Genomic DNA, 57671 nt, shown 5'->3' with positions numbered 1-57671 from the left:
AGCTGGTATTTGCCGTTAACAAACATCGCCGGAACGCCCTGAAGCTGGAGGTCAGCAGCCGCTTTTTCCTGCTGAGCAACCAGAGATTTCACCACAAAGCTGTTCCATGCTGCGTCATACTCTTCCCCTTTCACGCCGGCATCAACGAACACTTTACGGATATCCGCAGTGGTCTGAACGGTCTGGGTTTTCTGTACGGCTTCAAACATTGGCGCAGTGATCTTATCTTCCACGCCCAGTGCCATCGCGACCGCCCATGCCTGGGTCAGATCTTTACCCAATGGGCCAAGGAACTCGACGTGGTACTTGGTCATTTTGGTGCCTTCTGGCAGCTTTTTCTTCACGTTGTCAGAAACATGCAGAACCTGCTCGAACTGATAGCAGTGTGGGCAATAGAACGAGAAGAACTCCAGAACCTGTGGCTCGCCAGCAACCGGTTTGTCCAGCGTGATGAACTGTTTGCCGTCGGTAAACTGCGCAGCAGAAGCGCTAAATGCCAGAATCATACCTGCCAGCGCCAGCCAAATTTTTTTCATGATTAACTCTCTCCTGGGTGTGTCCAATTAATACATCGGCGTTAATTGCAGAGGGGGTTCCTGAAGAACCTTGACCTGCTCGGTAAATGTAGATATCTGGCTACGCCAGTAATCCTCTCCGGTAAGCCACGGGAAATTCCGGGGAAATGCGGGATCGTCCCAACGCCTGATTAACCATGCGAGATAATAAACAAAACGCATCGCACGTAAAGGCTCAATCAGGGCAATTTCGTCTGAATTAAACGGGCTAAATTCTTCATATGCTTCAATAATGGTTTCAAGCTGCATACGTTGCTCGGCTTTGTCGCCATTGAGCAGCATCCACAGGTCCTGAACCGCGGGCCCCATACGCGCATCATCGAGATCGACAAACAGCGGGCCATCACGCCAGAGGATATTTCCGGCATGACAATCGCCATGTAGGCGCAGGACGGAAATATCGTCGCGCCAGCAGGTTTTAACAGCAGCAATGAGCTTATCGGTGGCGTTGAGGAAATCATCCTTTAACGCAGTGGGGATCATGGCAGACGTTTCGAATATTCCGCGCGGCTCAAGAAGGTATTCCTGAATCCCGATAGTCGGGCGGGCAATAAAGGCTTTTTTGCGTCCCGTCTGGTGTATGCGCCCAAGATAGCGGGCAACCCACTCCATCTGATCGATATTATCCGCTTCAAACTGGCGGCCACCCAGACTCGGGAATACAGCGTAGTAAAACCCTTCGTGCGTGAGGAGCGTTTGGTTATTGAATTTTAGCGGTGCGGCAACGGGAACATCGTCATCCAGCAGATCGTGAGCAAACTGATGCTCTTCCTGAATTTGTTCTGCGGACCAGCGTTCAGGACGATAGAATTTTACGACGAAGCGCTGACGATCCTCGTCCTGAAACTGATAGACGCGGTTTTCGTAGCTGTTTAACGGTGTTAGCCCGGAATCCACCCGAATACCCTGTTCAAACAGGGCATCCATAATGGTGTCCGGGTGTAATGTCTGGAAAGTAAAAGCCTGGTCGTTCATCCGATCATCCGGAAATTATACGAATGATTCAGGATATCATCTTGTGGCGATTTCGGTGCCGCCGCTTACAAGCTTTTACTCTTTAATTACGCCTCGAGCGCGTAGTAATGCGGTCTTAAAATCTTCCTCATAATCTTTCTGAATACCAGGAATAACAGCATCTTTGGCAGAGTCACGCATTTTAAGGTGATAGATCAGGATGTCGTCAGAAAGGTCTGCCAGATCGCCGTCAAAACCTGACTCTTTCGCCAGTTTCTGTAAAAATTGCATCAGATTTAGCTCTGGCTCTTTTTGCCAGGCGGGCTGGAGGAGTTCAATAACTTCATTCAGACGTTTACATTTCATGGTGGTGCTCCTTTCATTTAGAGTGACACGTTAGCAGGGTCAATCCCACAATAAAAGAGGCGATATTCGTGAATCTTAGCCAGGAAATCATTGGGGTCGTTCTGGCAGGTGGCAGGGCGACGCGAATGGGGGGAAAAGATAAGGGGCTTCAACGCCTGAACGGCAAACCCTTATGGCAATGTGTCGCTGATACGCTCGCAGGCCAGGTGTCGACAATGGTCATCAGTGCTAACCGGCATATCGACACTTACCAGCTCAGCGGGTATGCCGTTTATCAGGATATCCTTGAGGATTACCCGGGCCCGCTGGCCGGCATGCTTTCGGTCATGCAACAGTCTCACGGAGAGTGGTTCATCTTCTGTCCCTGCGATACCCCGTTTATTCCGTCCTGTCTTGTCGAACGTTTGTTGCTGCTTCGGGGTACGGCTCCTGTGATTTGGGTACATGACGGCGAGCGTGATCATCCTGCTATCGCACTGATGCACCGATCCCTGGCGCCAGCCCTGCAGTACTATCTGGCTGCGGGAGAGCGCAGGGTGATGGCTTTTATGCGCGAGTCTGGCGGTCATCCCGTTGATTTTAGCGATTTAAAATCAGCATTTGTGAATGTGAATACGCCTGACGATTTGCAGATGATGCAGGAGAAAAGATGATACCAGTTGTCGCCATTTCCGCCTGGAGTGGGACCGGAAAAACCACGCTGCTGAAAAAGCTCATTCCTGCGCTTTGTGCCAGAGGTATCCGTCCAGGATTGATTAAGCACACCCACCATAATATGGATATCGATAGACCGGGCAAAGATAGCTATGCATTACGTAAAGCGGGTGCAGCGCAAACGATGGTGGCAAGTACTCAACGCTGGGCGCTGATGACAGAAACACCGGATGAGGCGCCGCTGGACCTCGCTTATCTGGTCAGCCGGATGGATCACGCCACGCTGGATCTGGTGCTGGTTGAGGGATTTAAGCATGAGGCCGTGCCTAAGATCCTACTGTTCAGAAGCGATGCCGGGCATGATTTCAGCGAATTAACGCTGGATGAGCATGTGATTGCGGTGGCCAGTGATGTTGTATTGCCGCTTGAAGTTCCGATGCTGGATTTAAATGATGTGGATGGGATTGCGGAGTTTATTGTGGAGTGGAGTGCGATCTGACTTGCCGGGTGGCAGCTTTGCCTTATCCGGCCTACAAATTTCTGAATGCTTAAACGCAAAAAGGCCATCCTTGCGGATGGCCTCTCTACTTATTTGATGCCTGGCAGTTCCCTACTCTCACATGGGGAGACCCCACACTACCATCGGCGCTACGGCGTTTCACTTCTGAGTTCGGCATGGGGTCAGGTGGGACCACCGCGCTAAAGCCGCCAGGCAAATTCTGTTAATCTGTATCAGGCTGAAAATCGTGTCTGTCTCATCCGCCGAAACAGCTTCGGCGTTGTAAGGTTAAGCCTCACGGTTCATTAGTATCGGTTAGCTCAACGCATCGCTGCGCTTACACACCCGACCTATCAACGTCGTAGTCTTCAACGTTCCTTCAGGACTCTCAAGGAGTCAGGGAGAACTCATCTCGGGGCAAGTTTCGTGCTTAGATGCTTTCAGCACTTATCTTTTCCGCATTTAGCTACCGGGCAGTGCCATTGGCATGACAACCCGAACACCAGTGATGCGTCCACTCCGGTCCTCTCGTACTAGGAGCAGCCCCCCTCAATTCTCCAGCGCCCACGGCAGATAGGGACCGAACTGTCTCACGACGTTCTAAACCCAGCTCGCGTACCACTTTAAATGGCGAACAGCCATACCCTTGGGACCTACTTCAGCCCCAGGATGTGATGAGCCGACATCGAGGTGCCAAACACCGCCGTCGATATGAACTCTTGGGCGGTATCAGCCTGTTATCCCCGGAGTACCTTTTATCCGTTGAGCGATGGCCCTTCCATTCAGAACCACCGGATCACTATGACCTGCTTTCGCACCTGCTCGAGCCGTCACTCTCGCAGTCAAGCTAGCTTATGCCATTGCACTAACCTCCTGATGTCCGACCAGGATTAGCTAACCTTCGTGCTCCTCCGTTACTCTTTGGGAGGAGACCGCCCCAGTCAAACTACCCACCAGACACTGTCCGCAACCCGGATTACGGGTCTACGTTAGAACACCAGCCATTAAAGGGTGGTATTTCAAGGTTGGCTCCACGCAGACTGGCGTCCACGCTTCAAAGCCTCCCACCTATCCTACACATCAAGGACCAGTGTTCAGTGTCAAGCTATAGTAAAGGTTCACGGGGTCTTTCCGTCTTGCCGCGGGTACACTGCATCTTCACAGCGAGTTCAATTTCACTGAGTCTCGGGTGGAGACAGCCTGGCCATCATTACGCCATTCGTGCAGGTCGGAACTTACCCGACAAGGAATTTCGCTACCTTAGGACCGTTATAGTTACGGCCGCCGTTTACCGGGGCTTCGATCAAGAGCTTCGCGTTGCCGCTAACCCCATCAATTAACCTTCCGGCACCGGGCAGGCGTCACACCGTATACGTCCACTTTCGTGTTTGCACAGTGCTGTGTTTTTAATAAACAGTTGCAGCCAGCTGGTATCTTCGACTGATTTCAGCTCCACCCGCAGGGGCTTCACCTACATATCAGCGTGCCTTCTCCCGAAGTTACGGCACCATTTTGCCTAGTTCCTTCACCCGAGTTCTCTCAAGCGCCTTGGTATTCTCTACCTGACCACCTGTGTCGGTTTGGGGTACGATTTGATGTTACCTGATGCTTAGAGGCTTTTCCTGGAAGCAGGGCATTTGTTACTTCAGCACCGTAGTGCCTCGTCATCACACCTCAGCGTTAAAAAGGTACCGGATTTACCTGGAACCTCCGCCTACATGCTTAAACCGGGACAACCGTCGCCCGGCTAACATAGCCTTCTCCGTCCCCCCTTCGCAGTAACACCAAGTACAGGAATATTAACCTGTTTCCCATCGACTACGCCTTTCGGCCTCGCCTTAGGGGTCGACTCACCCTGCCCCGATTAACGTTGGACAGGAACCCTTGGTCTTCCGGCGAGCGGGCTTTTCACCCGCTTTATCGTTACTTATGTCAGCATTCGCACTTCTGATACCTCCAGCATGCCTCACAGCACACCTTCAACGGCTTACAGAACGCTCCCCTACCCAACAACACCTAAGTGTCGCTGCCGCAGCTTCGGTGCATGGTTTAGCCCCGTTACATCTTCCGCGCAGGCCGACTCGACCAGTGAGCTATTACGCTTTCTTTAAATGATGGCTGCTTCTAAGCCAACATCCTGGCTGTCTGTGCCTTCCCACATCGTTTCCCACTTAACCATGACTTTGGGACCTTAGCTGGCGGTCTGGGTTGTTTCCCTCTTCACGACGGACGTTAGCACCCGCCGTGTGTCTCCCGTGATAACATTCTTCGGTATTCGTAGTTTGCATCGGGTTGGTAAGCCGGGATGGCCCCCTAGCCGAAACAGTGCTCTACCCCCGAAGATGAGTTCACGAGGCGCTACCTAAATAGCTTTCGGGGAGAACCAGCTATCTCCCGGTTTGATTGGCCTTTCACCCCCAGCCACAAGTCATCCGCTAATTTTTCAACATTAGTCGGTTCGGTCCTCCAGTTAGTGTTACCCAACCTTCAACCTGCCCATGGCTAGATCACCGGGTTTCGGGTCTATACCCTGCAACTTAACGCCCAGTTAAGACTCGGTTTCCCTTCGGCTCCCCTATACGGTTAACCTTGCTACAGAATATAAGTCGCTGACCCATTATACAAAAGGTACGCAGTCACACCACGAAGGTGCTCCCACTGCTTGTACGTACACGGTTTCAGGTTCTTTTTCACTCCCCTCGCCGGGGTTCTTTTCGCCTTTCCCTCACGGTACTGGTTCACTATCGGTCAGTCAGGAGTATTTAGCCTTGGAGGATGGTCCCCCCATATTCAGACAGGATACCACGTGTCCCGCCCTACTCTTCGAGTTCACAGCCTGTGTGCTTTCGTGTACGGGACTGTCACCCTGTACCGTGCGACTTTCCAGACGCTTCCACTAACACACAAGCTGATTCAGACTCTGGGCTGCTCCCCGTTCGCTCGCCGCTACTGGGGGAATCTCGGTTGATTTCTTTTCCTCGGGGTACTTAGATGTTTCAGTTCCCCCGGTTCGCCTCGTTAACCTATGTATTCAGTTAACGATAGTGCAACGAATTGCACTGGGTTTCCCCATTCGGACATCGCCGGGTCAAAGGTTCATATCACCTCGCCGGCGCTTTTCGCAGATTAGCACGTCCTTCATCGCCTCTGACTGCCAGGGCATCCACCGTGTACGCTTAGTCGCTTAACCTCACAACCCGAAGATGTTTCACTTCTGATTGCGAAAATTTGAGAGACTCGAACACACCATTAAAGATGTGTCGTTTCAATTTTCAGCTTGATCCAGATTTTTAAAGAGCAAATATCTCAAACGTCACCCGAAGATGAGTTTTGAGATACTGAGGCAGGTGACTTTCACTCACGAACCAGCAAGTGGCGTCCCCTAGGGGATTCGAACCCCTGTTACCGCCGTGAAAGGGCGGTGTCCTGGGCCTCTAGACGAAGGGGACGTGAAGTCTCAATCGCAAGACGCCTTGCTATTTACTTTTCATCAGACAATCTGTGTGGACACTACAAAGGCAGGTTCTTTAAGGTAAGGAGGTGATCCAACCGCAGGTTCCCCTACGGTTACCTTGTTACGACTTCACCCCAGTCATGAATCACAAAGTGGTAAGCGCCCTCCCGAAGGTTAAGCTACCTACTTCTTTTGCAACCCACTCCCATGGTGTGACGGGCGGTGTGTACAAGGCCCGGGAACGTATTCACCGTAGCATTCTGATCTACGATTACTAGCGATTCCGACTTCATGGAGTCGAGTTGCAGACTCCAATCCGGACTACGACGCACTTTATGAGGTCCGCTTGCTCTCGCGAGGTCGCTTCTCTTTGTATGCGCCATTGTAGCACGTGTGTAGCCCTACTCGTAAGGGCCATGATGACTTGACGTCATCCCCACCTTCCTCCAGTTTATCACTGGCAGTCTCCTTTGAGTTCCCGGCCGAACCGCTGGCAACAAAGGATAAGGGTTGCGCTCGTTGCGGGACTTAACCCAACATTTCACAACACGAGCTGACGACAGCCATGCAGCACCTGTCTCAGAGTTCCCGAAGGCACCAAAGCATCTCTGCTAAGTTCTCTGGATGTCAAGAGTAGGTAAGGTTCTTCGCGTTGCATCGAATTAAACCACATGCTCCACCGCTTGTGCGGGCCCCCGTCAATTCATTTGAGTTTTAACCTTGCGGCCGTACTCCCCAGGCGGTCGACTTAACGCGTTAGCTCCGGAAGCCACGCCTCAAGGGCACAACCTCCAAGTCGACATCGTTTACGGCGTGGACTACCAGGGTATCTAATCCTGTTTGCTCCCCACGCTTTCGCACCTGAGCGTCAGTCTTTGTCCAGGGGGCCGCCTTCGCCACCGGTATTCCTCCAGATCTCTACGCATTTCACCGCTACACCTGGAATTCTACCCCCCTCTACAAGACTCTAGCCTGCCAGTTTCGAATGCAGTTCCCAGGTTGAGCCCGGGGATTTCACATCCGACTTGACAGACCGCCTGCGTGCGCTTTACGCCCAGTAATTCCGATTAACGCTTGCACCCTCCGTATTACCGCGGCTGCTGGCACGGAGTTAGCCGGTGCTTCTTCTGCGAGTAACGTCAATTGCTGAGGTTATTAACCTCAACACCTTCCTCCCCGCTGAAAGTACTTTACAACCCGAAGGCCTTCTTCATACACGCGGCATGGCTGCATCAGGCTTGCGCCCATTGTGCAATATTCCCCACTGCTGCCTCCCGTAGGAGTCTGGACCGTGTCTCAGTTCCAGTGTGGCTGGTCATCCTCTCAGACCAGCTAGGGATCGTCGCCTAGGTGAGCCGTTACCCCACCTACTAGCTAATCCCATCTGGGCACATCTGATGGCAAGAGGCCCGAAGGTCCCCCTCTTTGGTCTTGCGACGTTATGCGGTATTAGCTACCGTTTCCAGTAGTTATCCCCCTCCATCAGGCAGTTTCCCAGACATTACTCACCCGTCCGCCGCTCGTCACCCGAGAGCAAGCTCTCTGTGCTACCGCTCGACTTGCATGTGTTAGGCCTGCCGCCAGCGTTCAATCTGAGCCATGATCAAACTCTTCAATTTAAGTTTGATGCTCGTGAATTAAACTTCGTAATGAATTACGTATGTTCACTCAGAGACTTGGTATTCATTTATTGTCCGAAGACATTAAGAATCCATGTCACTTTGAGTGCCCACACAGATTGTCTGATAAATTGTTAAAGAGCAATGCCGCTTCGCTTTTCGCTGCGGCGCGGGGTGTGCATATTACGCTTTCCCGCTTCAGAGTCAAGCGTTTATTTTCGCTTTTCTCTGCTGACCCGGCGGCGTGTGTGCCGTTGTTCCGTGTCAGTGGAGGCGCATTATAGGGAGTTATTCCGACGTGACAAGAGGAAATTTAAAAAAAGTTTCCATCCGCGTTTTTTTTCACCAACAGAGGTGAAATCGAGCTACAAATTGTTCTATTTGATGTATCTGCAACCACAATCACATTCGAGGTGGCATAATTATCAGCATGAATCTTTAAGGAATAAAAGCGATGCCATTAAGCGCACAACAGCTGGCCGCCCAAAAAAACCTGTCGTACGTGCTGGCAGAAAAGCTGGCTCAGCGGATTTTAGCGGGTAAATATGCCCCAGGTAGCATCCTGCCGGGTGAGATGGAGCTGGGTGAGCAGTTTGGGGTGAGCCGTACCGCCGTTCGCGAAGCGGTGAAAACCCTGACGGCAAAAGGCATGGTGCTTCCACGCCCTCGCATTGGCACACGCGTGATGCCACAGAGTAACTGGAATTTTCTCGATCAGGAGCTGCTCTCCTGGTGGATGACGGAAGATAACTTTCACCAAGTCGTCGATCACTTTCTGGTGATGCGCAGCAGCCTTGAACCTCAGGCATGTCTGCTTGCCGCCACGCTAGGAACTGCAGAGCAGAAAGCACAGCTTAACGCGCTGATGGAAGAGATGGTGTTCCTGAAAAAGCACTTCAACCGCGAACGCTGGGTTGAGGTTGATATGGCCTGGCATGAACACATCTATATGATGAGCGCCAATCCGTTTCTCACCTCTTTTGCCTCTTTATTTCATTCGGTGTATCACACTTACTTTACCTCTATTACACAAAACGAAGTGGTAAAACTGGATTTGCACCAGGCGATAGTTGATGCCATCCAGGAAAGCGACGGGCAGCGAGCCCTGAGTGCGTGCCAGGCATTGCTGGCCGCACCAACCCACCAGCAGGTAAATAAATGACAACGAAAAAAGCGCGCAGCATGGCCGGATTGCCGTGGATTGCAGCCATGGCGTTTTTTATGCAGGCACTGGATGCCACCATCCTCAACACAGCGCTTCCCGCTATAGCGCAAAGCCTTAACCGCTCCCCGCTGGCGATGCAGTCCGCCATCATCAGCTACACCCTGACGGTCGCAATGTTAATTCCGGTCAGCGGCTGGCTGGCCGACCGCTTTGGCACCCGCAGAGTTTTCATGCTGGCCGTCACGCTCTTTACGCTTGGATCGCTGGCCTGTGCGCTCTCCTCATCCTTAACGGAGCTGGTTATCTTCCGCGTATTGCAGGGCATTGGCGGCGCGATGATGATGCCGGTGGCGCGCCTTGCCTTGCTGCGAGCCTACCCCAGGAGCGAACTGCTTCCCGTACTCAACTTCGTCACCATGCCGGGCCTGGTTGGCCCGATTCTTGGCCCGGTACTCGGTGGCGTGTTTGTCACCTGGGCAAGCTGGCACTGGATCTTCCTGATTAATATTCCAATTGGCGTTGCGGGGCTGCTGTATGCCCGCAAATATATGCCGAACTTCACCACGCCAAGGCGCAGCTTCGATATGGGCGGCTTTTTCCTGTTTGGCCTGAGCCTGGTGTTATTCTCCAGCGGGATGGAGCTGTTTGGCGAGAAGATCGTCGCGACGTGGTTAGCGCTCTCCGTTATCCTCGGCGGTATTCTGTTATTCCTTCTTTATATACGTCACGCGCGTCGTCACCCGACGCCGTTAATCTCCCTGGGGCTCTTTAATACCCGAACGTTTTCCGTTGGGATTGCAGGGAACATTGCGTCTCGTTTGGGGACGGGCTGTGTGCCGTTCCTGATGCCATTGATGCTGCAGGTGGGTTTTGGCTACCCGGCCCTGATTGCTGGCTGCATGATGGCGCCCACGGCAATGGGCTCGATTCTGGCAAAATCAACCGTGACACAGGTGCTGCGCTGGTTTGGCTATCGTAAGACGCTGGTCGGCGTGACGGTCTTTATCGGTCTGATGATTGCGCAGTTCTCGCTACAATCCGCCGCGTTACCCGTCTGGATGCTGATCCTGCCGCTGTTTGTGTTGGGCATGGCGATGTCGACGCAGTTCACGTCGATGAACACCATCACCCTCGCCGACCTGACTGACGAGAACGCAAGCAGCGGCAACAGCGTGCTGGCGGTAACGCAACAGCTGTCGATCAGTTTAGGGGTTGCCGTGAGTGCAGCGGTGCTGAGGTTTTATGAGGGTTTTGACAGCGCGAATACCGTTGAGCAGTTCCACTATACCTTTATCACCATGGGCGCACTTACCGTGGTATCGGCGCTGGTCTTTATGCTGTTAAAACCAAAAGACGGCCGAAACCTGATTAAAGAGCGTCACAAAGAGAAAGCTAAACCGAACCGCGTTCCATCAGAACAGGAGTAAGCTGCAGCCGTTGCTGTTGCAGCGTGGGCTGCGCCATACGGTGGATCAACACATCGATGGCCAGCTCGCCCAGTTCATCCTTCGGCTGATGAATAGTGGTCAGCGGCGGCGTCATGTAGCTGGCCAGTTCGATATCGTCATAGCCAATCACCGCCATATCGTCCGGCACGCGTAGCCCCGCCTGATACAACGCCTGATAGGCACCAAACGCCATCGCGTCGTTACCAATAAAGACCGCCTGCGGACGCGGCTTTTGCGTTAGCAGTTTCTGCATTGCCTCGAAACCGCCGTTAAACTCAAAGTCGCCGGTGATCCGGTATCCATCAGGAATGGCAAGGCCCGCTCGTTCCATGGCGGAGAGATACCCTTCCAGACGCAAACGCGCCGGGGTTTTATCCAGCGGCCCCGTAATACAGGCAATGCGAGTGTGTCCTTTATCAATCAGGTACTGAGTCGCCATATCGCCGCCCAGCAGGGAGTTATCCTGAATAAGATCGCTGGTTCCGTCGAACGGCGCCCAGTCCATCATCACGGTGGGAATCGAAGGATAGCGCTGGATGATCTCTTTCGAGGGCTGGTGCGTTTCGGTGCAGAGCAGCAGTAGCCCGTCGACGCGTTTTTGCATCAGCGTTTCCAGGTTACGATTCATGCGCTGCTCGTCACCCTCGGTATTGCACAGCACCAGGCTGTAGCCACGCTCGAAGCAGCTGCGCTCCACGCCGCGGACCAGTTCTGAATAAAAGGGGTTGGTACTCGCGGTGATCAGCATACCGATGGTGCGCGTCTGGTTGAGCTTAAGACTGCGCGCCAGCGCAGACGGCGCATAGTTGAGTTCTTTTACCGCAGCTTCGACTTTCTCCCGAATCGCCTCGCTGACGAAGCGATCGTTGTTTATAACGTGGGAGACCGTCGAGGTAGAAACGCCCGCCATGCGGGCGACATCTTTCATTGTGGCCAAGCGTTACCCCTGCTGACTTAAGAATTCATCGATCTCTTTACGCCACGGAACGGAAGGCTGGGCGCCTTTGCGCGTCACCGCAATCGCGGCAGCAGCGTGTGCGAAGCGAATAGCCTCATCCATTCTCTTGCCTTCCAGCAGCGCGGTGACCAGTGCACCGTTGAAGGTATCTCCCGCTGCGATGGTATCAATCGCTTTGACCTTAAAGCCCGGCACGCGACGGCCTTCGCCATTGACGCTTGCCCACACCCCACGGCTACCAAGGGTGATAATCACGGTACCGATGCCCTTATCATGCAGTGCACGGGCGGCTCGCGCGGCATCGTCATCATTTTCTACGCGGATGCCCGTCAGCTTTTCGGCTTCGGTTTCGTTCGGCGTAATGATGTCCACCAGCGCCAGCAGCTCGTCTGATAATACACGGGCCGGGGCCGGGTTAAGTACGACAGTGGTATGATTTTCATGCGCAATTTTCGCGGCAGCCAGCACGCTTTCAACCGGTGACTCCAGTTGCATGAGCAGGGCTTCCGCTCCGGCGATGATGGCACGTTGCGCTTCTACGCGCTCCGTCGTCAGCGCAGCGTTAGCACCCGCATGAATACCGATGACATTCTCACCTTCAGCGTTGACGAAAATCAGCGCCACGCCGGTCGATTCCCCTGCAACAACGCTGACCGGTGCGACGTTAATGTTGTCGCTCGCCAGCTGTTTGCGTACGCGCTCACCGGTATCGTCATCACCCGTGCAGGCGATAAACGCAATATTCGCCCCGCTGCGACCAGCAGCGACGGCCTGGTTGGCACCTTTACCGCCAAATGCCACCTGATACTGGTTACCCGTGACGGTTTCGCCCGGTGCAGGGAACGATTCAAGGTTAAGAATGTGATCGGCATTGATACTGCCAAGGACGACGAGGTTGCCTGCGGTTTTCATGGTTGGGTTGTCCATCTGAGAGCGCCACCGGTGTTACCCGGTGGCGTATGCCACACTTTTCTTTATTGGTGTCCCTCAGGCAGCCAGCGACTGCCTGATTCGCCTTTTACTGCTTGATGACCAGCTTCAGGTCAACTGGGTATTTAGCCTGAACTTTTTCGCCCTTCAGCACTTTGTCGGCAGTTTCAACGCCAGTGGCGCCAATCTGCTCAGGCAGCTGAGCGATGGTCGCAGCCAGTTTGCCATCGTTTACTGCTTTTTCACCATCCGGCGTGCCGTCAAATCCGACAACCATCACATCAGAATTACCTGCGGTCTGCAGGGCACGCAGCGCGCCCAGCGCCATTTCGTCGTTCTGCGCGAATACCGCCTGCACGTCAGGGTGTGCGGTCAGCAGGTTCTGCATAACGTTCAGACCTTTAGTACGGTCAAAGTCGGCTGGCTGGCTCGCCAGCACGTTAAATTTGTGCGCAGCCACAGCCTGCTGGAAGCCTTCACCACGCTCGCGGGCTGCGGACGTACCGGCAATCCCCTGCAGTTCGATAACTTTCGCGCCTTCGCCGGCTTTCTTCGCGATGTAATCACCCGCGATTTTGCCGCCCAGCACGTTATCAGACGCAATGTGGCTAACAACTTCGCCTTTCGTTGCCTGGCGGTCCAGAGTAATCACCGGAATTTTCGCCTGGTTTGCCATTTTAACGGCGTTACCGACGGCGTCAGAATCGGTTGGGTTGATCAGCAGAATTTTGGTGCCGCGAACGGTTAAGTCCTGAACGTTAGCCAGCTCTTTCGCCGGGTTGTTCTGTGAATCCAGCACCACCAGGTTGTAGCCCAGTTTGTCCGCTTCTTTCTGCGCACCGTCCTTCAGGGAGACGAAGAACGGGTTGTTCAGGGTAGAGACAACCAGCGCGATGGTATCTTTCGCCATGGCGTTAGCACTTACGGTTGCGCTCAGCGCGACAGCAGAAACCAGGGTAGCCAGTTTTTTCATGTTCATATCTAAGATGTCCTGTAGTGTCGTCAGTTACTGTTTTTTGTTGTCTACCAGTACCGCCAGCAAAATCACCACTGCCTTAACGATCATCTGGTAATAGGAGGAAACACCTAACAAATTCAAACCATTATTCAGGAAACCGAGAATCAGTGCGCCGATCAATGTCCCAACAATGCGACCTTTACCGCCCGCAAGACTCGTACCGCCCAGAACCACTGCTGCGATAGCATCCAGCTCATACCCCGTACCCGCCGTCGGCTGCGCAGAAGAGAGGCGCGCCACTTCGATGATACCTGCCAGCGATGCCAGCAGACCGCACAGGGAGTAAACGATAATTTTGACTTTATTAACGCTGATACCGGACAGGCGCGTTGCCGCTTCGTTACCGCCCAGCGCGTAAATATAACGGCCCAGACGGGTGTGGTGCAGCATGTACCACGCCGCCAGGAAGACGATAGCCATGATCCAGACCGGGGTCGGAACACCCAGCGGGCGACCGATACCGAACCAGCCAAACAGATCCGCGTTATCGGTAAAGCCGGTATTAACCGGGCTACCGTTGGTGTATACCATGGTCACACCGCGCAGCAGCAGCATCATCACCAGCGTGGCGATAAACGCCTGAACGCGGCCCTTTGCCACAATCACGCCGGTTACGGCACCAATCGCCGCGCCTGCCGCCAGGGCAGCGGCCACGGCCACCAGCGCGTTGACTTCAATGCCGACAATCGAAGCGGCGATCGCGCCGGTGAGCGCCAGCAGGGAACCGACGGACAGATCGATACCTGAGGTCAAAATCACCAGCGTCATGCCGACCGCCATAATGGCGTTCACCGATGTTTGCTGCAGAATGTTGAACAGGTTATTAACGGTGAAAAAGTTCGGGCTCATGGTCGACACAATCGCGATCAGCACCAGCAGGGCAATCAGCGATTTTTGTTCCATCAGCCATGCCTTTGTGAAATAGCGGCGACCAGAAACAGCCTGGGTAGTCATCTTCTTACTCCTGATTCACGCGATTAAGCTTGCCCACAGCGGCAGCCATCAGAACTTCCTGGGTGGCCTGCTCGCGAGTGAATTCACCGCCGAGATGCCCTTCATGCATGACGATAATGCGATCGCTCATGCCTAATACTTCTGGCATCTCGGAAGAGACCAGAATGATGCTCAGACCGTCGGCCTTGAACTGGTTAATCAGCTGGTAGATCTCTTTCTTCGCGCCCACGTCTACGCCGCGGGTTGGCTCGTCGAGGATTAACACTTTCGGACGCGTCATCAGTCCGCGCGCAATCGCCACTTTCTGCTGATTACCGCCGGACAACAGGCCAATCGCCTGCTCCATCGACGGGGTTTTGACGTTAAAGAGACGGATAAAATCGCTCACCGCCTGCTGCTCATCTTTATGCTTCAGGCTACCGCCGCTATGGCTGAAATAGCGCAGCGCGGTCAGGGACATGTTCTCTTTAACTGACATCCCCAGCACCAGGCCGTCGCGTTTGCGGTCTTCGGAGATATAAACGATGCCGTTCGCCAGACCATCCTGCGGAGAACGGGTGACCACTTCATGACCGTCGAGGGTGACATAACCGCTGGTGCGCGGCAGTGCGCCGTACAACACTTTCATCAGCTCGGTACGTCCGGCACCCATCAGGCCCGCCACGCCCAGGATCTCGCCCTGGCGCAGGGTAAAGGTCACGTCGTTCACACCCGGACCGCAGAGGTTGTCCACCTTCAGGCGGATCTCACCCGGCGCTTTCTCCAGATGCGGATACTGATCTTCGAGCTTGCGTCCCACCATCATTTCGATGAGCGTATCTTCGGTCAGCGTGGCGACTTCGCGCTCGGCAATAAACTGCCCGTCGCGGAAGACGGTAACGTCATCGCAGATTTCGAAGATCTCTTTCATGCGGTGAGAGATATAGACAATCCCGCGCCCCTGCGACTTCAGCTCGCGGATCACGCGGAACAGGGATTCCGTTTCGGTATCGGTCAGGGCGTCGGTCGGTTCATCCATAATGATGACCTTCGACTCAAAGCTCAGCACCTTCGCGATTTCCACCATCTGCTGATCGCCAATGGACAGATCGCCGACCAGGCGGTCACTCTTAAAGCGCAGGTTCAGCTTCGCCAGCAGCTTGTCCGCTTCGGCATACATGGTTTTCCAGTCGATTTTGCCGAACCGGTTAACAAACTCGCGGCCGAGGAAGATGTTTTCCGCAATGGTGAGCTGCGGTATCAGGTTCAGCTCCTGGTGAATAATACCGATACCCGCTTCCTGAGAGGATTTTGGGCCATTGAAGGTGGTCTCTTTACCCAGCCAGACGAGTGAACCGGCATCGCGTTGATAGATACCGGTCAGCACTTTCATCATGGTGGATTTGCCGGCACCGTTTTCGCCCACCAGCGCCATCACGCGCCCGGGGTAGACGTTCAGCGCCGCGCCGGAGAGGGCTTTAACGCCCGGGAACGACTTATCGATCCCTTTGAGTTGCAGTAATGCGTCCATGATGGCCTCAGAATGTGACGCCAGCACAGAGAATGATATTCGCATACGGGGAACACTCCCCGCTGCGAATCACCGCCTGACTGTCTGCGGTTTGTTGTTTGAACTGTTCGTGCGTCGTGTAACGAATTTCTATGGTGTTTCCCTGGTGTTGTTGCAGTTGCTCAATATGGCTGAGCAACGTTTCGTGGAGTTGCGGATTATGTTGTTTGATTTCCGCCGCGAGAATGGCTGCCTCAACCTGCATCTCCGCGGTCACCACATCCAGTACCTGCATAAACGAGGGTACACCCTGCGTTAACGCCATATCGATACGGGTTGTGCTGCGCGGAACCGGTAAGCCTGCATCGCAAACCACCAGCGTATCGGTATGCCCAAGACGGGAAATAACCGATGAGATTTCTGAGTTGAGTACCGTGCCTTTCTTCATTTTCTTGCTCCACTAGCGAAACGTTTCGCTGACATCAGTTTAATCTCAAGAATGTTCAGAAAACCATCATGACGTAACAGATTTGTGATCGACGTCGAAACGTTTCGCTAAGTGAAATGCAGAGACAATTATTGTGGGTTGGCGAGGGGTTTGGTAGGCCGGGTAAGCGAAGCGCCACCCGGCATTTTCAGAAGGGATTAGATCTCGACCTGCGTCCCCAGCTCAATCACGCGGTTAGGCGGGATCTCAAACTGGTCAGGCGCGCGCAGGGCGTTACGCTGCAGGATGAGGTACAGCTTGCCGCGCAGGCGCAGATACCACGGGCGCTTGCCGATGATCAGCGACTCGTGCGACATAAAGAACGACGTCTCCATCATCCGGCAGCTCAGTCCTTCCAGGCCGCAGCGATGGAACACCTCTTCCACGTTTGGCGTTTCGCGCCAGCCGTAGCTTGCCACCACGCGCCAGAAGGTCGGCGACAGCTGCTCAATCTGCACGCGGCGCACGTTGTGAACATACGGCGCATCTTCGGTGCGCAGCGTCAGCAGGATCACACGCTCGTGCAGCACTTTGTTGTGCTTGAGGTTATGCATCAGCGCGAACGGAATGACGTTCAGCGCGCGTGACATATATACCGCAGTACCCGGCACGCGGACCGGCGGGGATTTCTCCAGAGAAGCGATCATCGCCTCCAGAGAATTGCCGTGCTCGTGCATGCGGCGCAGCAGGCGGAAACGCTCGCTTTTCCAGGTGGTCATGACGATGAACATCACCAGACCCAGCGTCAGCGGCAGCCAGCCACCGGAGACAATTTTATCGAGGTTCGCTGAGAACAGCGGCACGTCGATACACAGGAAGCCCACCAGAATCATCGCCACGAGGAATTTATTCCAGTGCCAGTTTCGGTACGCCACCGTGGTGGAGAGAAGCGATGTCAGCACCATCGTACCGGTTACCGCAATACCGTACGCTGCAGCCAGGTTACTGGAGTGCTCGAAGCTGACGATAACAATAACAACAGCGAAATAGAGGAGCCAGTTAACGAACGGGATGTAGATCTGACCCGACTCCATCTCTGAGGTATGGATGATGCGCATCGGTGACAGATACCCCAGACGCACGGCCTGGCGCGTCAGAGAAAACACGCCGGAAATCACCGCCTGGGAGGCAATGACTGTCGCCAGCGTCGCCAGGATCAGCATCGGCACCAGCGCCCAGTCAGGCGCCAGCAGGAAGAACGGGTTCTTGATCGCTTCCGGGTTTTTAAGCAACAGCGCGCCCTGACCGAAATAGTTCAGCACCAGCGACGGCAGCACCACAATAAACCATGCCACGCGGATAGGCAGTTTCCCGAAGTGGCCCATGTCAGCATACAGCGCTTCCACACCGGTGATGGAGAGCACGACGGCCCCCAGCGCCACGAAGGAAACCACTTTGTATTCGAGGAAGAAATGCACCGCCCAGTAAGGGTTCAGCGCATGCAGCACTTCAGGGTTCGCGATAATGCTGCGCAAGCCAAGCGCCGCCAGGATCAGGAACCAGGCCAACATAATCGGCGCGAACAGTTTGCCCACCAGCCCTGTACCGTGCTTCTGGATCATGAACAGCAGCGTCAGGACAATAATGGCCAGCGGAACCACCCATGAATCGAGCTGCGGAGCGATAATCTCCAGCCCCTCTATCGCTGACAGCACCGAGATAGCCGGCGTTATCACCACTTCCCCGTAAAAGAAACTGCCGCCAATCAGGCCGATAATGACCAGCACAGAGGTCATCCTGGCCGAGGTATTACGCCCGGCAAGAGACATCAGGGTCAGGATCCCACCTTCACCTGCGTTATCAGCACGCATAACGAAGGAGAGATATTTAACGGAAACCACCAGGATCAGCAGCCAGAAAATGAGGGACAGGAAGCCAAACACGGCATCGCGTTCAACACCAAAACCAAACTGGCCGGACAGACATTCACGAAGCGTATAAAGCGGGCTGGTGCCGATATCACCGTAGACAACCCCGATCGCCGCAAGCGTTATTGCGGGTAATGATTGCTTATTATCAGTGCTCATAGACTAGTCTTTTCGTTTAAATAACAAATGTGTTCCCGGTCCCTTGGCCCACAAAAAGCGCACAGTATGCACGATTCATTGCAAAATCGTACCCCTAAATGCAACCGCATTAATGTAGCGCAAAGAAAATTGCGCCGCACTTCAGTCTATTACCAGCCCTGACTGAAACGTCTATACTCGCTTCAATTGGCCGCCACGACGGCGAAAGGATGCAAAACTATTATGGCTCACTCACATTTATTAGCAGAAAGAATTTCCCGCCTCAGCAGCGCGCTGGAAAAAGGCCTTTTCGAGCGTAGCCACGCCATCCGCCTCTGCTTACTGGCGGCGTTGAGCGGTGAAAGCGTGTTTTTGCTGGGACCGCCGGGCATTGCCAAAAGCCTGATTGCCCGCAGGCTGAAATTTGCTTTTCAGAACGCCCGCGCCTTCGAATATCTCATGACCCGGTTTTCCACCCCAGAAGAAGTTTTTGGTCCGCTCTCCATTCAGGCATTGAAAGATGAGGGGCGCTATCAGCGTCTGACAGAAGGGTATCTTCCGGAGGCTGAGATTGTTTTTCTCGATGAGATCTGGAAAGCGGGGCCGGCTATTCTGAACACCCTGCTCACGGCGATAAACGAACGTCGGTTCCGTAACGGCGCCAGTGAAGAGAAAATCCCGATGCGCCTGCTGGTGGCCGCCTCTAACGAACTGCCTGAAGCCGACAGCAGTCTGGAAGCGCTGTATGACCGTATGCTTATCCGCCTGTGGCTGGACAAAGTGCAGGATAAATCCAACTTCCGCTCCATGCTGGTCAGCCAGCAGGATGAAAGTGAAAACCCGGTATCCGCTTCGCTGCAGGTGACGGATGAGGAGTATCACCAGTGGCAGCAGGATATCGGCAAAATCAAGCTGCCTGACGCCGTCTTCGAGCTGATCTATCTCCTGCGCCAGCAGCTTGATCTCATCCCTTCAGCGCCCTATGTCTCCGATCGCCGGTGGAAAAAAGCGATCCGCCTGCTGCAGGCGAGCGCCCTGTTCAGCGGGCGTGATGCCGTCGCGCCAATCGATCTGATCCTGCTGAAAGACTGCCTCTGGCACGATGCAGAAGGCATGAACCTGATGCAGCAGCAGCTTGACGTTTTGATGACCGGGCACGCCTGGGGACAGCAGGCAATGCTCAACCAGCTGGGGGCGATTGCCCAGCGGCGCATCCAGCTCCAGCAGCAGCAAAGTGATAAAACCGCGCTGAAAGTGAATCGCCTTGGGGGCATGTTCGCCCGCAAACCGCACTACGAGCTTCCCGCGGATCTGACCGGCGCAACGCTAACGTTGCTGCTCCAGCAGCCGCTTAAACTGCATGATATGCAGGTGGTGCACATTACGATTGAGCGCGAGGCGCTGGCGCAGTGGCTGGATAAGGGCGGAGAGATCCGAGGAAAACTCAACGGCATTGGTTTCGCGCAGCCGCTGAATATGGAAGTGGACAGCAGCCAGCACCTGGTGATCCGCGACGTCAGCCTCCAGGGATCGCGTCTTGCGCTTCCGGGCACCGCCTCTGACAGCGTCCCCGAAGAGATTAAGCAGCAGCTGGAAGCGCTGGATACCGAATGGCATCAGCAGCACACCCGCTTTAGCGAGCAGCAAAAATGCCTCTTTATTCATAGCGACTGGTTAGGCCGCATCGAAGCCAGCCTGCAGGACGTCAGCGCGCAGATCAAACAGGCGCGTCAATGCTAACGCTGGATACGCTTAACGTCATGCTGGCCGTCAGCGAGGAGGGGTTGATCGAAGAAGTGGTCATTACCCTTCTGGCGTCGCCGCAGCTGGCGGCGTTTTTTGAAAAATTTCCAAAGCTTAAAAAGGCGATGACGGACGATCTTCCGCGCTGGCGGGAAAATTTGCGTCAGCGGTTCAGGGAGACCGAAGTTCCCCCTGAGTTAACGGAAGAGGTGTCCTGCTATCAGCAGTGCCAGCGGCTCTCCACGTCGCAGTTTATCGTCCAGCTCCCGCAAACCCTGACGTTGCTCGATAACGTCCACTCTCCGTTTGCCAGCCAGGCCCGGGCGCTGGTCACGGATAACGCCACCTTTACACCCGCACTTCATACCCTCTTCTTACAGCGCTGGCGCCTCAGCCTGGTGGTTCAGGCCACAACGCTGAACCAGCAGCTGCTGGACGAAGAGCGTGAACAGCTGCTCAGTGAAGTTCAGGAACGGATGACGCTGAGCGGCCAGCTAGAACAGGTGCTGGTGGAGAATGAAAACGCCGCAGGGCGTCTGTGGGATATGAGCGCCGGCCAGCTCCGGCGCGGGGATTATCAGCTGATCGTCAAATACGGCGATTTTCTGGCGCAGCAGCCCGAGCTGATGAAGCTTGCAGAACAGCTGGGTCGCTCAAGGGAGGCAAAGTCGGTCCCAAAGAAAGATGCCCCGATGGAAACCTTCCGCACCCTGGTGCGCGAACCGGCTACCGTGCCGGAGCAGGTCGACGGGCTCCAGCAGAGCGATGACATTTTACGCCTGCTGCCCACGGAACTGAGCACGCTGGGGATGACCGAGCTGGAGTATGAGTTCTATCGTCGGCTGGTGGAAAAACAGCTTCTCACCTACCGACTGCACGGCGAAGCCTGGCGTGAGAACGTCAGCCAACGGCCGGTCGTCCATCAGGATTTTGATGAACAGCCGCGCGGGCCATTCATTGTTTGCGTGGATACGTCCGGTTCGATGGGCGGGTTTAACGAGCAGTGCGCGAAGGCGTTCTGTCTGGCACTGATGCGCGTGGCGCTGGCCGATCGTCGTCGCTGCTTCATCATGCTCTTCTCCAGCGAGGTGGTGGGCTATGAGCTGACGAATCAGCAGGGTATCGAGCAGGCAATCCGCTTCCTGAGCCAGCGCTTTCGCGGCGGCACGGATCTGGCCAGCTGCTTTCGCAGCATTGTGGAGCGTATGCAGGGAGGCGACTGGTATGACGCTGACGCGGTGGTGATTTCCGATTTTATTGCCCAGCGGCTGCCGGATGACGTGGTGAATAAGGTGAAGGAGTTACAGCGGGTGCACCAGCACCGATTTCATGCGGTGGCGATGTCAGCCCATGGAAAACCCGGCATCATGCGCATCTTCGATCATATCTGGCGCTTTGATACCGGGCTGCGTAGCCGCCTGCTCAGACGCTGGCAGCGTTAATTACAGAAGAGAACCGACGCTTTCACGTACCTGCTGCGGCCAGACGCCACACTGAACCTGACCGATATGGGGTAATTGCAGCAGCAGCATGGTCAGACGGGACTGGCCGATACCACCGCCGATAGTCTGAGGCATTTCACCGCGCAGCAGCGCCTGGTGCCACTCGAGTTTGAGACGATCTTCATCGCCGGTGACCGCCAGCTGGCGCTTCAGCGCGTCAGCATCCACGCGGATCCCCATAGAAGAGAGCTCGAATGCGTCTTCCAGTACCGGGTTCCACACCAGAATATCGCCGTTCAGCCCGGCAAATTCGCCCTCACCCGCAGTGCTCCAGTCATCATAATCCGGCGCGCGAACGTCGTGGCGTTTGCCATCAGACAGTTTGCCGCCGATACCGATCAGGAATACTGCACCTAATTCTTTGGCGATCGCACGCTCGCGGCCTTTAGCATCGAGATCCGGGAAGCGGCTCAGCAGCGCCTGGCTGTGAACAAAGTGGATCGTATCCGGCAGGAACGGCGCCAGACCAAACTCTTTGCTCACGGCCGCTTCGGTTGCTTTGATCCCGGCGTAGATCGCCTCAACGGTGGATTTCAGCGTGCCGACGTGACGTTCACCATCACCCATTACGCGCTCCCAGTCCCACTGGTCAACGTAAACGGAATGAATCGGTGAAAGGCGGTCTTCATCGGGACGAAGGGCTTTCATGTGCGTGTAAAGCCCTTCGCCCGCGCTGAAGTCGTGCTGTCCCAGGGTTTGACGCTTCCACTTCGCCAGTGAATGAACCACTTCGAACTGAGCGTCTGGCAGTGTTTTCACTTTCACCTGTACCGCTTTTTCGCATCCAGAGAGGTTATCCTGCGTCCCGTCACCCACGCGGCTCAGAATCGGCGCCTGAACTTCAATAAGGCCAAGCTTCTCTTCCAGCTGGCGGGAAAAATGGGATTTTACGAAACTGATCTGGCGTTGTTTGGCGATGTAAGCGGTTTTCATTATTTATACTCCTGCGTCCTGTTGATATTGATTAAGCAACAGAAATGGCATCATATTCAATAACTCATCAACAAAAAGCCACCTTCACTTTTGATTCGATAAAATTAAACGCTAGAATAGAGTGATTCATTAATCTTCATAAGAAAAAGCTATGGAAAATTATCAGATCGACAATCTCGACCGCGGCATCCTGGAGGCGTTAATGGCCAATGCCCGTACCGCCTACGCCGAGCTGGCGAAACAGTTTGGCGTCAGCCCGGGGACCATTCACGTTCGCGTAGAGAAAATGAAACAGGCGGGGATCATTACCGGCGCACGCATCGACGTCAGTCCTAAACATCTGGGTTACGACGTCTGCTGCTTCATCGGCATCATTCTTAAAAGCGCCAAAGACTACCCTTCAGCCCTGGCGAAGCTGAACGCGCTGGATGAAGTCACCGAGGCGTATTACACCACCGGGCATTACAGCATCTTTATTAAAGTCATGTGCCGATCCATCGACGCCCTCCAGCAGGTACTTATCAACAAGATCCAAACAATCGATGAAATTCAGTCCACCGAGACGCTGATCTCCCTGCAAAACCCGATCATGCGTACCATCCGCCCGTGATCGGGCAAATTCATTCCCACATTTTCCACAGGTAGATCCCAGCTCGTTCACAGCGTACAATGGCCGTCTCTTTATCTGGGCGAGCGATCAATGGCGGACATTACCCTTATCAGCGGCAGCACCCTTGGTGGTGCGGAATACGTAGCGGAACACCTGGCTGAAAAGCTGGAAGATGCGGGCTTTTCTACAGAAACCCTGCACGGTCCGTTGCTTGAAGATCTCCCGACTGACGGGGTCTGGCTGCTGATCACCTCCACGCACGGCGCGGGCGATCTGCCGGATAACCTGCAACCTTTATATGACGAACTGCTGGAACAGCAGCCCGACCTGTCAAACGTCCGTTTTGGCGCGGTGGGGATCGGCAGTCGTGAATATGACACCTTTTGCGGGGCAATAGAGAAAGTTGAAGCCGCTGTTACCTCTTGTGGAGCAAAACAGCTGGGTGAAACGCTCAAGATCAACATCCTCGATCATGACATTCCGGAGGATCCAGCTGAGATCTGGCTCGCGGAATGGAAAAATTTACTCAAAAACGATTAAAGATCGCGCGAACAGATGTGGATAACTCTGGTTAAAAGCTCGTATTAACCCGTAGTTATCCAAAGAACAACTGTTGTATCGTTTTTGACCTGTGTATAAAGTCGCGATCTGATCCCAGCTTATACTGTCCAGGATCACCGATCATTCACAGCAAACGATCCTTTCTAACTGCATGATCTTCTTTGTGAGATCGGACTTATCCACACAGGTTCACGATCCTAATAAGAGATCACAATAGAACAGATCTCTAAATAAAAAGATCTTCTTTTTAATAGCCCAGGATCCCAATGCTTTCTCGAAAGACTAAAGTTGAGTAGAATCCACGGCCCGGGCTTCAATCCATTTTCATACCGCTTTACGCGAGGCAGACCACCATGTTTTATCAGGATCCTTTTGACGTCATCATCATTGGCGGGGGTCATGCAGGCACTGAGGCCGCAATGGCCGCAGCGCGTATGGGTCAGCAGACCCTGCTTTTGACACACAATATCGACACGCTGGGACAAATGTCCTGTAATCCGGCGATTGGCGGCATTGGGAAAGGACACCTGGTAAAAGAAGTGGATGCACTTGGCGGCCTGATGGCGAAAGCGATCGATCATGCTGGCATCCAGTTTAGGATACTAAACGCGAGTAAAGGTCCCGCTGTGCGTGCGACCCGTGCCCAGGCAGACCGCGTGCTTTACCGTCAGGCTGTGCGTACCGCGCTGGAGAACCAGCCGAACCTGATGATCTTCCAGCAGGCAGTTGAAGATCTTATCGTTGAGAACGATCGCGTCGTAGGTGCCGTGACCCAGATGGGTCTCAAATTCCGTGCGAAAGCCGTGGTGCTGACCGTGGGCACCTTCCTGGACGGTAAAATTCATATCGGTCTGGATAACTACAGCGGTGGCCGTGCCGGCGATCCGCCGTCTATTCCACTGTCTCGCCGTCTGCGTGAACTGCCGCTGCGCGTCAGCCGCCTGAAAACCGGTACGCCGCCGCGTATTGATGCGCGCACCATTGATTTCAGCGTGCTGGCGCAACAGCACGGTGATAACCCCATGCCGGTTTTCTCGTTCATGGGCAATGCGGCACAGCATCCTCAGCAGGTACCGTGCTACATCACGCATACCAACGAGAAAACCCATGACGTGATCCGTAATAACCTCGATCGCAGCCCCATGTATGCCGGCGTGATCGAAGGGATCGGCCCACGCTACTGCCCGTCGATCGAAGACAAAGTGATGCGCTTTGCCGATCGTAACCAGCACCAGATCTTCCTGGAGCCGGAAGGGCTGACCTCAAACGAAATTTACCCGAACGGCATCTCCACCAGCCTGCCGTTCGATGTGCAGATGCAAATTGTTCGCTCAATGCAGGGTATGGAGAATGCGAAAATCGTTCGTCCCGGCTACGCTATTGAGTACGATTTCTTCGATCCACGCGACCTGAAGCCAACCCTGGAAAGCAAATTCATCCACGGTCTGTTCTTCGCGGGGCAGATCAACGGCACTACCGGCTACGAAGAAGCGGCTGCACAGGGCCTGCTTGCCGGTCTGAACGCCGCACGCTTCTCCGCTGAGAAAGAGGGCTGGGCACCAGGCCGTTCTCAGGCGTATCTGGGCGTGCTGGTTGACGATCTCTGCACGCTGGGTACCAAAGAGCCGTACCGTATGTTTACCTCTCGCGCGGAATATCGCCTGATGCTGCGCGAAGATAACGCCGACCTGCGTCTGACCGAAATGGGCCGCGAGCTGGGTCTGGTCGATGACGAGCGCTGGGCGCGCTTCAACGAAAAGCTGGAGCGCATTGAACAGGAACGTCAGCGCCTGAAAACCACCTGGGTGAATCCGCAGGCGGAAACCGCTGCCGAAGTAAACGCTCACTTAACAGCGCCGCTGTCGCGCGAAGCCAGCGGGGAAGATCTGCTGCGCCGTCCTGAAGTCACCTACGAGAACCTGGTCAAACTGACCGCGTTCGCGCCTGGCCTGGAAGACGCTGAAGCGGCAGAGCAGGTTGAGATCCAGGTGAAGTACGAAGGTTACATCGCGCGTCAGCAGGATGAGATCGAAAAACAGCAGCGTAACGAAAACACGCTGCTGCCGGAAATGCTGGACTACCGCCAGGTGACGGGCCTTTCCAACGAAGTGATCGCCAAGCTGAACGATCACAAACCGGTATCGATCGGCCAGGCATCCCGTATCTCCGGCGTCACGCCTGCGGCGATTTCGATTCTGCTGGTCTGGCTGAAAAAGCAGGGCATGCTGCGCCGCAGCGCATAATGCCAGAACATTGTCCGGTGGCGCTGCGCTTACCGGGCCTGATGAACCCGTAGGGCGGGTAAGCGAAGCGCCACCCGCCATCTAAGTTTTCCAACAGGTATTCACCGTGCTCAACAAACTCTCTCGTCTGCTGGATCAGGCAGGTATTTCGCTCACCGATCACCAGAAAAATCAGCTGGTGGCCTATGTCGATATGCTGAACAAATGGAACAAAGCGTACAACCTGACCTCAGTACGTGACCCCAACGAGATGCTGGTACGCCATATTCTCGATAGCATCGTGGTTGCCCCCTGGCTGAAAGGTGAGCGTTTTATCGACGTGGGGACGGGACCGGGTTTACCGGGCGTTCCGCTGTCGATTGTTCGCCCTGAAAGCCACTTCACGCTACTGGACAGCCTCGGCAAGCGCGTGCGCTTTTTACGTCAGGTACAGCATGAGCTGAAGCTTGAAAACATCACGCCCGTGCAGAGCAGGGTAGAGGAGTTCCCGGCAGAGCCGCCGTTTGACGGGGTTATCAGCCGTGCATTTGCTTCGCTCAACGATATGGTGAGCTGGTGCAAACACTTACCTGCGGAGAACGGCCGCTTTTATGCGCTGAAAGGGCAGTTGCCAGGCGATGAGATTGAACAGCTCCCGGACGGTTTTGCTGTTGAATCCATCGAGAAATTACACATTCCTCAGCTCGATGGGGAGCGTCATCTGGTGATAATTAAGCCAAACAATTTTTAAAAAATTAATAAAAAATGTGGAATTTGTGCTGTTCTTCGCATGTTAAAAAACAGCACAAATACAGAGGATTTACCGGCGGTCTTTTAACCTCTTTTTCACTAAGGCTTTTCTTATGGTTAACCTGGCGACTTTTATTCACCGAGAAGATAGTCATCTGTGAAAATATAAGTCTGCTAAAAGTGGAAGGCAGTAACCAGAACGCAATGTTAATTATTTATTAAGAATGTCAATAAAACGTTTTTATTGTGTACTGGGCTGTTTTGAAAATAGTTACGACATTTTGCGTTTAATTTCATAAAGATAAATTTGCGCGATTTGCGCCTTTGATAAATACAACCTTATCGCAAATGTGTGTTTTGTGATCTCGTGCACGCTTTATCGCCAACGTTTTCGCGCTGTTTGCAGTTTTGGTCGAAGGTTGACGCTTTCAGCGAAAGTTAAAAAATAGCGGTGGGGAAAAATATTTAAACATTTATTCACCTTTTCGCTACTTAATGTTTGAAATCACGGGTGCGCACCGTATAATTTGACCGCTTTTTGATGCTTGACTCTGAGCCTTAAAGGACGTTTTATACGACACGCGGCATACCTCGAAGGGAGCAGGAGTAAAAACGTGATGTCTGTGTCGCTCTTGAGTAGAAACGTTGCTCGTAAGCTTCTGTTCATTCAGTTTCTGGCTGTGATAGCAAGTGGACTGCTGTTTAGCCTCAAAGACCCCTTCTGGGGCATCTCCGCCGTGTGCGGGGGTTTGGCGGTTGTGCTGCCAAACGTGTTGTTTATGATTTTTGCCTGGCGTCATCAGGCGCATACACCTGCCAAAGGCCGCGTGGCCTGGTCCTTCGCCCTCGGCGAAGTGTGTAAGGTGTTGCTGACCTTTGCTCTACTGGTGATGGCGCTGGCGGTTTTGAAAGTGGTCTTCATGCCGCTGATAGCAACGTGGGTTTTGGTGCTGGTGGTACAAGTTCTGGCTCCAGCTGTAATCAATAACAAAGGGTAAAAGGCATCATGGCTTCAGAAAATATGACGCCGCAGGATTACATAGGTCACCATCTGAATAACCTTCAGCTGGACCTGCGTACATTCTCGCTGGTGGATCCACATAACCCCCCGGCCACCTTCTGGACGATCAACATCGACTCCATGTTCTTCTCGGTGGTTTTGGGTCTTCTGTTCCTGGCCATGTTCCGCGGTGTTGCTAAACGAGCGACCAGCGGTGTTCCAGGGAAATTCCAGACCTTCATCGAAATGATCATCGGCTTCGTCCATGGCAGCGTCAAAGACATGTACCATGGTAAGAGCAAGCTGATTGCTCCGCTGGCCCTGACCGTGTTCGTTTGGGTCTTCCTGATGAACCTGATGGACCTGCTGCCAATCGATCTGCTGCCGTTCATCGGCGAGCACATCTTCGGCCTGCCTGCGCTGCGTGTTGTACCGTCTGCGGACGTGAACATCACCCTGTCGATGGCGCTGGGCGTATTTATCCTGATTCTTTTCTACAGCATCAAAATGAAAGGCGTAAGCGGCTTTGTGAAAGAGCTTACCTTGCAGCCGTTCAACCACTGGGCGTTTATTCCGGTCAACCTGATCCTGGAAGGCGTTAGCCTGCTGTCCAAACCTGTTTCACTGGGTCTGCGACTGTTCGGCAACATGTATGCGGGTGAGCTGATTTTCATTCTGATCGCGGGTCTTCTGCCGTGGTGGTCACAGTGGATTCTGAATGTGCCATGGGCCATTTTCCACATCCTGATCATTACGCTGCAAGCCTTTATCTTCATGGTTCTGACGATCGTCTATCTGTCGATGGCGTCTGAAGAGCACTGATTTTTTACCAACACTACTACGTTTTAATTGAAACAAACTGGAGACTGTCATGGAAAACCTGAATATGGATCTGCTGTACATGGCTGCCGCTGTGATGATGGGTCTGGCGGCTATCGGTGCTGCGATCGGTATCGGCATCCTCGGGGGCAAATTCCTGGAAGGCGCAGCGCGTCAACCTGATCTGATTCCTCTGCTGCGTACTCAGTTCTTTATCGTTATGGGTCTGGTGGATGCTATCCCAATGATCGCTGTAGGTCTGGGTCTGTACGTGATGTTTGCTGTCGCGTAGTAGTAGTTTTAAAACCCTAAGCCACAGAAATTAAAGAGGTATTGTGCTGTGAACATGAACGCAACAATCCTCGGCCAGGCCATCGCGTTTATTCTCTTTGTCTGGTTCTGCATGAAGTATGTATGGCCGCCTTTAATGGCTGCCATCGAAAAACGTCAGAAAGAAATTGCTGACGGTCTGGCTTCCGCAGAACGCGCTAAGAAAGATTTGGACCTTGCACAGGCCAACGCGACAGACCAGCTGAAAAAAGCGAAAGCTGAAGCTCAGGTAATCATTGAACAGGCTAACAAACGCCGTTCTCAGATCCTGGACGAAGCCAAAGCTGAAGCAGAACAGGAACGTACTAAGATCGTGACACAGGCTCAGGCAGAAATTGATGCTGAGCGTAAACGTGCTCGTGAAGAACTGCGTAAGCAGGTTGCGATTCTGGCTGTTGCTGGCGCCGAGAAGATCATCGAACGTTCCGTGGATGAAGCTGCTAACAGCGACATCGTGGACAAACTTGTCGCTGAACTGTAAGGAGGGAGGGGCTGATGTCTGAATTTGTTACGGTAGCTCGCCCCTACGCCAAAGCAGCTTTTGACTTTGCTGTCGAACACCAAAATGTCGATCGCTGGCAGGATATGCTGGCGTTTGCCGCTGAGGTGACGAAAAACGAACAAATGGCTGAGTTGCTTTCCGGTGCGTTAGCACCTGAAACTCTCGCCGCGTCGTTTATCGCCGTGTGCGGAGAGCAACTGGATGCCAACGGCCAGAACCTGATTAAGGTGATGGCAGAAAATGGTCGTCTCCGTGTGCTCCCGGATGTTCTCGAGCAGTTTGAGCACTTACGTGCCCTTAGTGAAGCAACCGCTGAAGTCGAAGTGACTTCTGCGACTGAACTGAGTAATGAACAGCTTGCGAAAATCACCGCCGCGATGGAAAAACGTCTGTCACGCAAAGTTAAGCTGAATTGCAAAATCGATAAGTCTGTAATGGCAGGCGTAATCATCCGTTCGGGTGATATGGTCATTGATGGCAGCGTACGCGGCCGTCTTGAACGCCTTGCAGACGTCTTGCAGTCTTAAGGGGACTGGAGCATGCAACTGAATTCCACCGAAATCAGCGAACTGATCAAGCAGCGCATTGCTCAGTTCAGTGTTGTGAGTGAAGCTCACAACGAAGGTACTATTGTTTCTGTAAGTGACGGTGTTATCCGCATCCACGGCCTGGCCGATTGTATGCAGGGTGAGATGATTTCCCTGCCGGGTAACCGTTACGCTATCGCACTGAACCTGGAGCGCGACTCCGTAGGTGCAGTTGTGATGGGTCCATACGCTGACCTCGCCGAAGGCATGAAGGTTAAGTGTACTGGCCGTATTCTGGAAGTGCCGGTTGGCCGTGGCCTGCTGGGTCGCGTTGTTAACACCCTGGGTGCGCCAATCGACGGTAAAGGTCCGGTTGAGCACGATGGCTTCTCCCCAATCGAAGTTATCGCACCAGGCGTTATCGACCGTCAGTCCGTAGATCAGCCTGTTCAGACAGGTTATAAGTCCGTTGATGCCATGATCCCAATTGGTCGTGGTCAGCGTGAACTGATCATCGGTGACCGTCAGACCGGTAAAACCGCGATGGCTATCGACGCCATCATCAATCAGCGTGACTCCGGCATCAAATGCGTGTACGTGGCTATCGGCCAGAAAGCGTCCACCATTTCTAACGTGGTTCGTAAACTGGAAGAGCACGGCGCACTGTCTAACACCATCGTTGTGGTAGCAACTGCGTCTGAATCTGCTGCACTGCAATACCTGGCGCCATACGCCGGTTGCGCAATGGGCGAATACTTCCGTGACCGCGGTGAAGATGCACTGATCGTATACGATGACCTGTCTAAACAGGCTGTTGCTTATCGTCAGGTTTCCCTGCTGCTCCGTCGTCCACCTGGACGTGAAGCGTTCCCTGGCGACGTATTCTACCTCCACTCTCGTCTGCTGGAGCGTGCTTCCCGCGTTAACGCGGAATACGTCGAGAACTTCACCAAAGGTGAAGTGAAGGGTAAAACGGGCTCTCTGACCGCTCTGCCGATCATTGAAACCCAGGCGGGTGACGTTTCTGCGTTCGTTCCGACTAACGTAATCTCCATTACCGATGGTCAGATCTTCCTGGAAACCAACCTGTTTAACTCCGGTATCCGTCCGGCGGTTAACCCGGGTATCTCCGTATCCCGTGTTGGTGGTGCTGCTCAGACCAAGATCATCAAGAAACTGTCCGGTGGTATCCGTACCGCGCTGGCACAGTATCGTGAACTGGCTGCGTTCTCTCAGTTCGCATCCGATCTGGACGAAGCAACCCGTAAACAGCTGAGCCACGGTCAGAAAGTGACCGAGCTGCTGAAGCAGAAACAGTACGCACCAATGTCTGTTGCTCAGCAGGGCCTGGTACTGTTCGCGGCAGAACGCGGTTACCTCGAAGATGTGGAACTGGCGAAAATCGGTAGCTTCGAAGCCGCTCTGCTGGCTTACGTCGACCGTGATCACGCTCCGCTGATGCAAGAGATCAACCAGACCGGTGGCTATAACGACGAAATCGAAGGCAAGCTGAAAGCTATCCTCGATTCCTTCAAAGCAACCCAATCCTGGTAATCGTCCGGCGGCTTGTCTCAGGACAAGCCGCCTGGCATTGAGGAGAAGCTCATGGCCGGCGCAAAAGAGATACGTAGTAAGATCGCAAGCGTCCAGAACACGCAAAAGATCACTAAAGCGATGGAGATGGTCGCCGCTTCCAAAATGCGTAAATCGCAGGATCGCATGGCGGCCAGCCGTCCTTATGCAGAAACCATGCGCAAAGTGATTGGTCACCTTGCAAACGGTAATCTGGAATATAAGCACCCTTACCTGGAAGAACGCGACGTTAAGCGCGTGGGCTACCTGGTGGTGTCGACCGACCGTGGTCTGTGTGGCGGCTTGAACATTAACCTGTTCAAAAAACTGCTGGCGGATATGAAAGCATGGTCTGAAAAAGGCGTTCAGTGCGATATCGCAATGATCGGCTCTAAAGGCGTCTCTTTCTTTAACTCCGTTGGTGGCAACATTGTCGCTCAGGTGACCGGTATGGGTGATAACCCGTCCCTGTCCGAACTGATCGGCCCGGTTAAAGTGATGTTGCAGGCCTATGATGAAGGCCGTCTGGACAGACTGTACGTTGTCAGCAACAAATTCATTAACACCATGTCTCAGGTTCCAACGCTCACTCAGATGCTGCCATTACCGGCATCAGAAGATGACGAGCTGAAGCAAAAAGCCTGGGATTACCTGTATGAACCCGATCCGAAACCGCTGCTGGATACCCTGCTGCGTCGTTACGTTGAATCTCAGGTTTATCAGGGCGTTGTAGAAAACCTGGCCAGCGAGCAGGCCGCACGAATGGTGGCGATGAAAGCCGCGACCGATAATGGCGGCAGCCTGATTAAAGAGCTGCAGTTGGTTTACAACAAAGCTCGTCAGGCCAGCATTACTCAGGAACTCACCGAGATCGTCTCGGGGGCCGCCGCGGTTTAACCAGGTTTACGAATTACGTAGAGGATTCAAGATGGCTACTGGAAAGATTGTCCAGGTAATCGGCGCCGTGGTGGACGTCGAGTTCCCTCAGGACGCCGTACCACGCGTGTACGACGCGCTTGAGGTACAGAATGGTAACGAGAGCCTGGTGCTGGAAGTTCAGCAGCAGCTCGGCGGCGGTATCGTGCGTACCATCGCTATGGGTTCTTCCGACGGTCTGCGTCGTGGTCTGGAAGTAAAAGACCTTGAGCACCCGATCGAAGTCCCGGTAGGTAAAGCAACACTGGGTCGTATCATGAACGTATTGGGTCAGCCAATCGACATGAAAGGCGACATCGGTGAAGAAGAGCGTTGGGCTATCCACCGCGCGGCACCTTCCTACGAAGAGCTGTCCAGCTCTCAGGAACTGCTGGAAACCGGTATCAAAGTTATCGACCTGATGTGTCCGTTCGCGAAGGGCGGTAAAGTCGGTCTGTTCGGTGGTGCGGGTGTTGGTAAAACCGTAAACATGATGGAGCTGATCCGTAACATCGCGATCGAGCACTCCGGTTACTCTGTGTTTGCGGGCGTAGGTGAACGTACTCGTGAGGGTAACGACTTCTACCACGAAATGACCGACTCCAACGTTCTGGACAAAGTATCCCTGGTTTACGGCCAGATGAACGAGCCACCAGGAAACCGTCTGCGCGTTGCGCTGACCGGTCTGACGATGGCTGAGAAGTTCCGTGATGAAGGCCGTGACGTTCTGCTGTTCGTTGATAACATCTACCGTTACACCCTGGCCGGTACGGAAGTATCTGCACTGCTGGGTCGTATGCCTTCAGCGGTAGGTTATCAGCCTACGCTGGCGGAAGAGATGGGTGTTCTTCAGGAACGTATCACCTCTACCAAAACCGGTTCTATCACCTCCGTTCAGGCGGTATACGTACCTGCGGATGACTTGACTGACCCATCTCCAGCAACCACCTTTGCGCACTTAGATGCAACCGTGGTACTGAGCCGTCAGATCGCGTCTCTGGGTATCTACCCGGCCGTTGACCCGCTGGACTCCACCAGCCGTCAGCTGGATCCACTGGTTGTTGGTCAGGAACACTACGACACCGCGCGTGGCGTACAGTCCCTGCTGCAGCGTTACCAGGAACTGAAAGACATCATCGCCATCCTGGGTATGGATGAACTGTCTGAAGAAGACAAACTGGTGGTAGCACGTGCGCGTAAGATCCAGCGCTTCCTGTCCCAGCCGTTCTTCGTTGCGGAAGTATTCACCGGTTCTCCGGGTAAATACGTTTCCCTGAAAGACACCATCCGTGGCTTTAAAGGCATCATGGAAGGCGAATACGATCACCTGCCGGAGCAGGCGTTCTACATGGTTGGTTCCATCGACGAAGCCGTGGAAAAAGCCAAAAAACTTTAACGCCTTAATCGGAGGGTGATATGGCAATGACTTACCACCTGGACGTCGTCAGCGCAGAGCAACAAATGTTCTCTGGTCTGGTCGAGAAAATCCAGGTAACGGGTAGTGAAGGTGAACTGGGTATTTTCCCGGGTCACGCACCGCTGCTCACCGCCATTAAGCCTGGTATGATCCGCATCGTTAAACAGTTCGGTCACGAAGAGTTTATCTATCTCTCCGGCGGCATTCTTGAAGTGCAGCCTGGCAGTGTGACCGTTCTGGCCGATACCGCTATCCGTGGACAGGATCTCGACGAAGCGCGAGCCCTGGAATCGAAGCGTAAGGCTGAAGAGCACATTAGCAGCTCTCATGGTGACGTGGATTACGCTCAGGCGTCTGCGGAGCTGGCCAAAGCGATCGCGAAACTGCGCGTTATCGAGTTGACCAAAAAAGCGATGTAACACCGGCTTGAAAAGCACAAAAGCCAGTCTGGATACCAGGCTGGCTTTTTTTTTTCGGCCTTAATTCATGATGAAAAAGATGTAGAATTTTAAGCATCAAACGTTTTTACTTCACACTCAAACTACCGTCAGGATGCGTATGTCAAACAGTGCGATGAGCGTGGTGATCCTTGCCGCTGGCAAAGGGACCCGCATGTATTCCGATCTGCCTAAGGTGCTCCACACGCTTGCAGGAAAGCCAATGGTGCAGCATGTCATTGATGCAGCGAACGAACTGGGTGCCGGTCAGGTCCACCTGGTCTACGGCCACGGCGGCGATCTGCTTAAAAAGACGCTGAGCGATGACAAGCTCAACTGGGTGCTTCAGGCCGAACAGCTGGGCACAGGCCATGCGATGCAGCAGGCTGCGCCTTTCTTTGCGGATGACGAAGACATTTTGATGCTCTACGGCGATGTCCCGCTGATCTCCGTTGAAACCCTGACTCGCCTGCGTGAAGCCAAACCGCAGGGCGGTATCGGTTTGTTGACCGTCGTGCTGGACGATCCAAGCGGTTATGGCCGCATCACCCGTGAAAACGGCAACGTCACGGGTATTGTTGAGCATAAAGATGCCAGCGACGAACAGCGCCAGATTCAGGAGATCAACACCGGTATTCTGATTGCCAATGGCGCGGACATGAAGCGCTGGCTGTCTCAGCTCAACAACAACAACGCACAGGGTGAATTCTACATCACCGACATCATTGCGATGGCGTACCAGGAAGGACGTGAGATTGCGGCGGTTCATCCGGCGCGCATCAGCGAAACCGAAGGGGTGAATAACCGTCTTCAGCTTTCCCGCCTGGAGCGCGTTTATCAGTCCGAGCAGGCCGAAAAACTGCTGCTGGCGGGCGTGATGCTGCGCGATCCGGCGCGTTTCGATCTGCGTGGTTCGTTATCTCACGGTCGTGACGTTGAAATTGATACGAACGTTATCCTCGAAGGTCACGTCACGCTGGGCAATCGCGTCAAAATTGGCGCCGGCTGCGTGATTAAAAACAGCGTCATCGGCGACGACTGCGAAATCAGCCCGTATAGCGTGGTGGAAGATGCCCGTCTGGATGCGGCCTGTACCATCGGCCCGTTTGCGCGTCTGCGCCCGGGCGCTGAGCTGCTGGAAGGCGCTCACGTGGGTAACTTCGTGGAGATGAAAAAAGCGCGTCTGGGTAAAGGCTCGAAAGCCGGTCATCTGACCTATCTGGGCGACGCGGAAATTGGCAATAACGTGAATATTGGTGCAGGGACTATTACCTGTAACTATGACGGTGCGAATAAGTTTAAAACCATCATCGGTGACGACGTGTTCGTTGGCTCCGATACGCAGCTGGTGGCGCCTGTTACCGTGGGTAACGGAGTGACTATCGCCGCCGGAACAACCGTTACGCGCGATGTGGCCGAGAACGAGCTGGTGTTAAGCCGCGTGCCGCAGATCAGCAAGCAGGGCTGGAAACGCCCGGTGAAGAAAAAGTAACGGATTTACCCCTCACCCTAACCCTCTCCTCAAAGGGGAGAGGGGATCGTTCGGTGTGGTGTTTTTCTCCCTCGCCCCTTTGGGGAGAGGGCCGGGGTGAGGGGATAATATAATCCTCCCCCCACAAGCAGTACCCATAAAAATAACCCCACTCTCTACAAGGCTCGGGGTGCCCGGAAAGGGCGTTACCCAAAGGATTTCGCGTTGTGGTAAGGCGGCAAGCGTATGAGTCCATGGGCGCTTACTTAAGTAAGCGCCCATGGCGAGTACGAGAAGCCAACGCAGCCGCAGCGTGAAAGACGCAGGGTAAATACAGGTCAGCGACAACGCAGGCATAATGCCTAAATTCGGAATCTAAAATTATGTGTGGAATTGTTGGCGCAGTTGCGCAGCGTGATATTGCTGAAATCCTTCTCGAAGGTTTACGTCGTCTGGAATACCGTGGTTACGACTCTGCCGGTCTGGCTGTCGTCGATGCAGAAGGTCATATGACCCGTCTGCGTCGTCTCGGTAAAGTGCAGATGCTGGCCCAGGCCGCGGAAGAACATCCGCTGCACGGTGGTACCGGTATTGCGCACACCCGCTGGGCGACGCACGGCGAACCGTCTGAAGGTAACGCGCACCCGCATGTGTCTGAACACATCGTGGTCGTGCACAACGGCATTATCGAAAACCACGAACCGCTGCGCGAAGAACTGAAAGCGCGCGGCTACACCTTCGTCTCTGAAACTGACACCGAAGTGATTGCTCACCTGGTGCACTGGGAGCTGGAGCAGGGCGGTACACTGCGTGATGCGGTGCTGCGTGCTATCCCTCAGCTGCGCGGTGCGTACGGTACGGTGATCATGGATTCCCGCGATCCGTCCACATTGCTGGCAGCGCGTTCCGGTAGCCCGATGGTTATCGGTCTGGGTATGGGCGAAAACTTCATCGCTTCTGACCAGCTGGCGCTCCTGCCGGTCACTCGTCGCTTTATCTTCCTCGAAGAGGGTGATATCGCGGAAGTGACCCGTCGCAGCGTGACCGTCTTCGATACCAAAGGCGAGCAGGTGAAACGTCAGGAGATCGAATCGAATCTGCAGTACGACGCGGGCGACAAAGGCGCTTACCGTCACTACATGCAGAAAGAGATTTACGAGCAGCCAAACGCCATCAAAAACACGCTGACCGGGCGTATCAGCCACGGTGAAGTGGATCTGAGCGAGCTGGGCGCAAACGCGAACGAACTGCTCGGCAAGGTCGAGCATATTCAGATCGTGGCCTGCGGCACCTCCTACAACTCCGGTATGGTTTCTCGCTACTGGTTTGAATCCCTGGCGGGCGTGCCGTGCGATGTGGAAATCGCGTCTGAATTCCGCTATCGCAAATCCGCGGTGCGTCGTAACAGCCTGATGATCACCCTTTCCCAGTCCGGCGAAACGGCGGATACGCTGGCAGCGCTGCGTCTGTCTAAAGAGCTGGGTTACCTGGGCTCGCTGGCTATCTGTAACGTTCCTGGCTCATCGCTGGTGCGTGAGTCCGATCTGGCGCTGATGACCAAAGCGGGCACAGAAATCGGTGTGGCCTCCACCAAAGCGTTTACCACTCAGCTGACCGTTCTGCTGATGCTGGTGGCGAAGCTTGCGCGTCTGAAAGGTGAAGATGCGTCCGTTGAGCACGACATCGTTCACGGCCTGCAGGCGCTGCCGAGCCGTATTGAGCAGATGCTGTCTCAGGACAAACGCATTGAAGCGCTGGCGGAAGATTTCTCTGACAAACATCACGCCCTGTTCCTGGGTCGTGGCGATCAGTATCCGATTGCGCTGGAAGGCGCGCTGAAGCTGAAAGAGATCTCCTACATTCACGCTGAAGCCTATGCGGCTGGCGAGCTGAAGCACGGCCCGCTGGCGCTGATTGACGCGGATATGCCGGTCATCGTTGTGGCACCAAACAACGAACTGCTGGAAAAACTGAAGTCTAACATCGAAGAAGTGCGCGCCCGCGGCGGTGTTCTGTACGTCTTCGCCGACAAAGATGCCGGTTTTGTCAGCAACGACAACATGCATATCATCGAGATGCCGCATGTGGAAGAGGTGATTGCACCAATCTTCTACACCGTTCCGCTGCAGCTGCTGGCCTATCACGTTGCGCTAATCAAAGGTACCGACGTTGACCAGCCGCGTAACCTGGCGAAATCGGTTACCGTAGAATAATCCCTTCAGGCTCCACCTTCGGGTGGAGCTTTTTTATCCTGCCCGGCTTGTTTTTAATCAATCCTTTCTCGTTTTTAATAATGACAATTTGTCATCTTCAGCTACTTTTTTCAGTGTCACATAAAGAAAATATTTCTGAAAACGCCTTGTCATAAAAGCGGCTAACGCGATGAAAAATAAGCTTTATTTTGCTTATTTTTAAGTGAAATTTACGTTGTAATAAAACTGTCATAATTCGTACATTTATCTGTCACCTGTTTGTCCTATTTTGCTCATCGTAGCCACTAAACAACGATTTACGAAAATCTTGCAGGAGACATTATGAAAGTTATGCGTACCACTGTCGCAACTGTTGTCGCCGCGACCTTATCTCTGAGCGCGTTCTCTGTATTTGCAGAAGCAAGCCTGACTGGCGCTGGTGCAACCTTCCCTGCGCCGGTGTATGCCAAATGGGCGGATACCTACCAGAAAGAAACCGGTAACAAGGTTAACTATCAGGGTATCGGCTCCTCCGGTGGCGTTAAACAAATTACCGCGAACACTGTTGATTTCGGCGCATCAGACGCTCCGCTGTCTGATGACAAACTGGCTCAGGAAGGCCTGTTCCAGTTCCCTACCGTGATCGGCGGTGTGGTTCTGGCCATCAACCTGCCGGGCGTGAAGTCGGGTGAGCTGGTGCTGGACGGCAAAACGCTGGGTGACATCTACCTGGGCAAAATCAAAAAATGGGATGACGAAGCGATCGCTAAACTCAACCCAGGCCTGAAGCTGCCTTCTCAGAACATCGCCGTGGTTCGCCGCGCGGATGGTTCCGGTACCTCTTTCGTGTTCACCAGCTACCTGGCAAAAGTGAACGAAGAGTGGAAATCTAAAGTCGGCTCCGGCTCTACCGTTAACTGGCCAACCGGTCTGGGCGGTAAAGGTAACGACGGTATCGCCGCATTCGTACAGCGTCTGCCTGGCTCAATTGGTTACGTAGAATATGCGTACGCCAAGCAGAACAACCTGTCCTACACCAAACTGGTTTCAGCCGACGGCAAACCGGTTAGCCCGACCGAAGAGAACTTTGCTAACGCGGCGAAAGGCGCTGACTGGAGCAAATCCTTCGCGCAGGATCTGACTAACCAGAAAGGCGAAGGTGCGTGGCCAATCACCTCTACCACCTTCATCCTGGTTCACAAAGAGCAGAAGAAACCTGAGCAGGGCGCCGAAGTGCTGAAGTTCTTCGACTGGGCGTACAAAAACGGCGGCAAACAGGCTAACGCCCTGGATTACGCCACCCTGCCGGACAACGTGGTTGAGCAGATTCGCGCTGCATGGAAAACAAACGTGAAAGACAGCAGCGGTAAAGCGCTGTACTAACAGGATATATTTAACGAAGATGGCGGGTGGCGCTGCGCTTACCCGCCCTACGGTTTAAGCTGTAGGCCCGGTAAGCGTCAGCGCCACCGGGCATATTCGTAAAAACGTCTCAAACAGAAGAGTAATTTATGGCTGCAACCAAGCCTGCATTTAACCCTCCGGGTAAAAAAGGTGACATGATTTTCAGCGCGCTGGTGAAACTGGCTGCGCTGATTGTGCTATTGCTGCTGGGCGGCATTATCGTGTCTCTGATTTTCTCCTCATGGCCGAGCATCCAGAAATTCGGTTTTTCCTTCCTGTGGACCAAAGAGTGGGACGCGCCGAACGACATCTACGGTGCCCTGGTGCCGATTTACGGCACGCTGATGACCTCGTTCATCGCCCTGCTGATTGCGGTTCCGGTGAGCTTTGGTATTGCCCTGTTCCTGACGGAGCTGGCGCCGGGCTGGCTGCGACGCCCGCTGGGTATTGCTATCGAACTGCTGGCGGCCATTCCAAGTATCGTTTACGGCATGTGGGGTCTGTTCATCTTTGCTCCGCTGTTCGCCACGTATTTCCAGGAACCGGTCGGTAACGTGCTTTCCGCCATTCCGTTTGTGGGTGCCCTTTTCTCTGGCCCGGCTTTCGGTATCGGCATTCTGGCGGCAGGTGTGATCCTCGCCATCATGATTATTCCGTACATTGCGGCGGTTATGCGCGATGTCTTTGAACAAACGCCGGTGATGATGAAAGAGTCGGCCTACGGCATCGGCTGCACCACCTGGGAAGTTATCTGGCGCATTGTCCTTCCGTTCACCAAAAATGGGGTGATCGGGGGCGTGATGCTGGGTCTGGGTCGTGCGCTGGGTGAAACCATGGCGGTCACCTTTATCATCGGTAACACCTACCAGCTCGACAGCGCGTCGCTCTACATGCCGGGTAACAGTATTACCTCGGCGCTGGCGAATGAATTTGCGGAAGCGGAATCCGGGCTGCACGTGGCGGCGCTGATGGAGCTGGGTCTGATTCTGTTCGTTATCACCTTCATTGTTCTGGCGATTTCCAAGCTGATGATTATGCGCCTCGCTAAAAATGAGGGGGCACGCTAATGGCAACTCTCGAAATGCAAGCTACCGCTGAACTGGCGGAATCCCGCCGCAAAATGCAGGCCAGACGCCGCATGAAAAACCGTATTGCCCTGTCGCTCTCTATGGCGACAATGGCGTTCGGCCTGTTCTGGCTGGTCTGGATCCTCTTCTCGACGGTCGTTCGCGGGATTGACGGGATGTCCCTGTCGCTGTTCACCGAAATGACGCCACCGCCGAACACGGCGGGTGGTGGCCTGGCGAATGCCCTGGCGGGCAGCGGCTTGCTGATCCTCTGGGCGACGGTCTTCGGCACGCCGCTGGGCATCATGGCGGGTATCTACCTGGCTGAATACGGTCGTAAATCCTGGCTGGCGGAAGTCATTCGCTTCATCAACGACATTCTGCTGTCTGCTCCTTCTATCGTCGTGGGTCTGTTTGTTTACACCGTGGTGGTGGCGCAGATGGAACACTTCTCGGGCTGGGCGGGTGTGATTGCACTGGCGCTGCTGCAGGTGCCGATTGTTATTCGTACCACCGAGAACATGCTGAAACTGGTGCCGGACAGCCTGCGTGAAGCGGCTTATGCGCTGGGTACGCCGAAATGGAAGATGATCTCTGCGATTACGCTGAAGGCGTCTGTATCCGGCATCATGACCGGTATCCTGCTGGCGGTTGCGCGTATCGCGGGTGAAACGGCGCCGCTGCTGTTTACGTCTCTCTCCAATCAGTTCTGGAGCACGGACATGATGCAGCCGATCGCCAACCTGCCGGTGACGATCTTTAAATTTGCGATGAGCCCATTCGCGGAATGGCAGCAGCTGGCCTGGGCCGGGGTGCTGATCATTACCCTTTGCGTACTGTTGCTGAACATTCTGGCGCGCGTCATTTTCGCGAAGAAGAAACACGGTTAATTTTTTACGGCGCGGCAGCTCGCGGCGCCGAATGAGGAAATGAGTCAATGAGTATGGTTGATACTGCCCCGGGTAAGATTCAGGTTCGTGATTTGAACTTCTACTACGGCAAATTCCATGCCCTGAAGAACATCAACCTGGATATCGCGAAGAACCAGGTCACGGCATTTATCGGTCCGTCCGGCTGTGGGAAATCCACGCTGCTGCGTACCTTTAACAAAATGTATTCGCTCTATCCGGAGCAGCGCGCTGAGGGTGAAATCATCCTGGACGGTGAAAACATTCTGACCCAGGCGCAGGATATCGCCCTGCTGCGCGCCAAAGTGGGGATGGTGTTCCAGAAACCAACGCCGTTCCCGATGTCCATTTATGACAACATCGCCTTTGGCGTGCGTCTGTTTGAAAAACTCTCCCGTGCCGATATGGACGAGCGCGTGCAGTGGGCTTTGACCAAGGCCGCATTATGGAACGAAACCAAAGATAAGTTGCACCAGAGCGGTTACTCTCTCTCCGGTGGTCAGCAGCAGCGTCTGTGCATTGCGCGCGGTATTGCTATTCGCCCGGAAGTGTTGCTGCTGGATGAGCCGTGTTCAGCGCTGGACCCGATCTCAACCGGCCGTATTGAAGAGCTGATCACCGAGCTGAAGCAGGATTACACCGTGGTTATCGTGACCCATAACATGCAGCAGGCTGCGCGTTGTTCCGATCATACGGCGTTTATGTACCTGGGCGAGTTGATTGAGTTCAGCGATACGGACGCGCTGTTCACCAGGCCCGCGAAGAAACAAACCGAAGATTATATTACTGGCCGCTACGGTTGATTTGCCTTAGTGCATGTGGAGAAACCATGGACAACCTCAATCTTAATAAACACATTTCCGGCCAGTTCAACGCAGAGCTGGAAAGCATTCGCACCCAGGTAATGACCATGGGCGGCATGGTCGAGCAGCAGCTTTCTGATGCGATTACGGCAATGCACAACCAGGACAGCGAGCTGGCGAAGCGCGTCATTGAAGGCGATAAAAACGTCAACATGATGGAAGTCGCTATCGACGAGGCCTGCGTGCGTATTATCGCGAAACGTCAGCCGACGGCGAGCGACCTGCGTCTGGTGATGGCGATCATCAAAACCATCGCCGAGCTGGAGCGTATTGGTGACGTTGCGGATAAAATCTGCCGTACCGCGCTGGAGAAGTTTTCTCAGCAGCACCAGCCGCTGCTGGTGAGCCTGGAGTCGCTGGGCCGCCACACCGTGCAGATGCTGCACGATGTGCTGGATGCTTTTGCGCGTATGGACCTGGACGAAGCGGTGCGTATCTACCGTGAAGACAAGAAGGTCGACCAGGAGTATGAAGGCATCGTGCGTCAGCTGATGACCTACATGATGGAAGATTCACGTACGATCCCAAGCGTACTGACCGCCCTGTTCTGCGCGCGCTCTATTGAGCGTATCGGCGACCGCTGCCAGAACATTTGCGAATACATCTTCTACTTCGTTAAAGGTCAGGACTTCCGTCACGTGGGCGGCGACGAGCTGGACAAGCTGCTGGCGGGTAAAGATCCGAAAGAGTGATTTTACCCTCACCCTAACCCTCTCCCCAGGGGAGAGGGTCGGGGTGAGGGGAAAACTCAGCGAGTAATATCCCACCCGCGCGCCTTCCACAGCGCTGGCAGCTGCGCCAGATCGGTAAAGGTCGTCACGTTGGGATGAACGATCGGCTTGTTGTGCGGGTCGGCGCAGAAGTAAAACACCTCCATCCCCGCATCAATCCCCGACTGCGCGCCCGCAGACGAGTCATCCACCAGAATACAGTTCTCTACGTTGACGTTCATCGCTTTTGCCGCATGGAACATCAGCGCCGGGTCTGGCTTCCAGCGCTGGATATCGTAGCCGCTGAACAGTTTTTCCGGGAAATGGTGCAACATCTCAAGCTTGCCCAGCGAGTGCTGCATTTTGCTGACCGGGCCGTTAGAAACGACGCAGACTGGCACCGTCATCGCATCCAGCAACGCGTTAGCCCCGGAGATAACCTCCAGCTCGGAGTCGAACAGGCGTGCGACCTCGGCGCGGTACACCGGTTCCAGATCGGCTTTCGCCAGATCCACTCCGTGTTCTTCGTTAATGATGTCGATGATCTCGTAGAGCTTTACGCCCTTAAAGCGTTTAAACACCTCTTCGAGTTCCAGCGTAATGCCAAATTCCTGGAACATGGTGACATACGCGCGGGAACAAATGACCTCACTGTCGACCAGCGTACCGTCGCAGTCGAAAAATACCGCTTCAATTCCGGACATGCCTTTCCCTTTTAACAAGTTTAACGTTTACGTACGGCAGTTCGCCGGCACGCAATCGTTGCCGTATAAGCAAAATCAATGAAAAAAGTATCACGTAACCGCCACTATTGTCGCATTTTGGTATAGGATAGCGACGAATTTTCCCTCCTTGTTCGGAATTGATGATGAGTCAACAACACACTACCCAGACATCTGGTCAGGGTCTGCTTGAGCGCGTTTTTAAACTGCGCGAGCACGGCACAACGGCACGCACCGAAGTGATCGCTGGTTTCACCACCTTCCTGACGATGGTCTATATCGTTTTTGTGAACCCTCAAATTCTGGGCGTTGCTGGCATGGATACCAGCGCCGTCTTCGTTACAACCTGTCTGATCGCGGCCCTTGGCAGCATCCTGATGGGTGTATTCGCTAACCTGCCGGTTGCGCTGGCACCGGCGATGGGCCTGAATGCGTTCTTCGCGTTCGTGGTTGTTCAGGCGATGGGGCTGCCGTGGCAGGTTGGCATGGGCGCCATCTTCTGGGGCGCGGTTGGCCTGCTGCTGCTGACCATTTTCCGCGTACGTTACTGGATGATTGCGAACATTCCCGTGAGCCTGCGCGTGGGCATCACCAGCGGTATCGGTCTGTTCATCGGTATGATGGGGCTGAAAAACGCCGGCGTTATCGTGGCTAACCCGGATACGCTGGTGAGCATCGGTCACCTGACCTCTCATAACGTGCTGCTGGGCGTGCTGGGCTTCTTTATCATCGCGATCCTGGCTTCCCGTAATATTCACGCGGCGGTGCTGGTGTCCATCGTTGTCACCACCCTGCTGGGCTGGATGCTGGGCGACGTTCACTATAACGGTATCGTCTCCGCGCCACCGAGCGTCTCTACCGTGATTGGTCACGTCGATCTGGCGGGTTCCCTTAACCTGGGCCTGGCTGGCGTGATTTTCTCCTTCATGCTGGTCAACCTGTTTGACTCCTCCGGCACGCTGATTGGCGTGACCGATAAAGCGGGCCTGGCGGATGAAAAAGGGAAATTCCCGCGTATGAAGCAGGCGCTGTTTGTGGACAGCGTCTCCTCTGTGACCGGTGCTTTTATCGGAACCTCGTCCGTTACCGCGTACATTGAATCGTCTTCCGGCGTGTCCGTGGGCGGCCGTACCGGCCTGACGGCGGTGGTTGTGGGTATTCTGTTCCTGCTGGTGATCTTCCTCTCTCCGCTGGCGGGTATGGTTCCTCCGTATGCGGCAGCCGGCGCGCTGATCTATGTGGGTGTGCTGATGACCTCCAGCCTGTCACGCGTGAAGTGGGATGATTTAACCGAAGCGGTGCCGGCGTTTATTACCGCCGTGATGATGCCGTTCAGCTTCTCGATTACCGAAGGTATCGCGCTGGGCTTTATCTCTTACTGCGTAATGAAGATCGGTACCGGCCGCTTCCGCGACCTCAGCCCGTGCGTCATCGTTGTGGCGCTGCTGTTTGTGCTGAAGATTGTGTTTATTGATGCACACTAAGATGCTGGTGGTGTCAGGTGGCGCTTCGCTTACCTGACCTACGGGCAAAGTTCCCTCTCCCTGTGGGAGAGGGTTAGGGTGAGGGCATCAGGCTGCAATAAGCTTAAGCCTTCACCCGCTTAATATAATCCCCAAACGCCGTCAGCTGGCCAGACAGATGATCGCGCGTGCTCTGATCCACCACTTCACCCGTTTGCGGGTCGACCTTGTTCTGAATCACACCACCCATAAATTCCGGCTTGTTCATGACCATCGCATCCAGGAACACCAGGATCTGGCGCAGGTGATACTGGCAGCGCGCGCCGCCAATGGCGCCCATTGAGCTGGTCTGGATCAGCACCGGTTTGCCTGCCAGCGGCTGCTCAGGTAAACGGGACAGCCAGTCGATGGCATTCTTCAGGCCACCCGGAACCGAATAGTTGTACTCTGGCGTGACGATGACCACGCCGTCGGCCTGGCGGATCTGCTCTGCCAGCGCCTCAACGCTCTGCGGAAAACCCTCTTCCTGCTGTACGTCAGCGTCATACAGCGGAATATCGCCAATAGACGGCAGGGCGCTAATTTCCATTCCTGCCGGTGCCAGCTTTGGCAGCGTGCGGGCAACCATCCCGTTAAATGAACCTTTGCGCAGGCTTCCCAGTAACGTAACTACTTTCAACGTATCAGACATGATTACTCCTGTTTCATCATGATGACCCTGATCGGATCAGCTAAGGGTGAATGCTTTTTCTGCCGGTAAACTGGTTAAACGCATCAGGCGTGCGGCGGGCTCGTTGGCGCGCTCGGGCACATCAGGAAGGCTACGCCATCCCTGTTGGCTGTCAAATTCCCAGATTTTCATGCGTTCGATGGCGGGGGTAACCGCAATGGACCAAATCAGCACATCCTCTGCGTCGCTGAGCGCCTCTACCAGCGTGGCCTGAGCGGCACGCAGACGTCCGGAACCTGGAAGCAGTTGCAGCAGGCTGGCGTCGTCTGAGGCGCATCCACAGAGCTTGCGAATGCTCTGGCGCAAGGTAATGAGCTGGGCTCGGGCTTCTACAGGATCGTTCTGGTTGCGTACCCACAGCTTCTCATTGCTGGAGAGCGGATAGTCTTCATGCGCATTACCGCCATGGAAGCTGCGCGTCGCGCGCTGAAGTTCCATATCCAGCCCACAATCCCCTTCGGTGGTCAGCGCGACGCCAATGATATTGCCCGCGTAGGCAATCGAAAAACGAGGGAGGTCCGGGCCGGCAAAGACCGGGCGACCTTCGGGTTGGGTAATGATGTCCGGCAGCTCGCTGGTGCCGTACAGCATAAACATCAGTTCTGCCAGAAGCGCTCTGGACGCTAAAAACCGCGTTCTGCGGTGTTCCGGGAGAGTGAGTGCTTCACTGTGACAGGCTGAAGAAATTCTTGCCGATACGAGACGTCCTTCCGTAAGTATCCCTCTTGCAAAGTGCGTAGCCATTTTTCGCTCCTTGATAATGGTCGTAATCGGTTAAACGGTTACATGATTATCGCTTAACTTGACTCCTGTTTTAATCAGTAAATGGGAGTAAGAGAAGCCTCAGGACCGAACTTTACATTTTCTTAGGCAAAAATTGGATCGCTGGCACCGTACAGCGCCTTGATGGTTTCCCGCAGCCAGAGGATTTTTGGATTATGGCTGTTTCGTTTATGCCAGATCAGCGTGAAGGGAACGGTAAGCTTTTCAGCCTGCACTTCGTCAATGGGAATGGGCAGCGCGATCAGCTTCCGCTGGTGGAGTTGATTGTAGTGATGGCAGTAGTGCGGAGCCGTGGCGATATAGCTATGCCCGGGCTGGGCTGCCATAAACATCGACTGCTCAAAGCCCGGTACGCACATGGCAATATTTCTCTCCCGACCCATCTCCTTTAGCACTTCGTCCAGCGCCCAGGTGTCGCTGCGTTCCCAGAAGATGCTGATGTGCGGGTAGCGCAGGAAGGTCTCGAGGTTCCATTCGTCCTGTAGCGCGGGATGATCCTCACGCAGATACACGCACGGACGGTCGCTGAACAGGATTTCATAGTCGATGAACCACGGCATTAGCTTCAGCAATTCACGCGAGCGCGGGTGCGTTTCGCGTCCGGTGAATCCCAGATCCACCTCTCCACGCGTAATGGCGTCCAGCGAGTCGTAATCCCAGTGACGCATCTTCACCGTAGCCTGCGGATAGCGCTGGTTCACCTGCTCCAGCAGGGCGTTAAAGCGGATCAGCATCAATGGCGTTTCGGCGGCCAGCACGAACGTTAGCCCGCCCGGGGAATCATGGTGGAATTTATCGAGGATCTGGTTGCCTATTTGCATCCAGTCAGCCAAATCCTGCTCCAGGCTTACCGTCAGCGGGGTCGGCAGCAGCCCCAACGGCGTTTTGACAAACAGCGGGTCGTCAAACCAGTCACGCAGCTTGGCCAGCGATTTACTCACCGCAGACGGCGTCACGTTCATCCGTTTCGCCGCTTTGGTGACGCTGCGCTCCTGCAGCAAAAGCTGCAGGCACAGCAACAGGTTAAGATCGAGACTGCTGATGGGCTTCTTCATAATGCGCCGCGGGCTGGATGACCATAAGTAAGGTGATGCACAGTATGCTACAGCCAATCAGAACCCCGATCAGCATATTCAGCGCGTTAAGCCCGATGACCGCCGCCAGCCAAATCCACAGCGACGAGCCGCAGACCTGCGCAATTCCCAGCACCGAGCTTGCTACGCCTGCCCGCAGCGAGAAGGGACCAAGCGCCTGACTCATCGCCACGCCAAAGCCAACCGAGAACCCGGCGCAAATGAGGGTAATGCCGGCCAGCATTACCGCATGCGAGCTGGCGGTTGCCAGGATCGCGCCTGCCGTGAGGAATAAAACCTGTGAGGTCAGCATCAACGTACGCTGGCTAAAAACATTTAGCGCAAACGGGGTAGAAAACGACACTGCCATACTGACCATGGCGGTTAATGCCATCACCGTTGAATACTCACCCCGATCGAAGCCCATGGTTTCCATCAGTAAAACCGGGGAAACGTTTACATAGGTCAGGATCACCGCCACGCTTAACGTGGTCACGGCCAGACGACTGAGAAAAAAGCGGTTAAGCAGCTTCTCGGCTGGGTGAATGGCTGCGGTATGACCGGTATTCTGCGAGCCCGGGTGGGTCTCTTTCAGCACGGCGATGGACAGGACAAACACCAGCGCGCCCATCGCCGCCATGGTCCAGAACAGGCTCTGCCACGGGAATTTCAGCATGATCAGATATCCCACGACCGGGGCCAGCACCGGGATGATGCAGGTAATACCGTTCAGCATCGAAAGCACTTTGGCGCGACGCTGGGCGCTTAAGGTGTCGCGCAAAATGGCAAACGCGACGACGTAGCAGCCACCGGCTCCAATGCCCTGAATAAACCGTCCGGCCAGGAACAAGGTGCTGTTTTGCGCCTGTGAGCAGAGCAGAGAGGCCAGGGCAAAAATGATGGCGCCGGTTATCGCGACGGGCTGACGGCCTGCCTTATCCGCGATCTTCCCGGCAAAGACCATCGACGACGCCATCCCCGCGAGGTAGGCCGAAAACGCGATGTGCAGCTGCGCTTCGCTGGCGCCCAGATCGCGGGCGATGTGCGGCAATCCCACCAGATACATATCAATGCCGGACGGATAAAGCAGAACTAATGCGAAACTACAAAACAGAAAACGCGCCATAAACCCCCCATAGATGCAGGCATGCAGGATAGGGGGTGAAAAGAGATTAGGCGAGTTGCCATTTGGACAATGGTGATTTCCCGGGAGGAAATCACCATGGATTAGCGGGAATTACTTACCAATACAGAAGCTTGAGAAGATCCGTCCCAGCAGATCGTCCGATGTAAACTCCCCGGTGATTTCGCTCAGATTCTGCTGTGCCAGGCGCAGCTCTTCCGCCAGCAGTTCGCCCGCCCATGCGCCGATCAGCTGCGCTTTACCCTGAACAAGGTGGTTCGCCGCCTCTTCCAGCGCCTGCAGGTGACGACGACGCGCGAGGAAGCCGCCTTCCATGCTGGTATCAAAGCCCATGCTCTGCTTGAGATGGTTACGCAGGTCGTCAACGCCTTCACCGGTACGCGCCGACAGGCGAATCAGTGAGTGACCATTCACATCGCTGATGCCCAGCGTTTCGCCGGTGACGTCCGCTTTGTTGCGTACCACGGTGATGGGCAGTTTCGCCGGCAGACGGGCGATAAAGTCTGGCCAGATTTCTGCCGGGTCAACGGCGTCGGTCGTGGTGCCGTCCACCATAAACAGCACGCGGTCAGCCTGTTCGATCTCCTGCCAGGCGCGTTCGATACCGATGCGTTCAACTTCGTCGCTGGCTTCGCGCAGGCCCGCTGTGTCGATAATATGCAGCGGCATCCCGTCGATGTGGATATGCTCGCGCAGCACGTCGCGGGTGGTGCCGGCAATGTCGGTGACGATCGCCGCTTCACGGCCCGCCAGGGCGTTCAGCAGGCTCGATTTCCCGGCGTTAGGACGTCCGGCGATAACGACCTTCATCCCTTCACGCAGCAGGCTTCCCTGGCGCGCTTCGGCGCGCACGGCGTCGAGATCGTTCATTACCTGGTTGAGCTGCGCTTCGATTTTACCGTCAGAGAGGAAGTCGATCTCCTCATCCGGGAAGTCGATAGCCGCTTCCACGTAGATCCGCAGGTGAGTAAGTGCTTCCACAAGGTGATTTACGCGCGCGGAGAATGCCCCCTGCAGCGAGTTCAGGGCGGAGCGGGCCGCCTGTTCAGAACTGGCGTCGATCAGGTCTGCAATCGCTTCTGCCTGCGCCAGGTCGAGCTTGTCGTTGAGGAAGGCACGCTCGGAGAACTCGCCCGGCTTCGCAATGCGCAGGCCCGGCAGGGTCAGAATACGTTTTAACAGCAGGTCGAGGATAACCGGGCCGCCGTGGCCCTGCAGCTCCAGCACGTCTTCGCCGGTAAAGGAGTTCGGGCCAGGGAACCACAGCGCAATGCCCTGGTCCAGCGGCGTGCCGTCGGTATCTTTAAACGGCAGGTAATCAGCGTAGCGCGGCTTTGGCAGTTTACCCAGCACCGCTTCGGCCACCTCGCGCGCCTTCAGGCCGGAGATGCGCAGAATGCCTACACCACCGCGTCCCGGTGGGGTTGCCTGGGCGACGATAGTGTCGTTATGGCTCATGGTTGGTCTCGTTCAATACAAATAAAAAAGGCGGTCAATCGACCGCCCTTATTTTAGCGTTAACTTACCGAATCAGGACTTTTTCTTTTCGCGGCTATGCAGGCCACGTTTTTCCAGACCACGATAAATCAGCTGCTGCTGGATGATGGTCACCAGGTTGCTGACGATATAGTACAGCACCAGACCTGACGGGAACCACAGGAAGAACACGGTGAAGATGACCGGCATAAAGGTCATGATCTTCTGCTGCATCGGGTCGGTCACGGTGGTCGGCGACATCTTCTGGATGAAGAACATCGTCACGCCCATCAGGATCGGCAGGATGTAGTACGGGTCCTGTGCGGACAGGTCATGGATCCACAGTGCGAACGGCGCGTGGCGCAGCTCAACGGAACCCATCAGCATGTAGTACAGCGCAAGGAAGATTGGCATCTGAATCAGCAGCGGGAAGCAACCACCCAGTGGGTTTACTTTCTCTGCTTTATACAGGGCCATCATTTCCTGGCTCTGACGCTGTTTGTCATCGCCCAGACGCTCACGCATCGCCGCAATCTTCGGCTGCAGCATACGCATCTTCGCCATGGAGGTGTACTGCGCTTTAGTCAGCGGGTACATGATGCCACGAACGATGAAGGTAATAACGATGATGGAGAAGCCCCAGTTACCCAGGAAGCTGTGGATGAACTTCAGCAGCTTAAACAGCGGCTGAGAGATGAACCACAACCAGCCGTAATCAACGGTCAGATCCAGGTGCGGCGCAACAGCGGCCATTTTGTCCTGAATTTCCGGGCCGACCCACAGGGTGCTTGCCATCTTACCGGTTTGACCCGGCTGAACCAGAACCGGCTGAGATTTGTAGCCGATGGCTGCAAGACCGTTACCCAGGTTCGCGGTGTAGAAGTTGTTGGTACCGTCGTTATTTGGCACCCACGCAGTAGCGAAATACTGCTGCAGCATTGCCACCCAACCGCCTTTAGCGCTGACGTTCAGGTTTTCGTTATCGGCAATGGTGTCGAATTTGTATTTCTCATACTTCGCGTCTGGCGTGGAGTACGCCGCGCCACGGAAGGTATGCAGCGCAAAGTTGCTGCTTCCGGTGTCACGGTGAGACGGCAGATTGATGGACTGCTTCAGCTGGCCAAAGGTCGACAGTTCCAGCGGTTTCGCACTGGCGTTCTGTACGCTGTAGCCCACGTTCACCGCATATTCACCGCGTTTCAGGGTGAAGGTTTTAGTGAAGGTGTTGCCTGCGGCGTCGGTGTACGTCATCGGGATCGCGAGTTCGTTCTGACCATCAGCCAGTACAAAGGTGTCGCTCTCGACGTTATACAGTGGACGCGCACCGTTAGCCGGGTTATCCGGGCCATCACGACCGGTCAGGCCGCTCTGCGCCTGGTAGATAAACTCAGGCGTGGTTTCCAGTAACTGGAACGGTTCGTTAGACTTCAGCTCTTTCGGGTAGGTCAACAGCAGCGCCTGCTCAACATCACCACCACGGGTGTTGATTGTCAGCTCAAGCACATCGGTCTTAACCGTAATCTGTTTCCCCTGGCCACTGGCCGGTACGCCCTGGTCGGCGGCGCTACCCGCTGCGGTGGTCGTAGTCTGCGTGGTCTGCTGCTGGGGTTGAGGATTTTTATCCTGCTCCCATGCCTGCCAGATCATGAAAGACACGAACAACAAAGCGATGATAAGAAGATTGCGTTGCGAATCCATCGTTAGTGTTCTCTGGTATCAAAGGGTCCTGGGGGGACGGGGTCGTCTCCACCGGGGTGTAAAGGGTGGCATTTTAATACGCGTTTCACCGTCAACCAACTGCCTTTTATCACTCCAAACCTGCGCAATGCCTCAATTCCGTAGCTTGAGCATGTTGGTGTGAAACGGCAGTGCGGCCCGAGTAGCGGACTAATCAGGCGTTGATAGACCCGAATGAGGGCTATCAGGACCCGTGAGCCAGGCGACAGTGGCGGCGCCATAATTTTTCCAACGCTTCCGAGAGAGCACGGTTATCGAGGTCGGCAACCCCTTTCTTCGCCACCACCACGAAATCCATTGAAGGCAGTTCGTGCTGACGTAAACGGAAGCTTTCACGCGTCAGACGTTTAATCCGATTGCGTTCATGCGCACGCTTAACATTTTTCTTGGCGACTGTGAGACCGATGCGGGGATGCCCCAGCGAATTTTGGCGGCCGAGGATGGTGATTTGCGGCGTGCCAGCCCGTAGTGGCTGCTGGAAGACGAAAGTGAAATGAGCGGGAGTTAACAAACGTAACTCCCTGGGAAATGCTAGCTTAACCACTCAGGGGTTAGCTTTATTACTTGGAAACGGTCAGACGAGCGCGGCCTTTAGCACGACGACGTGCCAGAACCTGACGACCATTTTTAGTAGCCATACGAGCACGGAAGCCGTGAGAACGGTTGCGCTTCAGTACAGACGGTTGAAAAGTGCGTTTCATGGCGATTTCTACCTAAACTTGAATAAATTCACTGACTTTTGCGTATACCCGAACGAGTTTCGAACGACTAACGCCTCAGCGTGGGTGATTAAAGAGGCCGGATTGTAATAATTGTACACTCCGGAGTCAATTCTCTTTCCTTATTTCCCGCGTATTTCCGCACGTTTTCGCGTGGAAAATGAGCAACGGACGACGCAGGAAGATGAGCATCACGCGCCGGGTCGAGGATTATACGGCCTCGCCAACAAAGCGCAAGGATCGTCCCGGATCTTCGTTAGATCATTTAAGCAATAAATTGTCTGTGCTCATTAATTTTTCCAATATGCGGACTAAATCGTGGGGCACTGGCGCCAGGATCGTTTACACTTATCCGGTTCCGGATCTTCCTGTGGATAAATCGGGAAGAATCTGTGAGAAACAGAAGATCTCTGGCTCAGTTTAGGCTATGATCCGCGGTCCCGATCGGGATCCAGCGATCCTGGCCGGGTATGACACAAAATCGTTCACGCTGTATCAAGGCGGCAAAGGAGCGAGTCCCCTGGAGCGTACACAAGTACGTGACTGGGGCGAGCGAGTGCAGCCAACGCAGAGACGGCTTGAACGATGAAGTGTATAACCGCAGATAGCGGTTCGCACATCACCCTTTTGCACAGGGTCATGTCGATGTGCGCCAACAATCATGAATATTCAATAGTTTTCTTTTATTGTTCGAGTGGAGTCCGCCGTGTCACTTTCGCTTTGGCAGCAGTGTCTTGCCCGATTGCAGGATGAGTTACCAGCCACAGAATTCAGTATGTGGATCCGCCCGTTGCAGGCGGAACTGAGCGATAACACGCTGGCTTTGTATGCGCCAAACCGTTTTGTGCTCGATTGGGTAAGGGACAAGTACCTTAATAACATCAATGGACTGCTGAACGATTTCTGCGGGTCAGATGCCCCGCAGCTGCGCTTTGAAGTGGGCACAAAGCCGGTCACCCAAACCGTCCGTGAAACCGTGAACGTAGCAGCGCCCGCTCAGGCCGCGCCTGCTCCGGCCCCTCGCGTCGCACCCGCTCGTCAGGGCTGGGATAATGTCCCTGCACCGGCTGAGCCAACCTACCGCTCTAACGTTAACGTGAAACACACGTTCGATAACTTCGTTGAAGGTAAGTCGAACCAGCTGGCGCGCGCGGCGGCTCGTCAGGTTGCTGATAACCCCGGTGGGGCCTACAACCCGCTGTTCCTTTACGGCGGCACGGGTCTGGGTAAAACGCACCTGCTGCATGCGGTGGGTAACGGCATTATGGCGCGCAAGCCCAATGCCAAAGTGGTGTATATGCACTCCGAGCGCTTCGTTCAGGACATGGTAAAAGCCCTGCAAAACAATGCGATCGAAGAGTTTAAACGCTACTATCGTTCCGTTGACGCGCTGCTCATCGATGACATCCAGTTCTTTGCGAATAAAGAACGATCGCAGGAAGAGTTTTTCCACACCTTCAATGCCCTGCTGGAAGGCAATCAGCAGATCATTTTGACCTCGGATCGTTATCCAAAAGAGATCAACGGCGTTGAAGATCGTCTGAAATCCCGCTTCGGCTGGGGCCTGACCGTGGCGATCGAGCCACCGGAGCTGGAAACCCGCGTCGCGATCCTGATGAAGAAAGCCGATGAAAACGACATTCGCCTGCCGGGCGAAGTGGCGTTCTTCATTGCCAAGCGTCTGCGCTCCAACGTGCGTGAGCTGGAAGGGGCGCTGAACCGCGTTATCGCCAACGCCAACTTCACCGGGCGTGCGATCACCATCGACTTTGTGCGTGAAGCACTGCGTGATTTGTTGGCATTGCAGGAAAAACTCGTCACCATCGACAATATTCAGAAGACGGTGGCCGAGTACTACAAAATCAAAGTGGCAGATTTGCTGTCTAAACGTCGTTCCCGCTCGGTGGCGCGTCCGCGTCAGATGGCGATGGCGCTGGCAAAGGAGTTAACCAACCACAGTCTGCCGGAAATCGGAGATGCGTTTGGTGGCCGTGACCATACGACCGTGCTGCACGCTTGTCGTAAGATTGAGCAGTTACGCGAAGAAAGCCACGACATAAAAGAAGATTTTTCCAATTTAATCAGAACATTATCATCGTGACGCTATGAAATTTACCGTTGAACGTGAACATTTATTAAAACCGCTGCAACAGGTGAGTGGCCCATTAGGTGGCCGCCCAACGCTGCCTATTCTCGGAAACCTGCTGCTTCAGGTCGCGGACGGTACGCTGTCGCTGACCGGTACAGATCTGGAAATGGAAATGATCGCGCGCGTTACGCTGACGCAGCCGCACGACGCGGGCGCGACCACGGTTCCGGCACGTAAATTCTTTGATATCTGCCGCGGGCTGCCGGAAGGCGCTGAAATCGCCGTGCAGCTGGAAGGCGACCGTATGCTGGTGCGCTCTGGCCGCAGCCGTTTCTCGCTCTCCACGCTGCCTGCTGCGGACTTCCCGAACCTGGACGACTGGCAGAGCGAAGTTGAATTCACCCTGCCGCAGGCGACGATGAAGCGTCTGATTGAAGCCACGCAGTTCTCCATGGCGCATCAAGACGTCCGTTACTACTTAAACGGCATGCTGTTCGAAACCGAAGGTGAAGAGCTGCGTACCGTAGCCACCGACGGCCACCGTCTGGCGGTCTGTTCTATGCCGATTGGCGACGCGCTGCCAAACCATTCGGTGATCGTGCCGCGTAAAGGGGTGATTGAGCTGATGCGTATGCTCGACGGCGGCGACACGCCGCTGCGCGTGCAAATCGGCAGCAACAACATCCGCGCACACGTGGGCGATTTTGTCTTCACTTCGAAGCTGGTTGACGGTCGTTTCCCGGATTATCGCCGCGTATTGCCGAAGAATCCGGACAAAACGCTGGAAGCGGGATGCGATAGCCTCAAGCAGGCCTTTGCCCGTGCGGCCATTCTCTCCAACGAAAAATTCCGCGGCGTGCGCCTGTACGTGAGTGAAAACCAGATCAAAATCACCGCTAACAACCCGGAGCAGGAAGAGGCAGAAGAGATTCTGGACGTCACCTACGCCGGCGCTGAGATGGAAATCGGCTTTAACGTCAGCTACGTGCTGGATGTGCTGAATGCGCTGAAATGCGAAAACGTGCGCATTCTGCTGACCGACTCCGTTTCAAGCGTACAGATTGAAGATGCCGCATCACAGTCGGCTGCTTATGTTGTCATGCCAATGAGACTGTAATGTCGCTCACCCGTCTGTTGATCCGCGACTTTCGCAATATCGAAAGCGCGGATCTCGCTTTATCCCCTGGCTTTAACTTCCTGGTTGGCGCAAACGGCAGCGGCAAAACCAGCGTGCTTGAGGCCATCTATACGCTCGGCCACGGTCGGGCGTTTCGCAGTTTGCAGATTGGTCGCGTCATTCGCCACGAGCAGGAATCCTTTGTCCTGCACGGGCGTTTGCAGGGGGCGGAGCGGGAAACCGCGATCGGCCTGACCAAAGACAAGCAGGGCGACAGCAAGGTGCGCATCGACGGCACCGACGGCCATAAAGTGGCGGAGCTGGCGCTGCTGATGCCAATGCAGCTGATTACGCCGGAGGGGTTTACTTTACTCAACGGCGGCCCCAAATACAGAAGAGCGTTCCTCGACTGGGGATGCTTTCACAACGAAGCCGGTTTCTTTAACGCCTGGAGCAACCTGAAGCGTCTGCTCAAGCAGCGTAACGCTGCCCTGCGCCAGGTTACCCGTTACGCCCAGCTGCGTCCGTGGGACATGGAGTTAATCCCTCTCGCGGAACAAATCAGCAACTGGCGTGCCGAATACAGCGCAGGTATCGCCGAAGACATGGCCGACACCTGCAAACAGTTTTTACCCGAGTTTTCTCTCACCTTCTCTTTCCAGCGCGGCTGGGAGAAAGAGACGGATTATGCCGAGGTGTTAGAGAGAAGCTTCGAGCGCGACCGCATGTTGACCTATACCGCGCACGGCCCGCACAAGGCGGATTTCCGCATTCGTGCCGACGGTGCACCGGTGGAAGACACGCTGTCGCGCGGGCAGCTCAAGCTCCTGATGTGCGCGCTGCGCCTGGCACAGGGGGAGTTTCTCACCCGCGAGAGCGGAAGACGCTGCCTGTACCTGATAGATGATTTTGCCTCGGAACTTGACGACGCGCGGCGCGGGCTGCTTGCCAGCCGCTTAAAAGCCACGCAGTCGCAGGTTTTCGTCAGCGCCATTAGCGCTGAACACGTTATAGACATGTCGGACGAAAATTCGAAGATGTTTACCGTGGAAAAGGGTAAAATAACGGATTAACCCAAGTTGAAATGAGCGAGAAACGTTGATGTCGAATTCTTATGACTCCTCCAGTATCAAAGTCCTGAAAGGGCTGGATGCGGTGCGTAAGCGCCCGGGTATGTATATCGGCGACACGGATGACGGCACCGGTCTGCACCACATGGTATTCGAGGTGGTAGATAACGCTATCGACGAAGCGCTCGCGGGTCACTGTAAAGACATCGTGGTCACCATCCATGCGGACAACTCCGTCTCCGTCACCGATGATGGTCGTGGCATCCCAACCGGTATTCACCCGGAAGAGGGCGTCTCTGCTGCGGAAGTGATCATGACCGTGCTGCACGCAGGCGGTAAGTTTGACGATAACTCCTATAAAGTTTCCGGCGGCCTGCACGGCGTAGGCGTCTCCGTGGTTAACGCCCTGTCGCAGAAGCTGGAGCTGGTTATCCAGCGCGAAGGCAAAATCCACCGTCAGCTCTATACGCACGGCGTGCCGCAGGCACCGCTGGCCGTTACCGGCGATACCGACAAA

At 54.6% G+C, this 57671-nt stretch carries 52 protein-coding genes, 1 tRNA gene and 3 rRNA genes (2 of these 56 only partly in view); 31 read left to right on the top strand and 25 right to left on the bottom strand.

What is annotated here, in order from left to right; all coding sequences use genetic code 11:
* The 3 genes from dsbA to M2422_RS14750 form a co-directional block, all read right to left on the bottom strand.
* Window positions 1–536: the 5' portion of a thiol:disulfide interchange protein DsbA gene (gene dsbA / locus M2422_RS14760; RefSeq protein WP_033146975.1), read on the bottom strand. 88 nt of this gene lie to the left of the window's left edge; only the first 536 of its 624 coding nucleotides appear in the window; the start codon lies at window positions 534–536; the stop codon falls past the left edge of the window.
* A 27-nt stretch (window positions 537–563) separates the two neighbouring features.
* Window positions 564–1550, bottom strand: a complete 987-nt coding sequence (locus M2422_RS14755) for a serine/threonine protein kinase (RefSeq protein WP_039264179.1) — start codon at window positions 1548–1550, stop codon at window positions 564–566.
* Window positions 1551–1625: 75 nt separating this feature from the next.
* Window positions 1626–1895, bottom strand: a complete 270-nt coding sequence (locus tag M2422_RS14750; RefSeq protein WP_008501866.1) for a YihD family protein — start codon at window positions 1893–1895, stop codon at window positions 1626–1628.
* Window positions 1896–1963: 68 nt separating this feature from the next.
* Here M2422_RS14750 and mobA point away from each other — a divergent pair, with 68 nt between their 5' ends.
* Window positions 1964–2548 carry a molybdenum cofactor guanylyltransferase MobA gene (gene mobA, locus M2422_RS14745; protein ID WP_064673044.1) on the top strand — a complete coding sequence of 195 codons (585 nt, stop codon included), beginning with the start codon at window positions 1964–1966 and terminating at the stop codon, window positions 2546–2548.
* On the top strand, window positions 2545–3048 hold the full coding sequence (gene mobB, locus M2422_RS14740) for a molybdopterin-guanine dinucleotide biosynthesis protein MobB (RefSeq protein ID WP_064673043.1): 504 nt from the start codon (window positions 2545–2547) through the stop codon (window positions 3046–3048). Before mobA ends, mobB begins: the two co-directional genes overlap by 4 nt.
* Window positions 3049–3146: 98 nt before the next feature.
* On the opposite strand, the gene rrf is transcribed toward mobB, so the two are convergent.
* The 4 genes from rrf to M2422_RS14720 all read right to left on the bottom strand — a co-directional run bounded on the left by rrf (window position 3147) and on the right by M2422_RS14720 (window position 8121).
* Window positions 3147–3262 (bottom strand): 5S ribosomal RNA (gene rrf / locus M2422_RS14735).
* Window positions 3263–3332: 70 nt separating this feature from the next.
* A 23S ribosomal RNA gene (locus M2422_RS14730) occupies window positions 3333–6238 on the bottom strand.
* 183 nt (window positions 6239–6421) lie between these two features.
* Window positions 6422–6497 (bottom strand) — tRNA-Glu (locus M2422_RS14725).
* Window positions 6498–6581: 84 nt separating this feature from the next.
* A 16S ribosomal RNA gene (locus tag M2422_RS14720) occupies window positions 6582–8121 on the bottom strand.
* The 16S, 23S and 5S rRNA genes sit together here with 1 tRNA gene alongside, the layout of an rRNA operon.
* Window positions 8122–8575: 454 nt before the next feature.
* On the opposite strand from M2422_RS14720, the gene M2422_RS14715 reads away from it, so the two are divergent.
* Entirely contained in the window at window positions 8576–9283 is a 708-nt protein-coding gene (locus M2422_RS14715; RefSeq protein ID WP_023309775.1) for a FadR/GntR family transcriptional regulator, read from the top strand.
* Window positions 9280–10713, top strand: coding sequence for a multidrug transporter subunit MdtD (mdtD, locus tag M2422_RS14710; protein WP_033144368.1), 1434 nt, complete (start codon window positions 9280–9282; stop codon window positions 10711–10713). Before M2422_RS14715 ends, mdtD begins: the two co-directional genes overlap by 4 nt.
* Here the strand turns inward: mdtD and rbsR are convergent.
* From rbsR to kup, 7 genes are all read right to left on the bottom strand, one after another.
* Window positions 10679–11671: a ribose operon transcriptional repressor RbsR gene (gene rbsR, locus M2422_RS14705; protein ID WP_073001901.1), complete on the bottom strand. Its 993-nt coding sequence runs from the start codon at window positions 11669–11671 to the stop codon at window positions 10679–10681. The genes mdtD and rbsR overlap by 35 nt on opposite strands.
* A 3-nt stretch (window positions 11672–11674) precedes the next feature.
* Window positions 11675–12604, bottom strand: coding sequence for a ribokinase (gene rbsK, locus M2422_RS14700; protein ID WP_064673041.1), 930 nt, complete (start codon window positions 12602–12604; stop codon window positions 11675–11677).
* Window positions 12605–12710: 106 nt separating this feature from the next.
* The gene (rbsB, locus tag M2422_RS14695) at window positions 12711–13601 is read right to left on the bottom strand and encodes a ribose ABC transporter substrate-binding protein RbsB (RefSeq protein WP_064673013.1); all 891 of its coding nucleotides are present in this window, start codon (window positions 13599–13601) and stop codon (window positions 12711–12713) included.
* A 27-nt stretch (window positions 13602–13628) separates the two neighbouring features.
* The gene (rbsC, locus tag M2422_RS14690) at window positions 13629–14594 is read right to left on the bottom strand and encodes a ribose ABC transporter permease (RefSeq protein WP_006808742.1); all 966 of its coding nucleotides are present in this window, start codon (window positions 14592–14594) and stop codon (window positions 13629–13631) included.
* 4 nt (window positions 14595–14598) lie between these two features.
* Entirely contained in the window at window positions 14599–16104 is a 1506-nt protein-coding gene (rbsA, locus tag M2422_RS14685) for a ribose ABC transporter ATP-binding protein RbsA (protein WP_023309779.1), read from the bottom strand.
* Between the two features lie 7 nt (window positions 16105–16111).
* Complete coding sequence (gene rbsD / locus M2422_RS14680; RefSeq protein ID WP_032662094.1) at window positions 16112–16531, bottom strand: D-ribose pyranase; 420 nt, start codon at window positions 16529–16531, stop codon at window positions 16112–16114.
* A 197-nt stretch (window positions 16532–16728) separates the two neighbouring features.
* Window positions 16729–18597 (bottom strand): low affinity potassium transporter Kup, encoded by a 1869-nt coding sequence (gene kup / locus M2422_RS14675; RefSeq protein WP_023309781.1) that lies wholly within the window; start codon window positions 18595–18597, stop codon window positions 16729–16731.
* A gap of 222 nt (window positions 18598–18819) precedes the next feature.
* Between kup and ravA the strand changes: the two genes are divergently transcribed.
* On the top strand, window positions 18820–20316 hold the full coding sequence (ravA, locus tag M2422_RS14670) for an ATPase RavA (protein WP_023309782.1): 1497 nt from the start codon (window positions 18820–18822) through the stop codon (window positions 20314–20316).
* Window positions 20310–21761, top strand: coding sequence for an ATPase RavA stimulator ViaA (gene viaA / locus M2422_RS14665; protein WP_259141277.1), 1452 nt, complete (start codon window positions 20310–20312; stop codon window positions 21759–21761). Before ravA ends, viaA begins: the two co-directional genes overlap by 7 nt.
* Here the strand turns inward: viaA and asnA are convergent, their stop codons facing one another.
* Window positions 21762–22754, bottom strand: a complete 993-nt coding sequence (gene asnA / locus M2422_RS14660; protein WP_045888253.1) for an aspartate--ammonia ligase — start codon at window positions 22752–22754, stop codon at window positions 21762–21764.
* A gap of 151 nt (window positions 22755–22905) precedes the next feature.
* Here asnA and asnC point away from each other — a divergent pair, with 151 nt between their 5' ends.
* The 20 genes from asnC (at window position 22906) to phoU (ending at window position 43013) form a co-directional block, all read left to right on the top strand.
* Entirely contained in the window at window positions 22906–23364 is a 459-nt protein-coding gene (asnC, locus tag M2422_RS14655; RefSeq protein WP_023333916.1) for a transcriptional regulator AsnC, read from the top strand.
* Window positions 23365–23454: 90 nt separating this feature from the next.
* Window positions 23455–23904, top strand: a complete 450-nt coding sequence (mioC, locus tag M2422_RS14650; RefSeq protein WP_023309786.1) for an FMN-binding protein MioC — start codon at window positions 23455–23457, stop codon at window positions 23902–23904.
* 374 nt (window positions 23905–24278) lie between these two features.
* The gene (gene mnmG / locus M2422_RS14645; RefSeq protein ID WP_014072433.1) at window positions 24279–26168 is read left to right on the top strand and encodes a tRNA uridine-5-carboxymethylaminomethyl(34) synthesis enzyme MnmG; all 1890 of its coding nucleotides are present in this window, start codon (window positions 24279–24281) and stop codon (window positions 26166–26168) included.
* 106 nt (window positions 26169–26274) lie between these two features.
* Complete coding sequence (rsmG, locus tag M2422_RS14640; protein WP_023309787.1) at window positions 26275–26898, top strand: 16S rRNA (guanine(527)-N(7))-methyltransferase RsmG; 624 nt, start codon at window positions 26275–26277, stop codon at window positions 26896–26898.
* A gap of 616 nt (window positions 26899–27514) precedes the next feature.
* Window positions 27515–27895 carry a F0F1 ATP synthase subunit I gene (gene atpI, locus M2422_RS14635; protein ID WP_008500194.1) on the top strand — a complete coding sequence of 127 codons (381 nt, stop codon included), beginning with the start codon at window positions 27515–27517 and terminating at the stop codon, window positions 27893–27895.
* Between the two features lie 8 nt (window positions 27896–27903).
* Window positions 27904–28719, top strand: coding sequence for a F0F1 ATP synthase subunit A (gene atpB / locus M2422_RS14630; protein WP_023309789.1), 816 nt, complete (start codon window positions 27904–27906; stop codon window positions 28717–28719).
* A 49-nt stretch (window positions 28720–28768) separates the two neighbouring features.
* Window positions 28769–29008 carry a F0F1 ATP synthase subunit C gene (gene atpE / locus M2422_RS14625; RefSeq protein WP_000429386.1) on the top strand — a complete coding sequence of 80 codons (240 nt, stop codon included), beginning with the start codon at window positions 28769–28771 and terminating at the stop codon, window positions 29006–29008.
* Window positions 29009–29056: 48 nt separating this feature from the next.
* Window positions 29057–29527 (top strand): F0F1 ATP synthase subunit B, encoded by a 471-nt coding sequence (atpF, locus tag M2422_RS14620; protein ID WP_014072436.1) that lies wholly within the window; start codon window positions 29057–29059, stop codon window positions 29525–29527.
* Between the two features lie 14 nt (window positions 29528–29541).
* Complete coding sequence (atpH, locus tag M2422_RS14615; protein ID WP_023309790.1) at window positions 29542–30075, top strand: F0F1 ATP synthase subunit delta; 534 nt, start codon at window positions 29542–29544, stop codon at window positions 30073–30075.
* 12 nt (window positions 30076–30087) lie between these two features.
* The gene (gene atpA, locus M2422_RS14610) at window positions 30088–31629 is read left to right on the top strand and encodes a F0F1 ATP synthase subunit alpha (protein WP_006808751.1); all 1542 of its coding nucleotides are present in this window, start codon (window positions 30088–30090) and stop codon (window positions 31627–31629) included.
* A 51-nt stretch (window positions 31630–31680) separates the two neighbouring features.
* Window positions 31681–32544 carry a F0F1 ATP synthase subunit gamma gene (gene atpG, locus M2422_RS14605; protein ID WP_008500191.1) on the top strand — a complete coding sequence of 288 codons (864 nt, stop codon included), beginning with the start codon at window positions 31681–31683 and terminating at the stop codon, window positions 32542–32544.
* Between the two features lie 31 nt (window positions 32545–32575).
* Complete coding sequence (atpD, locus tag M2422_RS14600; protein ID WP_006177559.1) at window positions 32576–33958, top strand: F0F1 ATP synthase subunit beta; 1383 nt, start codon at window positions 32576–32578, stop codon at window positions 33956–33958.
* A 20-nt stretch (window positions 33959–33978) separates the two neighbouring features.
* The gene (locus tag M2422_RS14595) at window positions 33979–34398 is read left to right on the top strand and encodes a F0F1 ATP synthase subunit epsilon (protein ID WP_006177560.1); all 420 of its coding nucleotides are present in this window, start codon (window positions 33979–33981) and stop codon (window positions 34396–34398) included.
* Window positions 34399–34537: 139 nt separating this feature from the next.
* Window positions 34538–35908 (top strand): bifunctional UDP-N-acetylglucosamine diphosphorylase/glucosamine-1-phosphate N-acetyltransferase GlmU, encoded by a 1371-nt coding sequence (gene glmU, locus M2422_RS14590; RefSeq protein WP_259141264.1) that lies wholly within the window; start codon window positions 34538–34540, stop codon window positions 35906–35908.
* 362 nt (window positions 35909–36270) lie between these two features.
* A complete protein-coding gene (gene glmS, locus M2422_RS14585; protein ID WP_023309792.1) occupies window positions 36271–38100 on the top strand; it encodes a glutamine--fructose-6-phosphate transaminase (isomerizing) in 1830 nt (609 codons plus the stop codon).
* 321 nt (window positions 38101–38421) lie between these two features.
* Window positions 38422–39462: a phosphate ABC transporter substrate-binding protein PstS gene (gene pstS, locus M2422_RS14580; RefSeq protein WP_008500186.1), complete on the top strand. Its 1041-nt coding sequence runs from the start codon at window positions 38422–38424 to the stop codon at window positions 39460–39462.
* A 128-nt stretch (window positions 39463–39590) separates the two neighbouring features.
* Window positions 39591–40550 carry a phosphate ABC transporter permease PstC gene (gene pstC, locus M2422_RS14575; protein ID WP_024907883.1) on the top strand — a complete coding sequence of 320 codons (960 nt, stop codon included), beginning with the start codon at window positions 39591–39593 and terminating at the stop codon, window positions 40548–40550.
* Window positions 40550–41440: a phosphate ABC transporter permease PstA gene (pstA, locus tag M2422_RS14570; protein ID WP_023309794.1), complete on the top strand. Its 891-nt coding sequence runs from the start codon at window positions 40550–40552 to the stop codon at window positions 41438–41440. The genes pstC and pstA overlap by 1 nt, the downstream gene beginning before the upstream one ends.
* 47 nt (window positions 41441–41487) lie before the next feature.
* Window positions 41488–42261 (top strand): phosphate ABC transporter ATP-binding protein PstB, encoded by a 774-nt coding sequence (pstB, locus tag M2422_RS14565; protein ID WP_010426574.1) that lies wholly within the window; start codon window positions 41488–41490, stop codon window positions 42259–42261.
* Window positions 42262–42287: 26 nt separating this feature from the next.
* The gene (gene phoU / locus M2422_RS14560) at window positions 42288–43013 is read left to right on the top strand and encodes a phosphate signaling complex protein PhoU (protein ID WP_008500182.1); all 726 of its coding nucleotides are present in this window, start codon (window positions 42288–42290) and stop codon (window positions 43011–43013) included.
* 56 nt (window positions 43014–43069) lie between these two features.
* Here the strand turns inward: phoU and yieH are convergent, their stop codons facing one another.
* The gene (gene yieH, locus M2422_RS14555) at window positions 43070–43735 is read right to left on the bottom strand and encodes a 6-phosphogluconate phosphatase (RefSeq protein WP_064673016.1); all 666 of its coding nucleotides are present in this window, start codon (window positions 43733–43735) and stop codon (window positions 43070–43072) included.
* A 164-nt stretch (window positions 43736–43899) separates the two neighbouring features.
* Here yieH and adeP point away from each other — a divergent pair, with 164 nt between their 5' ends.
* Window positions 43900–45237 carry an adenine permease AdeP gene (gene adeP, locus M2422_RS14550; protein ID WP_147429993.1) on the top strand — a complete coding sequence of 446 codons (1338 nt, stop codon included), beginning with the start codon at window positions 43900–43902 and terminating at the stop codon, window positions 45235–45237.
* Between the two features lie 103 nt (window positions 45238–45340).
* Here adeP and M2422_RS14545 read toward each other — a convergent pair whose 3' ends face one another.
* The 9 genes from M2422_RS14545 to rpmH form a co-directional block, all read right to left on the bottom strand.
* Window positions 45341–45907: an NADPH-dependent FMN reductase gene (locus M2422_RS14545; RefSeq protein ID WP_064673017.1), complete on the bottom strand. Its 567-nt coding sequence runs from the start codon at window positions 45905–45907 to the stop codon at window positions 45341–45343.
* Between the two features lie 36 nt (window positions 45908–45943).
* The gene (locus M2422_RS14540; RefSeq protein ID WP_064673018.1) at window positions 45944–46690 is read right to left on the bottom strand and encodes a 4'-phosphopantetheinyl transferase superfamily protein; all 747 of its coding nucleotides are present in this window, start codon (window positions 46688–46690) and stop codon (window positions 45944–45946) included.
* A gap of 122 nt (window positions 46691–46812) precedes the next feature.
* Window positions 46813–47784, bottom strand: coding sequence for an HTH-type transcriptional regulator YidZ (gene yidZ / locus M2422_RS14535; protein ID WP_064673019.1), 972 nt, complete (start codon window positions 47782–47784; stop codon window positions 46813–46815).
* The gene (locus tag M2422_RS14530; RefSeq protein ID WP_064673020.1) at window positions 47753–48928 is read right to left on the bottom strand and encodes an MFS transporter; all 1176 of its coding nucleotides are present in this window, start codon (window positions 48926–48928) and stop codon (window positions 47753–47755) included. The genes yidZ and M2422_RS14530 overlap by 32 nt, the downstream gene beginning before the upstream one ends.
* A 111-nt stretch (window positions 48929–49039) precedes the next feature.
* Window positions 49040–50404, bottom strand: coding sequence for a tRNA uridine-5-carboxymethylaminomethyl(34) synthesis GTPase MnmE (gene mnmE / locus M2422_RS14525; protein WP_064673021.1), 1365 nt, complete (start codon window positions 50402–50404; stop codon window positions 49040–49042).
* A 72-nt stretch (window positions 50405–50476) separates the two neighbouring features.
* Window positions 50477–52120 carry a membrane protein insertase YidC gene (gene yidC, locus M2422_RS14520; RefSeq protein ID WP_064673022.1) on the bottom strand — a complete coding sequence of 548 codons (1644 nt, stop codon included), beginning with the start codon at window positions 52118–52120 and terminating at the stop codon, window positions 50477–50479.
* Between the two features lie 2 nt (window positions 52121–52122).
* Complete coding sequence (yidD, locus tag M2422_RS14515; RefSeq protein WP_001307474.1) at window positions 52123–52380, bottom strand: membrane protein insertion efficiency factor YidD; 258 nt, start codon at window positions 52378–52380, stop codon at window positions 52123–52125.
* Window positions 52344–52703 carry a ribonuclease P protein component gene (gene rnpA / locus M2422_RS14510; protein WP_032640303.1) on the bottom strand — a complete coding sequence of 120 codons (360 nt, stop codon included), beginning with the start codon at window positions 52701–52703 and terminating at the stop codon, window positions 52344–52346. The genes yidD and rnpA overlap by 37 nt, the downstream gene beginning before the upstream one ends.
* Before the next feature lie 16 nt (window positions 52704–52719).
* Window positions 52720–52860 carry a 50S ribosomal protein L34 gene (gene rpmH / locus M2422_RS14505; RefSeq protein ID WP_000831330.1) on the bottom strand — a complete coding sequence of 47 codons (141 nt, stop codon included), beginning with the start codon at window positions 52858–52860 and terminating at the stop codon, window positions 52720–52722.
* Window positions 52861–53584: 724 nt separating this feature from the next.
* On the opposite strand from rpmH, the gene dnaA reads away from it, so the two are divergent.
* The 4 genes in view from dnaA to gyrB are tightly spaced (at most 28 nt apart) and all read left to right on the top strand, a layout consistent with a single transcriptional unit that may run on beyond the window.
* On the top strand, window positions 53585–54979 hold the full coding sequence (gene dnaA / locus M2422_RS14500) for a chromosomal replication initiator protein DnaA (protein WP_010426558.1): 1395 nt from the start codon (window positions 53585–53587) through the stop codon (window positions 54977–54979).
* A 4-nt stretch (window positions 54980–54983) separates the two neighbouring features.
* On the top strand, window positions 54984–56084 hold the full coding sequence (gene dnaN / locus M2422_RS14495; RefSeq protein WP_014830028.1) for a DNA polymerase III subunit beta: 1101 nt from the start codon (window positions 54984–54986) through the stop codon (window positions 56082–56084).
* Complete coding sequence (gene recF, locus M2422_RS14490; protein ID WP_023309805.1) at window positions 56084–57157, top strand: DNA replication/repair protein RecF; 1074 nt, start codon at window positions 56084–56086, stop codon at window positions 57155–57157. The genes dnaN and recF overlap by 1 nt, the downstream gene beginning before the upstream one ends.
* 28 nt (window positions 57158–57185) lie before the next feature.
* Window positions 57186–57671: the 5' end (the start) of a DNA topoisomerase (ATP-hydrolyzing) subunit B gene (gyrB, locus tag M2422_RS14485; protein WP_029741443.1), read on the top strand. Its footprint extends 1926 nt past the window's final position; the window shows 486 of its 2412 coding nt (coding positions 1–486); its start codon is at window positions 57186–57188; the stop codon falls past the right edge of the window.

The sequence above is a fragment of the Enterobacter sp. SLBN-59 genome, assembly GCF_024807915.1.
GTDB lineage: Bacteria > Pseudomonadota > Gammaproteobacteria > Enterobacterales > Enterobacteriaceae > Enterobacter > Enterobacter asburiae_B.
The sequence above is the reverse complement of the archived record's forward strand: the minus strand, read 5'-3'. Positions and strand labels throughout refer to the sequence as shown.

Excerpts from the sequence above, each read along its gene's own strand:
- glmS (WP_023309792.1), top strand. The coding sequence starts at position 36,271 with ATGTGTGGAATTGTTGGCGCAGTTGCGCAGCGTGATATTGCTGAAATC.
- M2422_RS14530 (WP_064673020.1), bottom strand. The coding sequence starts at position 48,928 with ATGGCGCGTTTTCTGTTTTGTAGTTTCGCATTAGTTCTGCTTTATCCG.
- atpA (WP_006808751.1), top strand. The coding sequence starts at position 30,088 with ATGCAACTGAATTCCACCGAAATCAGCGAACTGATCAAGCAGCGCATT.
- rbsC (WP_006808742.1), bottom strand. The coding sequence starts at position 14,594 with ATGACTACCCAGGCTGTTTCTGGTCGCCGCTATTTCACAAAGGCATGG.
- ravA (WP_023309782.1), top strand. The coding sequence starts at position 18,820 with ATGGCTCACTCACATTTATTAGCAGAAAGAATTTCCCGCCTCAGCAGC.
- M2422_RS14715 (WP_023309775.1), top strand. The coding sequence starts at position 8,576 with ATGCCATTAAGCGCACAACAGCTGGCCGCCCAAAAAAACCTGTCGTAC.
- M2422_RS14545 (WP_064673017.1), bottom strand. The coding sequence starts at position 45,907 with ATGTCTGATACGTTGAAAGTAGTTACGTTACTGGGAAGCCTGCGCAAA.
- asnA (WP_045888253.1), bottom strand. The coding sequence starts at position 22,754 with ATGAAAACCGCTTACATCGCCAAACAACGCCAGATCAGTTTCGTAAAA.
- atpG (WP_008500191.1), top strand. The coding sequence starts at position 31,681 with ATGGCCGGCGCAAAAGAGATACGTAGTAAGATCGCAAGCGTCCAGAAC.
- viaA (WP_259141277.1), top strand. The coding sequence starts at position 20,310 with ATGCTAACGCTGGATACGCTTAACGTCATGCTGGCCGTCAGCGAGGAG.
- yidZ (WP_064673019.1), bottom strand. The coding sequence starts at position 47,784 with ATGAAGAAGCCCATCAGCAGTCTCGATCTTAACCTGTTGCTGTGCCTG.
- mobB (WP_064673043.1), top strand. The coding sequence starts at position 2,545 with ATGATACCAGTTGTCGCCATTTCCGCCTGGAGTGGGACCGGAAAAACC.
- atpE (WP_000429386.1), top strand. The coding sequence starts at position 28,769 with ATGGAAAACCTGAATATGGATCTGCTGTACATGGCTGCCGCTGTGATG.
- rbsK (WP_064673041.1), bottom strand. The coding sequence starts at position 12,604 with ATGAAAACCGCAGGCAACCTCGTCGTCCTTGGCAGTATCAATGCCGAT.
- recF (WP_023309805.1), top strand. The coding sequence starts at position 56,084 with ATGTCGCTCACCCGTCTGTTGATCCGCGACTTTCGCAATATCGAAAGC.
- mnmG (WP_014072433.1), top strand. The coding sequence starts at position 24,279 with ATGTTTTATCAGGATCCTTTTGACGTCATCATCATTGGCGGGGGTCAT.
- atpB (WP_023309789.1), top strand. The coding sequence starts at position 27,904 with ATGGCTTCAGAAAATATGACGCCGCAGGATTACATAGGTCACCATCTG.
- rbsD (WP_032662094.1), bottom strand. The coding sequence starts at position 16,531 with ATGAAGAAAGGCACGGTACTCAACTCAGAAATCTCATCGGTTATTTCC.
- rpmH (WP_000831330.1), bottom strand. The coding sequence starts at position 52,860 with ATGAAACGCACTTTTCAACCGTCTGTACTGAAGCGCAACCGTTCTCAC.
- asnC (WP_023333916.1), top strand. The coding sequence starts at position 22,906 with ATGGAAAATTATCAGATCGACAATCTCGACCGCGGCATCCTGGAGGCG.
- M2422_RS14540 (WP_064673018.1), bottom strand. The coding sequence starts at position 46,690 with ATGGCTACGCACTTTGCAAGAGGGATACTTACGGAAGGACGTCTCGTA.
- pstB (WP_010426574.1), top strand. The coding sequence starts at position 41,488 with ATGAGTATGGTTGATACTGCCCCGGGTAAGATTCAGGTTCGTGATTTG.
- kup (WP_023309781.1), bottom strand. The coding sequence starts at position 18,597 with ATGAGCACTGATAATAAGCAATCATTACCCGCAATAACGCTTGCGGCG.
- M2422_RS14595 (WP_006177560.1), top strand. The coding sequence starts at position 33,979 with ATGGCAATGACTTACCACCTGGACGTCGTCAGCGCAGAGCAACAAATG.
- atpD (WP_006177559.1), top strand. The coding sequence starts at position 32,576 with ATGGCTACTGGAAAGATTGTCCAGGTAATCGGCGCCGTGGTGGACGTC.
- mioC (WP_023309786.1), top strand. The coding sequence starts at position 23,455 with ATGGCGGACATTACCCTTATCAGCGGCAGCACCCTTGGTGGTGCGGAA.
- glmU (WP_259141264.1), top strand. The coding sequence starts at position 34,538 with ATGTCAAACAGTGCGATGAGCGTGGTGATCCTTGCCGCTGGCAAAGGG.
- yieH (WP_064673016.1), bottom strand. The coding sequence starts at position 43,735 with ATGTCCGGAATTGAAGCGGTATTTTTCGACTGCGACGGTACGCTGGTC.
- pstC (WP_024907883.1), top strand. The coding sequence starts at position 39,591 with ATGGCTGCAACCAAGCCTGCATTTAACCCTCCGGGTAAAAAAGGTGAC.
- mnmE (WP_064673021.1), bottom strand. The coding sequence starts at position 50,404 with ATGAGCCATAACGACACTATCGTCGCCCAGGCAACCCCACCGGGACGC.
- rbsB (WP_064673013.1), bottom strand. The coding sequence starts at position 13,601 with ATGAACATGAAAAAACTGGCTACCCTGGTTTCTGCTGTCGCGCTGAGC.
- dnaN (WP_014830028.1), top strand. The coding sequence starts at position 54,984 with ATGAAATTTACCGTTGAACGTGAACATTTATTAAAACCGCTGCAACAG.
- pstA (WP_023309794.1), top strand. The coding sequence starts at position 40,550 with ATGGCAACTCTCGAAATGCAAGCTACCGCTGAACTGGCGGAATCCCGC.
- adeP (WP_147429993.1), top strand. The coding sequence starts at position 43,900 with ATGAGTCAACAACACACTACCCAGACATCTGGTCAGGGTCTGCTTGAG.
- yidD (WP_001307474.1), bottom strand. The coding sequence starts at position 52,380 with ATGGCGCCGCCACTGTCGCCTGGCTCACGGGTCCTGATAGCCCTCATT.
- mdtD (WP_033144368.1), top strand. The coding sequence starts at position 9,280 with ATGACAACGAAAAAAGCGCGCAGCATGGCCGGATTGCCGTGGATTGCA.
- M2422_RS14750 (WP_008501866.1), bottom strand. The coding sequence starts at position 1,895 with ATGAAATGTAAACGTCTGAATGAAGTTATTGAACTCCTCCAGCCCGCC.
- atpH (WP_023309790.1), top strand. The coding sequence starts at position 29,542 with ATGTCTGAATTTGTTACGGTAGCTCGCCCCTACGCCAAAGCAGCTTTT.
- phoU (WP_008500182.1), top strand. The coding sequence starts at position 42,288 with ATGGACAACCTCAATCTTAATAAACACATTTCCGGCCAGTTCAACGCA.
- rbsA (WP_023309779.1), bottom strand. The coding sequence starts at position 16,104 with ATGGACGCATTACTGCAACTCAAAGGGATCGATAAGTCGTTCCCGGGC.
- yidC (WP_064673022.1), bottom strand. The coding sequence starts at position 52,120 with ATGGATTCGCAACGCAATCTTCTTATCATCGCTTTGTTGTTCGTGTCT.
- pstS (WP_008500186.1), top strand. The coding sequence starts at position 38,422 with ATGAAAGTTATGCGTACCACTGTCGCAACTGTTGTCGCCGCGACCTTA.
- M2422_RS14755 (WP_039264179.1), bottom strand. The coding sequence starts at position 1,550 with ATGAACGACCAGGCTTTTACTTTCCAGACATTACACCCGGACACCATT.
- atpI (WP_008500194.1), top strand. The coding sequence starts at position 27,515 with ATGTCTGTGTCGCTCTTGAGTAGAAACGTTGCTCGTAAGCTTCTGTTC.